This window comes from Candidatus Erwinia haradaeae (genome assembly GCF_900699015.1).
In the GTDB taxonomy this organism is placed as follows: Bacteria; Pseudomonadota; Gammaproteobacteria; order Enterobacterales; family Enterobacteriaceae; genus Erwinia_E; species Erwinia_E haradaeae_E.
This window is the reverse complement of record NZ_LR217737.1, coordinates 173,015-230,685: the sequence shown is the minus strand read 5'-3', so window position 1 is coordinate 230,685 and position 57,671 is coordinate 173,015. Positions and strand designations below refer to the sequence as shown.

Annotated in this window: 30 protein-coding genes (1 of these 30 cut by a window edge); 9 read left to right on the top strand and 21 right to left on the bottom strand. The window is 29.0% G+C overall.

Translation table 11 applies throughout. From position 1 onward, the window contains the following. Together rne and hns are read right to left on the bottom strand one after the other, a co-directional pair. Positions 1–1,676, bottom strand: the 5' portion of a protein-coding gene (rne, locus tag ERCIPICE3303_RS00670) for a ribonuclease E (protein WP_157990838.1). 1,321 nt of this gene lie to the left of the window's left edge; only the first 1,676 of its 2,997 coding nucleotides appear in the window; the start codon lies at positions 1,674–1,676; the stop codon falls past the left edge of the window. A gap of 1,849 nt (positions 1,677–3,525) precedes the next feature. After that, the gene (hns, locus tag ERCIPICE3303_RS00665; RefSeq protein ID WP_157990837.1) at positions 3,526–3,933 is read right to left on the bottom strand and encodes a histone-like nucleoid-structuring protein H-NS; all 408 of its coding nucleotides are present in this window, start codon (positions 3,931–3,933) and stop codon (positions 3,526–3,528) included. Between the two features lie 1,596 nt (positions 3,934–5,529). Between hns and ERCIPICE3303_RS00660 the strand changes: the two genes are divergently transcribed. Then, entirely contained in the window at positions 5,530–6,126 is a 597-nt protein-coding gene (locus ERCIPICE3303_RS00660) for a thymidine kinase (RefSeq protein WP_157990836.1), read from the top strand. 811 nt (positions 6,127–6,937) lie between these two features. Further along, complete coding sequence (gene htpG / locus ERCIPICE3303_RS00655) at positions 6,938–8,800, top strand: molecular chaperone HtpG (RefSeq protein WP_157990835.1); 1,863 nt, start codon at positions 6,938–6,940, stop codon at positions 8,798–8,800. A 1,431-nt stretch (positions 8,801–10,231) separates the two neighbouring features. Here the strand turns inward: htpG and dnaX are convergent. Both dnaX and apt read right to left on the bottom strand, forming a co-directional pair. Then, positions 10,232–12,163 carry a DNA polymerase III subunit gamma/tau gene (gene dnaX, locus ERCIPICE3303_RS00650; protein ID WP_157990834.1) on the bottom strand — a complete coding sequence of 644 codons (1,932 nt, stop codon included), beginning with the start codon at positions 12,161–12,163 and terminating at the stop codon, positions 10,232–10,234. Positions 12,164–13,007: 844 nt separating this feature from the next. Then, on the bottom strand, positions 13,008–13,568 hold the full coding sequence (gene apt, locus ERCIPICE3303_RS00645; protein ID WP_157990833.1) for an adenine phosphoribosyltransferase: 561 nt from the start codon (positions 13,566–13,568) through the stop codon (positions 13,008–13,010). A gap of 2,474 nt (positions 13,569–16,042) precedes the next feature. Between apt and guaB the strand changes: the two genes are divergently transcribed. Further along, the gene (guaB, locus tag ERCIPICE3303_RS00640; RefSeq protein WP_157990832.1) at positions 16,043–17,509 is read left to right on the top strand and encodes an IMP dehydrogenase; all 1,467 of its coding nucleotides are present in this window, start codon (positions 16,043–16,045) and stop codon (positions 17,507–17,509) included. A 92-nt stretch (positions 17,510–17,601) separates the two neighbouring features. Further along, positions 17,602–19,182 carry a glutamine-hydrolyzing GMP synthase gene (gene guaA / locus ERCIPICE3303_RS00635; protein ID WP_157990831.1) on the top strand — a complete coding sequence of 527 codons (1,581 nt, stop codon included), beginning with the start codon at positions 17,602–17,604 and terminating at the stop codon, positions 19,180–19,182. 819 nt (positions 19,183–20,001) lie between these two features. Here the strand turns inward: guaA and gyrA are convergent. Further along, positions 20,002–22,599: a DNA topoisomerase (ATP-hydrolyzing) subunit A gene (gyrA, locus tag ERCIPICE3303_RS00630; protein ID WP_157990830.1), complete on the bottom strand. Its 2,598-nt coding sequence runs from the start codon at positions 22,597–22,599 to the stop codon at positions 20,002–20,004. A gap of 1,260 nt (positions 22,600–23,859) precedes the next feature. On the opposite strand from gyrA, the gene gltX reads away from it, so the two are divergent. Then, a complete protein-coding gene (gene gltX, locus ERCIPICE3303_RS00625) occupies positions 23,860–25,293 on the top strand; it encodes a glutamate--tRNA ligase (protein WP_157990829.1) in 1,434 nt (477 codons plus the stop codon). 301 nt (positions 25,294–25,594) lie between these two features. On the opposite strand, the gene ERCIPICE3303_RS00620 is transcribed toward gltX, so the two are convergent. From ERCIPICE3303_RS00620 to mutY, 13 genes are all read right to left on the bottom strand, one after another. Next, positions 25,595–25,897 carry an integration host factor subunit alpha gene (locus tag ERCIPICE3303_RS00620; RefSeq protein WP_157991278.1) on the bottom strand — a complete coding sequence of 101 codons (303 nt, stop codon included), beginning with the start codon at positions 25,895–25,897 and terminating at the stop codon, positions 25,595–25,597. Beyond that, complete coding sequence (gene pheT / locus ERCIPICE3303_RS00615) at positions 25,878–28,292, bottom strand: phenylalanine--tRNA ligase subunit beta (RefSeq protein ID WP_157990828.1); 2,415 nt, start codon at positions 28,290–28,292, stop codon at positions 25,878–25,880. Before pheT ends, ERCIPICE3303_RS00620 begins: the two co-directional genes overlap by 20 nt. An 18-nt stretch (positions 28,293–28,310) precedes the next feature. Continuing rightward, positions 28,311–29,291, bottom strand: a complete 981-nt coding sequence (gene pheS, locus ERCIPICE3303_RS00610) for a phenylalanine--tRNA ligase subunit alpha (RefSeq protein WP_157990827.1) — start codon at positions 29,289–29,291, stop codon at positions 28,311–28,313. Between the two features lie 1,411 nt (positions 29,292–30,702). Beyond that, positions 30,703–31,059: a 50S ribosomal protein L20 gene (rplT, locus tag ERCIPICE3303_RS00605; protein ID WP_157990826.1), complete on the bottom strand. Its 357-nt coding sequence runs from the start codon at positions 31,057–31,059 to the stop codon at positions 30,703–30,705. 90 nt (positions 31,060–31,149) lie between these two features. After that, positions 31,150–31,347, bottom strand: coding sequence for a 50S ribosomal protein L35 (gene rpmI, locus ERCIPICE3303_RS00600; protein ID WP_157990825.1), 198 nt, complete (start codon positions 31,345–31,347; stop codon positions 31,150–31,152). A gap of 69 nt (positions 31,348–31,416) precedes the next feature. Then, entirely contained in the window at positions 31,417–31,965 is a 549-nt protein-coding gene (gene infC, locus ERCIPICE3303_RS00595) for a translation initiation factor IF-3 (protein WP_157991277.1), read from the bottom strand. Positions 31,966–31,991: 26 nt separating this feature from the next. Next, positions 31,992–33,908 (bottom strand): threonine--tRNA ligase, encoded by a 1,917-nt coding sequence (gene thrS, locus ERCIPICE3303_RS00590; RefSeq protein WP_157990824.1) that lies wholly within the window; start codon positions 33,906–33,908, stop codon positions 31,992–31,994. Between the two features lie 306 nt (positions 33,909–34,214). Next, positions 34,215–34,934 (bottom strand): tRNA (guanosine(46)-N7)-methyltransferase TrmB, encoded by a 720-nt coding sequence (gene trmB, locus ERCIPICE3303_RS00585; protein ID WP_157990823.1) that lies wholly within the window; start codon positions 34,932–34,934, stop codon positions 34,215–34,217. Between the two features lie 825 nt (positions 34,935–35,759). Continuing rightward, positions 35,760–36,461 carry a TerC family protein gene (locus tag ERCIPICE3303_RS00580; protein WP_157990822.1) on the bottom strand — a complete coding sequence of 234 codons (702 nt, stop codon included), beginning with the start codon at positions 36,459–36,461 and terminating at the stop codon, positions 35,760–35,762. Positions 36,462–37,863: 1,402 nt separating this feature from the next. Continuing rightward, the gene (rnt, locus tag ERCIPICE3303_RS00575; RefSeq protein ID WP_157991276.1) at positions 37,864–38,505 is read right to left on the bottom strand and encodes a ribonuclease T; all 642 of its coding nucleotides are present in this window, start codon (positions 38,503–38,505) and stop codon (positions 37,864–37,866) included. A 1,149-nt stretch (positions 38,506–39,654) separates the two neighbouring features. Further along, on the bottom strand, positions 39,655–40,737 hold the full coding sequence (gene mltC / locus ERCIPICE3303_RS00570) for a membrane-bound lytic murein transglycosylase MltC (RefSeq protein ID WP_157990821.1): 1,083 nt from the start codon (positions 40,735–40,737) through the stop codon (positions 39,655–39,657). A 76-nt stretch (positions 40,738–40,813) separates the two neighbouring features. After that, a complete protein-coding gene (locus ERCIPICE3303_RS00565) occupies positions 40,814–41,062 on the bottom strand; it encodes an oxidative damage protection protein (protein WP_157990820.1) in 249 nt (82 codons plus the stop codon). Between the two features lie 41 nt (positions 41,063–41,103). Continuing rightward, entirely contained in the window at positions 41,104–42,144 is a 1,041-nt protein-coding gene (mutY, locus tag ERCIPICE3303_RS00560; RefSeq protein ID WP_157990819.1) for an A/G-specific adenine glycosylase, read from the bottom strand. A gap of 1,506 nt (positions 42,145–43,650) precedes the next feature. On the opposite strand from mutY, the gene ERCIPICE3303_RS00555 reads away from it, so the two are divergent. Next, on the top strand, positions 43,651–44,853 hold the full coding sequence (locus ERCIPICE3303_RS00555; RefSeq protein ID WP_157990818.1) for an acetate kinase: 1,203 nt from the start codon (positions 43,651–43,653) through the stop codon (positions 44,851–44,853). A 296-nt stretch (positions 44,854–45,149) separates the two neighbouring features. After that, positions 45,150–47,321: a phosphate acetyltransferase gene (gene pta / locus ERCIPICE3303_RS00550; RefSeq protein ID WP_157990817.1), complete on the top strand. Its 2,172-nt coding sequence runs from the start codon at positions 45,150–45,152 to the stop codon at positions 47,319–47,321. A 574-nt stretch (positions 47,322–47,895) separates the two neighbouring features. On the opposite strand, the gene ERCIPICE3303_RS00545 is transcribed toward pta, so the two are convergent. Together ERCIPICE3303_RS00545 and ppa are read right to left on the bottom strand one after the other, a co-directional pair. Beyond that, entirely contained in the window at positions 47,896–48,246 is a 351-nt protein-coding gene (locus ERCIPICE3303_RS00545) for an HIT domain-containing protein (protein ID WP_157990816.1), read from the bottom strand. A 2,783-nt stretch (positions 48,247–51,029) separates the two neighbouring features. Further along, positions 51,030–51,569 carry an inorganic diphosphatase gene (ppa, locus tag ERCIPICE3303_RS00540; protein WP_157990815.1) on the bottom strand — a complete coding sequence of 180 codons (540 nt, stop codon included), beginning with the start codon at positions 51,567–51,569 and terminating at the stop codon, positions 51,030–51,032. Positions 51,570–52,730: 1,161 nt separating this feature from the next. Here ppa and ERCIPICE3303_RS00535 point away from each other — a divergent pair. Further along, positions 52,731–53,348, top strand: coding sequence for a Fe-Mn family superoxide dismutase (locus ERCIPICE3303_RS00535; RefSeq protein ID WP_157990814.1), 618 nt, complete (start codon positions 52,731–52,733; stop codon positions 53,346–53,348). A gap of 428 nt (positions 53,349–53,776) precedes the next feature. Next, positions 53,777–54,961 carry an outer membrane protein assembly factor BamB gene (gene bamB / locus ERCIPICE3303_RS00530; RefSeq protein WP_157990813.1) on the top strand — a complete coding sequence of 395 codons (1,185 nt, stop codon included), beginning with the start codon at positions 53,777–53,779 and terminating at the stop codon, positions 54,959–54,961. Positions 54,962–55,790: 829 nt separating this feature from the next. Here bamB and ftsY read toward each other — a convergent pair. Then, entirely contained in the window at positions 55,791–57,185 is a 1,395-nt protein-coding gene (gene ftsY / locus ERCIPICE3303_RS00525; protein WP_232515408.1) for a signal recognition particle-docking protein FtsY, read from the bottom strand. Positions 57,186–57,671: the final 486 nt, after the last annotated feature.

Here is a 57,671-nt window from a genome sequence, read left to right as displayed (position 1 = left end):
ACAATTTTAACGTATTCACAAAAATCAATCCACTTTTTTTTCACCCCTTTTTTTTGTACTAATGACGGTTCTAATATTCCCGAGGTAGTTAATTCAGGACGATCTAGACGCTTGCGTTCAGCATTTCTCTCATCAAGAGAAAGACTAATTTCATATTGATGTAATTTCGAAAGATGATAACTTAGGGTTTGAGTTTCTTCTCCACTTCGAATACGCACTACTGAATAATACGGAGTCTGTATATTATCATTAGGCACAATAATAGCACGAATTCCTTCAGCACGTTTCTCAATTGCACTGACAGCATCACGTTTCTCATTTAATAAATAAGATGCAACCTGAACGGGTACAATAGCGTGAACCTCCTTAGTATTCTCTTTTAAAACTTCCTCCTCTATTAATCGTAAAATAGAAAGTGATAGCGATTCATTATCACGAATAGTTCCAGTACCGCTGCAACGAGGACAGACATGATGACTAGATTCACCTAGTGATGAACTAAGACGCTGACGTGACATTTCCAATAAACCAAATCGTGAAATATGACTTATCTGAATACGAGCACGATCCTGTCGCACCTCTTCACGTAATCGATTTTCTACTGCACGCTGATTCTGTATAGGGCTCATGTCGATAAAATCAATAACAATCAAACCTCCAACATCACGTAGACGCAACTGTCTAGCAATTTCATTAGCTGCTTCAAGATTGGTATTGAATGCTGTTTCTTCAATGTCTCCACCACGAGTAGAACGAGCGGAGTTAATATCAATAGCAGTTAGAGCCTCAGTAGTATCAATTACAATAGAACCCCCTGATGGTAAACGAACTTCACGCTGGAAAGCAGATTCAATTTGTGATTCAATTTGATAATGGCTAAATAATGGAATTTCACCTGTATATAACTTAATTTTACTTCTAAAATCTGGACGACCCAATGCAGAAATATGCTGGCAAGCTAAATGAAAAATCTTGGGATTATCTATTAAAATCTCACCAATATCTTGACGCAAATAATCACGAAACGCACGTACAATGAGATTGCTTTCTTGGTGAATCAAGAATGGAGCTGATCGATCACCAGCGGCTTTCTTGATTGCTTCCCAATGCTTAATACGAGAACTTAAATCCCATTGCAATCCCTCGACAGATTTACCTACTCCGGCAGTTCGAACAATTAAACCCATTCCATCTGGTAAATTTAATAACGCTAATGTAGATTTGAGAATAACACGATCATTACCCTCAATCCGACGGGAGATACCACCAGCACGAGGATTATTTGGCATTAGAACTAAATAACTACCAGCTAAACTAATAAATGTTGTTAAAGCAGCCCCCTTATTACCACGCTCTTCTTTATCAATTTGAACAATAACTTCTTGTCCTTCACGCAATACATCTTTTATATTTAGTCGACTATGTATATTAGAATTCTTCAAGAAATATTCACAAGAAACCTCTTTAAGAGGTAGAAAACCATGTCTTTCTACACCATAATCTACGAATGCAGCCTCAAGACTAGGTTCAATACGAATAATCTTACCTTTATAAATATTAGACTTTTTTTGTTCATATCCGGAGCTTTCAATATCTAAATCATATAGACATTGCCCATCAACAAGTGCAACACGCCACTCTTCTTTCTGAGTTGCGTTTATCAGCATTCTTTTCATCATAACTTACTCATTATTATTACATTTTTGATAAAACTATGATCATAATCACATCAATACCATAGCTCTATAATCTATATGTAATCGTGCAACTGATAACCAAAAGTGATCGCTAACGTAAGAGAAAGCGCCAATACTTAATAATTTATGTATCTATGAAATCACAACCTTCTTCTGAAATAAGCAGTCATATTTTAAGGCATATATTCTAATAAATCTTATATAGTAAATAAAAAAACAACTAATCCTCTTCTCTTATTTAAACTACTAGGACAGAATAGACCCTGATGTAAATAAAAGTATATAATATGGCTTATCTCATTACTATAATATGAGAAATATCCAAATAAATTTTAATTTTTTATGTACAATTTATCCTTGTACATATTCAATATTAGTTAAATCAGTTCTAAGTAATTTGTACAAACTAGTAGGCTTATTGTTATAATTAAATCTTAAACATTATTCCATTGCTTAACAGGTGATAGCAAGGTAACTTTTTATAACGATCTAAGTTTTATATGATTTTAATCCGAGATTACATGACCATCTAATGATATACAATATATTAAAGCATGCCTTCTAAGTAGATATTAACTAATCTTATAATAATAAAATAAAGAAAAGCTATACGATATCTAGAGATTGCATCTCATTTAATAGTCTAATCCTGCTAGATCATTTTACACCCCCTGTATTTGAAAATAAAATAGAATTTTTTTAACTATTACTAACATCTCATCTTATTATCATTAAATATATATATTTTTAGTAGATTGATTTTAACCAAGATATAAATTTAGAACTAAAGTATATAATATAACATTTAAAAGAAGAGTTTTTCTTTTAAAATATATATATATTGGAACACTAATAAATATATTTGCAATCATAACTAATATCTAACTATCCAACATAAACCTATAATTAAGCATCGCTCAATCATTCTATATAAGGCGTAATACTACAATTCTATGTAATAAACAATCAATACAAGATCAGAGAATATTCTGATAAACCTGATTAAATCAATCATAAAATTCTATATTATCTACGTATAATACGTTCTAAAAACCAATACAAAATAAAAAAAAGTGAATATAAAACGATATAATTTCAATTATTTAATAGAAAAGAAAACCATTTCCTACGAAATATACTTAACAATATTTATAGATAAGATCTACATTAGCTATATATATTCACATATATCAAAAATACTAATGATCTTATATAAGTTATATCTACATATATCCTTATAGCAATACTATTCTTATTTAAAATAATACCATATAATTATAATCAACAATAAATTTAGAAAAGTAACACTAGAAAAACTAAAAAATAATAGAATTTTTCTAGTATATTAAAATATATACACATAGAGACACCCAGATTATATCTGGGTGTCTCTATCAACTATAAAAAATTAATAAGAGATGTAAAAATATATATTATTATAGCTACAAACTGACTGTCAGGATATATTGAAAAAATTACAAGTAACTGAATAATAATATAAAATAAAAAAAATAAGAATCGTAAAAATCTCCATCATTCTGTTAATCTAGACTATAAATTTATAGATATCAATAAACCATTCATTTATATTTTATCATCTAATGATACATGAATAAAATTATCATAGTATATAACGATAATAAATAAGTATCAAGAAACTATAATAAATAATTATAGGAATCTACATCCCTCTCCAATCTAATAAATAGATTCTAAATGAAATCAGATTTGTATTGTAATAATCATACATATACAAAATCTATTATATCCCCATTGAGTGAATGAATCGAACACTACTAATTCTATTAATCCGCTTAGATCAAACCATTTAAAGAAGAAAATCTTCTAGATTTTTTCCTTTTTGTTCCATGGCATATCGAATAATTGTTGGAGTACGTCCTTGTCCAGTCCAAGTTTTTTTTTCTCCATTCTTATCTACATAATAATACTTTGCTGGACGAGCAGCACGCCTAGTTTTACTAGGCGATTGAGAAAAAGACGAATTAGACAACAATTCACTAGGATTAATACCATCAGTAATTAGCATATCTCGATACTGCTGAAGTTTACGGAGACGCTCTTCCGATTCTAATCGCGCTTGGCTTTCTTCTGCACGACGTTCATTAACAACCATTTCAAACTTCATTAGCATATCTTCTAGTGTCTCTAAAGTAAATTCTCTTGCCTGTACACGTAGTGTACGAATTTTATTCAGAATATTAAGCGAAGTACCCATAGTTAAATTCTCTAAATTATATAATCTGGACCATAATATATAATAATAGTAATAGTAAGCATGAACTGCAATAGTTCATTTTTTATTACTAATAAATCTGATTTGAACAGTTTAGAACATGTTTTCTTAAAAAGAAGAATAAAAAAACATAACATATATATTTTTAGTAAATATTTCTTAAACTTAAGACAATAAACAATTTAGATCTTTATGAGTTTTACCAATGAAGCATTTTACTCTTTTATCATTATAAAATTATTCAATAATCAAAACTAATAGATTTTATATATTCTTTATACTCATTAGATCAATGATAACTCTACATCTAGTAATATCAATAAAAGATATCTATATACAATACTTACTTCACAGTATAAATCTGAAATAACAATTCAGTTAACCTAAAATCGTTCTATTGTTCAATAAACTGCAGAATCAAATATCTACTTTATTTTATATCTAAATTTTATACTCTTAGTAACATAAACACATGTAGTTTCTAATTAAACAGAAAGATAACCATTAATTCTCATATAGAAATTAATTGTTAAAACAATATTACATCTAAACTAAATCTTCATTAAAAACATTTAATATATAGAGAAAAGTTCATTCTATACTAAATAAAAAACGTGAAGCTATGATATAAAACGAATCACTATTAAAAATAAATACACTGAACTTATAGAATATCTGCTTACATTAAAAGAAAATCTTTCGTTTCTTTTAATATATTTATTTTCCTTAATACTGCTATTATAATTAAAGATACATCTTTCCTCTACTCTAGTGTTGCTAAGAAATTAAAAAAGTAAAATTATAAAATATAATAACTATTATATATAGTTTAAGCAATTTTTATATTAGAAATATATATGAACTGTATCCCAATATAGCTATATTATAACTAATTTTATTAATCTATTTTAATTATTCTTATAAATATATATCATTCTTTTATCTCACAAATATAGATTTATTTTATACAAATTCTATCCAATTTAAATATTTCTATAACTAATCTAAAATTATCTATTCCAACACTATAAATATTATCTTATAAATTAAATAACATTTTATGAATATTAATGATAATTATCCATACTTAATCCTTATTAAGCTTAGTTGGAAATAACTCACACATACAATCCTCAACAATCTCAAGAAATCATAATCTCAATCCTAATTTATACTCATTAATAATATTATCTACCTAACCCACTAAAACCTATTCAAACATCTCATAACAAAACCATAAAAATATAATACTAATATAGATAAAAAATTGTAAAACATTGATTATCCTAATTAATAATTTCTCAGTAATTCATGACTAACTTATCACAATTTATACTTATGGAATTAGAGTTAAAAATCCTAGTTAGATAAACAGCCTGCTATACATCTAAATATCCTAATAAATCAAAATATATGTTTTCACTAAGAGTGAACAAGGCTTATATTAAAAATAAGAAATTATCAAAACCTATTTTCTTCATCCAATTTGCTATGTTATGTTTCCTTCCGAAAATAATGGATATATAATCCTATTTATTGTATAAATTTAAAAATTTTTATATTACTAGGAAGAAAACAATGGCTCAACTTTATTTCTATTATTCAGCAATGAATGCCGGTAAATCAACATCCTTATTACAATCCGCTTATAATTATTACGAAAAAGGAATGAGAACTATAATATATACTTCTGAAATGGATCATCGTTTCAATATGCCTAAAATCAGTTCACGAATTGGAGCATCCTCTCCTGCTAAATTATATAACAGCAATACACTACTTTTTGAAGAAATTAGTACTGAGAAAAAAAATAGTCCAGTAGATTGCGTTTTAGTCGATGAAAGTCAATTTCTTACGCGTAATCAAGTTAAATCTTTAACTAATGTAGTGGATATACTACATATTCCTGTATTATGTTATGGGTTACGTACAGATTTTCGAGGTGAGTTATTTCCTGGAAGTCAGTATTTATTAGCCTGGTCAGATAAACTAGTCGAATTAAAAACTGTCTGCTCTTGTGGACGCAAGGCTACCATGGTCATACGTTTTGATGGCATTGAAACACCTTATAAAGAAGGAAATCAAGTACAAATAGGTGGAAATGATATGTACATATCTGTCTGTCGCAAACATTATTCGCAAGCGTTAAATGATAACTTCATAAAAGTTTCTTAATAACCTAGAGCATAGAAGTAATAGTAATGTCTTTTAAAATTCATAAAATAACTTTTAGATACTTGTAAAAATAACTTTTAGATAGTTATATATGATCTTATCATGAGCTTATTAACATAACGATAATCGTTAAGATTACTTACCTAACTCACAATCAACTATTCTAAATTTATTTAAAAATATATCGTATCTACTGAAAATATAGTTTTTTATATCTAAAAACTAAAGAATAAATTTAAATATAAATTGAACTCTCTAAAACAATAGATTGCAGTTTATTAACTAGAGCATATAGTAAGATAGGCATCTTCTAAATCAAAAATTTTTATAAAATAAATTACTACTCTTAACTAAAGGATAGTTTATCTCATAAATGTGAATCACATATGACAAATTCATAACATCTGTAAAATATTTGATATATAAATTAAAAGATCACACATTAACATTTAACTATGCATGCGATTTACAGTCAGTATTAGTCTTTTCTTTAATACTTCGAGACTAATGATAGTCACATGCATTACGGACAAATATTATCAGAAAAATCTTATCATATGAATATATAACATTATAAGTAAATTATTATACCTTAAAAGGTAATACTATTGATTCTACTTCTTAGGATATTAGATCCTACATATAAGATAAATCACAGCTATTCCAACTATTACTTATGAAAAAATCTAATTTAATAGAACATAAATTGTAACAATATCTACTATTTTCAAACTCTTGAAATATATTTTTATATCCCCATCTATAATTTTATACAAACTAAGTAATTATATTTTATTGAGGTAAGAATAAAATGAAAGGGAAAGAGACATTTGACTTTCAATCAGAAGTTAAACAACTTATGCAATTAATGATTCACTCGCTCTATTCGCATAAAGAAATCTTTCTAAGAGAATTAATCTCTAATGCTGCTGATGCTACAGAGAAACTACGATTTCAATCTCTTTCTACACCAGGTTTGTATTCAGGTAATCTACGTTTACAAATCTCAATTGATAAAGAGAAACGGATCCTTAAACTTAATGATAATGGTATTGGAATGAAACGCGATGAAGTCATCAAAAACTTAGGCACTATTGCTAAGTCAGGAACTAAATCGTTTATTGATTCTATGGGATCCGATCAAGCTAAAAATAATCAATTAATCGGTCAGTTTGGTGTAGGTTTTTATTCAGCATTCATGGTAGCAGATGTAGTTTCTGTACGTACTCGCGCAGCAGATATTGATTCTAATCAAGGAGTTTGTTGGCAATCCTCTGGAGATGGAGAATATACTGTTTCTGATATCGAAAAAGATGATCACGGTACAGAAGTAATACTGCATTTACGTGAAGGTGAAGACGAATTCTTAGATGAATGGCATATTCGAAGAATTGTTAGCAAATATTCAGATTATATGGCACTTACCATTGAGATTCAAACACATGATAAGAAAGATAATAGTACAGTGTGGGAAAAAATTAACAAATCTCAAGCATTATGGACACGAAATAAATCTGACATTAAGGAAGACGAATATAAAGAATTTTATAAACATATTTCTAGTGATTTTAGCGATCCACTCACCTGGAGCCATAATCGGGTAGAAGGAAAACAAACATATATAAACTTACTATACATCCCCTCTCAAGCTCCTTGGGACATGTGGAACCATGATCATAAAAATGGTCTTAAACTCTATATCCAACGTGTCTTTGTTATGGATAATGCTGAACAATTTATTCCAAATTATTTACGTTTCATAAAAGGATTAATTGACTCTAATGACCTACCACTGAACGTCTCACGTGAAATTCTTCAAAACAGTCATATTATAAACATACTACGTGGAGCCATCATTAAACGTTCACTAAATATGTTAGAAAAACTATCTAAAAACGATAAAGAAAAATATCAAAAATTTTGGAAACATTTTGGACGCGTTCTTAAAGAAGGTCCTGCAGAAGATAAATCCAATATCGAAACTATTGCCAAATTACTACGTTTTTCCTCTACTAAATTTGAAGACATATCTCAGACTATCTCTTTGGATGATTACATCAGTCGCATGCCACCAGAACAGGAAAAAATCTATTATATTACAGCCGATAGTCATACCGCTGCGAAAAGCAGCCCTTATCTCGAGATGTTTCGCAATAAAAATATCGAAGTTCTACTGTTGTTCGATCGTATTGATGAGTGGATGATGAGTCATCTTTCGGAATTTAATAACAAAAAATTCCAATCAGCAAGCACATCTGATGACGTGCTTAATAAGTTAGCAGATAACGAAAACAAAGAAAAAAGCAACATTGATCAATCTCTAGAACCATTTATCAAACGAATTAAATCGATACTCGGTCCACGAATTAAAGAAGTGTCACTGACACACCGTCTTTCAGAGACACCTGCTATCGTTACTACTGATATCAATGATATGACACCTCAAATGGCTAAATTACTATCTGCTGCTGGCCAAGAAGCACCAGATATCAAGTATCGTTTTGAGATCAACCCTCAACACCCGTTAGTACAGAAAGCTTCTAATATACACAATGATGAGCAATTTTCTGAGTGGATTGAGCTTTTTCTAGATCAGGCTCTTTTTACCGCAACTGGTACATTAGAAGACCCTAACAAATTTATTCGCCGGGTCAATCAATTGTTGTTACAATAAAACCTAATAACAACTATTTTTTTAATAAACCGGCCTAGCTCATATCAATTGAACTTGGTCGGATCTAAATAAACCATCAAACATAATTCATTCTGAATTGTTTAAAACAGATAAGAATCTAATTTAAAAATAAATATAAAAGATATATTTATTTTAAGAAACTTTTATGTAATATTAAACTATCTTTTTTGTTGCTTCCAATCATGCTAATTTGACAACGAATATAACTTGAATCACAAACCTTATATTTAAAATTAATTTATTTAAATAATAAATAAATAATTAATAATTCTATTACTGATCTATTACAATTCTAATTACATTGCCAATATTTAAGTACATGAATGCAAATAGATCCTGATAAACTGAATAATATTTAATATTCAATATTAGATAGATATTTTAACTATTAACATAAATACAAACAGTCTTATCAAAGACCATTATTAAATCAATACTATCTAATGTTTTCTCGTCTGAGCTAATCTAGACAACTAGATGCTTAAACACTATATGGAATACTAAATAAAACATATTACACCATAATTATTTTCTTAGATAGAATAATTAAATTCTTTAACAAATCTAATACTAGCTGCACGAGATAATAAAAAAGATTGCATAATGATAAAATTAGTTAAAAATCATTTTATTTGTGATAATTTTATATAAAAATAAAATACAATACATAAAGATTATTTATGAAAGTTAATAAATTAAAATCTATTCATAACTTACTCTTATCTTCTTATTGAAAATATAATATAAAAAATCTAGTTTGACTGAACTAAAATTTAATTCGTTCAAATAGTATTTAGAAGAGTCCATAAAATTTCTAATTTTACTTTCATTTTAAAAAAATGTAAAAAATAATAAAACATTACTATTGACATTAGTTATGAGCATAGCAATAGTAATCAATCATGAATATATCTTCTCTGAATATTTGATAACATAATTTTTACAAACTATTTCTAACATAATAACTGAACACATAGTCTCATATCAAGATATGACAATATTACTGTGCTTTTAATATAATTAAAAAATTACTATTTTCAAAATTACCACTGAGAAAGAGAACTACACTCTTATATTTAAAGAATTTTTAATATCTATAATGCATAAAAAATAAGTATAATATAGAAATATTAACCTATAAAATAAAAGTAAAAAATAACAATATTTATAGTAAATATTATAAAGTATTTTTTAATCACGTTTTACGGTGCATTCCATAATTAATTTTATATTACTGAAATCTCAGTAGATCTCGGTATAATATTCTTATAATATAAGAACCGTATACTATTCTTATAGATAGACCTTCTTATATTTTTATACTTTCAAAATACTTTACTATATAATGTTTTGTATTCAACTAACTGGGATCATAACTTTTTAAGAAAATTATTGAGATATAACAATAAATTATAAAGGTTGAATGCTCTCTTCCTCTATTATAGCATCAAAAAAGTCACATAAACTCTTAATGTATTTATCTTTTAAAATCAACTTACGTGCTTTTATCAATCGCTCATGATAAATCTTATTTTGCCATTCTAGAGGAGTTAACATTAATTTATTATCATCATCTTCGACGATTCTTAGATCTATTATATATCCCGCATCTTGATTAAGAGCTTCATGTAATTCTTTATTTGCTTCTAAAGTACTTAGATGACGATTACCAGAACGCAAATGCAAGCAAATACCATATTCTTTTTTTTCTTTCCATGTATGAAGAGCTAGGTTTTTACCTAATTTTGATATAGTCAGAATAGCAAGCTTCGATGACCACGGATCTCGAGCAGATGCTTCTTCTATGACTTTCATCATCAATAATTGGTATGATTGATGATTCCGTTTATTATAAGGAAAATCAGATTTTTGAAATACATCATGTAATTGTTCTTCTAACAAAGAAAGATTACATCCTGCTGACAACACAGTCTCTTTTTTGAATACATCCTTAAAAACTGTACTATTATAACTCAATAGATCTCCCTTATTTATTTTTAATGGTTTTTCTAGATCTCTATTTAATGATCTATCTATCTTAGACATCATCTTATTATTTTTTAATTGACTTATACCCGATTTATGAAGTCTTAACTGATTTTGTGAATCTATAAGTTGAGTAGCCGTTTCGGATAAACATTGTAACCGCTCATCAGAATCAAGTTCTAAAGTATCTATAACATCTGGTACAGATGAACAAGATGAGACGCCTTTTCTATCCTTGCTAGAAGACATAATCGAGCTAGATATGACTTCTCCGGGATGAAAAACTAAAGCACGAAATAGTGTCATTTCCACCCCCATACGATGACTTGGCGCCAATGGTAATTCCTTCCTCCCTATTAGAACTATCTGATAATAAAGCTGCACATCCTCTGGAGAAATTAAACGAGCTACCTTCCGCAATCGGAGGCCAAAAGAAACCATATCTTCACGAAAAGAAGAAGGAAGGAACTGTAATATTGCTATATAATGCAGAATTTCTAAGATTTTTTCTAAAAACGAATCCCAATTATTACCATATACAGCCACTTCGTTAATAATATTCATGACTAATTCACCATTAGAATTAACCAGTGCCTCAATCAATGATAAAATCTTGTCATCATCAAACATACCAAGCATATCATGTACACTATTAACAGTAATCACACCCTTTCCCATAACGATAGCCTGATCAGTTAAACTCAACGCATCACGCATACTACCCTCTGCTGCATGCGCTATAAGCCTCACTCCTCTATCCTCTGCGCTAATATTTTCAGATTTTAGTATAGATTGAAGTTGAACTCTAATTAAATCCTCATCAATCAATTTCAAATGAAATTGTAAACAACGTGACAAAATCGTAACTGGGAGCTTTTGTGGATCAGTGGTGGCGAGTATAAATTTAACATGCCCTGGCGGTTCTTCTAACGTCTTTAGCAGTGCATTAAAACTATGACGTGACAGCATATGTACTTCGTCAATTAAATAAATCTTAAAACGACCTTGAGCAGGATAATATTGTATATTATCAAGAAGATCACGAGTATCTTCAACTTTAGTTCGAGAAGCTGCATCAATTTCAATTAGATCAACAAAACAACCCTCAACAATATCACGACAATGATGACAACTCCCACAGGGTGTTGCAGTAATTCTAACTTTACAGCTTAACCCCTTAGCAAAAAGACGGGCAATAGTTGTTTTTCCAACACCTCGAGTACCAGAGAATAAGTAAGCATGATGTATACGATCCAGAGATAAAGTATTAGACAATGCAGATACAATGTGTTTCTGACCTATAACCTCACTAAATTCTTGCGGTCTCCATTTTCTAGCTAATACCTGATAATTCATATAGATTTGATAACCATCTAAGGCAGAATCTGCACAATATAATAAATCAAATAGTAAAAATAGAATAATAACTCATCAACATTTATTGTATCTAAAGATTAACTTATAAACCACATTATATACCATATATCAACAATATATATACCATACAAATCCTTCATTTCTTGTTATTTCATTAATAAATATTTAATTCTAATAATTAATATTAAGGAATCATCTTCCTAGATGAATAAGAAAAATTATAATCTCCACTTCTATTCTAAGAAACAGGAACACTTTATAAACAATTCACGGAAATAAAGTATACATAAACTTATAGATACTAGAATTTCATTAATTTATTGAATCAATCAATCTAGTAAGAATAGTAGATGATAATTTCTTGTTATAATAATAATATTATAATAATAAGACTGATCTACTAATATTCTATCTAGAATATTAGATTAAAGATCCCCGTCCTTTATTAGATATTATTTATGTATTTCATATGGTTAAGTTACATAGATTATATTATTAACTAATTTATCTTTATTACTCATGATTTACTATTATTATCCTAAATCATTAACTTAATTTTCTAGAAAAAAATAAAAAATAACCGTAATCACTACTATCTGGAAATAGATAAAACAGAAAAAGATTGCACACCCAAAATAAAAACATTATTTAACCATTAATTTAGAAACTTTTATATAAAAAGAAAATCCTTTTTACTAAAATAATAAAAACATCAAGATATATTATTATCATTATAATTCTTATGATTTTTTAACAGCTAATAAAATTATAATAAAATCTAGTAAAGATCTTTTAAAGAATTACACTAAATAGTTAATCCTTATCATATAGAAGACTTGCCAGGAAACTTCAAAAGAGAGTAACTCTTAACGCCATAAGATTGTAAAAGCGCTTCGCCTCCTAAATCAAAGAGATTTATAATAAAAGCAGCATCTGTAATACAACCACCAGCACGGTGAATAAGCTTGACTGTTGCTTCGATAGTACCACCAGTGGCTAATACATCATCTACTACAAGGACTATATCGCCAGGATGGATTGCATCACAATGCACCTCTAACACACCAGAACCATATTCCAGTGAATAATACTCAGAAAAAGTTTTTCGAGGAAGCTTGCCAAATTTTCGAACTGGTAAAAAACCAACCCCGAGCTCTAAAGCTATAGGTGCACCAAACAAAAAACCACGAGCCTCAGGCCCTACAACTTTACTAATTTTAGTATTACGATAGCGTTGAGCTACTAGTTCGACACTAAGTGCAAAAGCTTGAGGATCTGCCAATAAACTAGTAATATCTCGAAATATTATTCCAGGTTTTGGGTAATCCGGAATGCTTTTGATGCTATTTTTTAGAAATTCAAGCTGAATCGTAGTGTTAATCATTATATTTAGCCTAGTAAAGTCATATCTAAATGGCGCATTTATATCATTCCTTTTATTCAAAAATTATATAATAAAAGAAAAAAGATATATAGTTCTTCCTCAATATAGTTAATAACACAGCGAAATCGTTCAACTAATATCTCAAAGATGAGATAAAATACACAGAAAAATTTACACAAATCTCTACAACCAATATAATGATTTGCACATAATAGACAAATCATAGATAATGTACTAGATAGTTTTTCTTTTTATACAACTTATCTTTATCAAAAAATTATATTTTCATACAATTTTTTGATAAACTAAAAAAATTACTATAGAATAATTAAATACTTCATGATAGATAAATAATCGTTATTTTGTACATCATAAATAAAACTTGATAAAGTAATAAAAACTCAATCATCTAAATTCCAAATTTATAATATAAAGATTTTAGGTTTATTGAATTATTAAGATCATGTGATTTGTTTACTACATCATAGGTAACATAAAATTTTATCACTCATGTCGAACTTTTTAAAAAGAAAATAGTATCAATATATTTTTATATTATATACATAAAACATTGATCGATATTCATTCTCTGAAATCTTTACAAATATTCTGACCAACTCCAAATAAATAATATTTTTATATTCTAGATTATTGAATTACTTGATCCTTTGATTCTAATTCAAATTTATTTTGAAATATCAATTGTAAATATGTTAAATATCTTTACATTCTCTAATATTTTAAAATAAACAATTAGATTCATGTCACTTATGATCATTTTTATTCCAGATTATATGTGTTTTTCCAGACCACATATTACCATGAACATAAATGCAATATTTATGCCTTCTTAACCTTTATGCAATAAAAATTTTTAATAAAATAATATCTCTTTCAATTAAGAAGACTCAATTGAAGATTCTTTCAAGCTAAATAGAAAACACAGCGACTACTTCTATCTAAACATAGAAAAAAATCAAACAAATAAAAAACCATAGTATCCTCATCTTTTAAGGAAGATGCATATATTAAGATATTCTTACACAACTCCTACTCTATAAAAGAATCAATCATACCAAAAATATAATTAAACTTCTTATTATCCGTTATTGAGTGGCTATCATAAAGAATATTCCCATTAGTTTTTATAAATTCAAATTATTAAATATTTAAATATATTTTCTATCAAAAACGAGATAAGAAAAATGTTTAATTTACTTATAGTTTTAAAAAAACCAACTAGATTTTGACCTTTCTCAGCGCACCCATATGAACCCCGTATAACATCATTAACATCTATACTAAGATAAAACTTTAAATAAAACAAATCAAAAACTATACTGATGCACAAAATAATTGTTAAAAGTCTATTAAACCAACAGCAGATCAAATAGCTCCGTAGAAAACTAGAACCCTCATACAATAAGATCAAGATAATTTTTAGAAAAACTAATAATTTCTTATATCTATATCTGATTTCTATTACTATTTTAATCAAACTAACATCGGCTTATTACAACGTACCATATCTATCTTTTATAATAACATAATAGAGAAGTAATAATGAACTATACCATTAATAATGGTAATATTAATTACATGGTATAACTACACTTTTTATAAAGAACTAATCAATTATAGTTACTCTAAATAATATATTGAATCTAATGATCAGTTCACATCACTTAGAGAATGTTAATTTATCTAATAATTAATTAATCACATTTAAAACTCTTATACATAATCTTAAAATATAAAATATTTCTATATTTCTCTCAACTACTCGTGTACGCCAGATACCAGATAAAATAAAATTTTCACATACAATATATATCATTCTATCTCAAGACCTAACTCCCCATAAAATAGGAAACTAATTATGCTTTTCTTATTAAGCCTAAAAAATGATAATAACTTGATATATTAAACATATTATTGTTAATAGTTTACGATAAAATATACCATTCGATAACACCTGCTTCTAAACAACTTCAAAGAGCACTAAAAACATAGATTTTGTTTTCTTTAACATTTATAAAACATAGATATTCATTTAAAAATATTCCTGTACTCTCTAATATTTAGAGAGAATATAAAAAATAACAAATACTAAAATTCTATTTATTCAATATTCTATAGAATATTTATTCTAAACAGTAATGAATAATATGTATACTACCAATAATTAAAATATAAATAAACCACTTCATTCTTATATAACATCAAGACATATATATTGCATAATACTCTAATCTCAAGTCTATTGAGACTATGTGTATAAAACAATATATCAAAATTGATAATTAATCAGATAAATTCTACTTAAAAATATCAAAAATAATAGATATATGATAAATATAATCAAGATAAATATGAGTTATAATTAAAAATGATGGAGGCAATAGGTTACAGCCTGTATAATATTGCTGCAATATTTTATATCTTTTGATTTACTTTCACATTGAGATATTGCCATGCTAAGAATTACAAAAGAAACCCTAACATTTGACGACGTCCTTCTTGTTCCAGCCCACTCAAAAGTGCTACCACATACAGCTGATCTAACCACTTGGCTAACTAAAACTATCCATCTAAATATTCCGATGATCTCTGCAGCTATGGATACTGTCACTGAATCTAACCTAGCTATCGCTATCGCCAAAGAGGGAGGTATAGGATTTATTCATAAAAATATGTCTACCTTGCACCAGGTAGAAGAAGTTCGACGAGTAAAAAAATATGAAAGTGGAGTGGTCACTAACCCTCAAACTGTTTTACCAACCACATTACTAGAAGAAGTGAAGGTTCTAACTGAAATTAATGGCTTTGCTGGATATCCAGTCGTTAATAACAATAACCAGCTTAACGGAATCATTACCAGACGTGATGTACGCTTTGTTACAAACCTTCAACTCTCAGTTTCTGCAGTTATGACTCCAAAAGAGCATCTAGTCACCGTTAAAGAAGGCGAAACACGTCAAGTAGTTCTACAAAAAATGCATGAAAAACGCGTAGAAAAAGCATTAGTAGTCAATGATCATTTTCAATTATTAGGTATGATTACAGTTAAAGACTTTCAAAAAGCAGAACAGAAACCCTATGCTTGTAAAGATGAACAAGGTCGTCTACGTGTTGGAGCGGCTGTTGGTATTGATAAAAATAATGAAGAACGTATTGATGCTTTAATTTCTGCAGGAATTGATATCTTATTGATTGATTCTTCACATGGACACTCCGAAAACGTACTGCAACAAATCCGGTCAATACGCGCAAATTATCCTAATTTACAAATTATTGGTGGTAATGTAGCGACAGGAGATGGTGCACTCGCACTAGCTAAAGCAGGTGTCAATGCTGTTAAAGTTGGTGTTGGTCCAGGTTCTATTTGTACTACTCGTGTCGTAACTGGTGTAGGAATACCACAAATTACTGCAATATCAGATGCTACAGCCGCTCTTCAAGGAATGGATATCCCAATAGTAGCCGATGGAGGTATTCGCTTCTCCGGTGATATAGCTAAAGCTATTGCCGCTGGAGCAGCAGTGGTTATGGTTGGTGCAATGCTCGCTGGTACTGAAGAGTCACCAGGAAATATTGAATTATACCAAGGTCGTTCATTTAAATCTTACCGTGGCATGGGTTCAATCAGTGCAATGCGTCAAGGATCTTCTGATCGCTATTTCCAAGCTCAAGGTCAAATCAATAAATTTGTTCCAGAAGGTATCGAAGGACGAGTTCCATACAAAGGACTTTTAAAAGAAATCATATATCAACAAATGGGCGGACTACGATCCTGTATGGGATTAACCGGTTGCGGTACAATTGAAGAACTGCGAACAATAGCAGAGTTTGTTCGTGTTAGCAGAGCAGGAATTTCGGAAAGTCATGTCCATGATGTAACCATTACTAAAGAATCTCCAAATTATCGGATGGACATCTGATTATTTATTCTGAATATTTCGTCTAAGCTGAAATATTATTCATATGACATATGATAGGCTATATCAAAATAGCTTATCTTTAGGATAACTAAATGAAAATAAAAAATATGCATAAAGATCGCATTCTCATAATAGATTTTGGCTCACAATATACTGCTCTTGTTGCTCGCCGTATACGAGAACTCGGAGTATATTGTGAGTTATGGACCTATAATGTCACTAAAAAACAGATTAAAGAATTCAACCCAAATGGAATAATCCTGTCAGGTGGGCCAGAAAGCAGTATCTCTCATAAAAGCCCTCGAGCACCAGATCATATATTTGATATCGGTATTCCTATTCTAGGTATCTGTTACGGTATGCAAATTATGACAATACAACTTGGTGGCCAAGTCTCAACTACTAATAAGCGTGAGTTTGGTTATACTCAGGTTGAAATTGTAAAGCAAAATCAATTAATATTTGATCTTCAAGATATAACTAATCTCAGTAATAAAAAAATACTAAATGTATGGATGAGTCATTGTGATATCATCACAGAAATCCCAGAAGATTTCATTGCTATAGCTAAAACTGAACATTGTCCATTTACTATCATAGCAAATGACAAAAAACGTTTCTACGGTGTTCAATTTCATCCAGAAGTTACACAGACTACTCAAGGACAAAACTTATTAAAAAACTTTGTTCATAATATTTGTGCATGCAAAGCCCTATGGACTCCAATCAATATTCTTGATAATACTATAGAATCTCTAAAACAAACATTAGGTACCGATAAAGTAATCCTTGGCCTCTCTGGTGGCATTGACTCTGCAGTTACAGCATTATTACTGCATCGTGCTATTGGTGATAACCTAACGTGTGTTTTTATCGACAATGGTCTTCTTCGTCTAGATGAAGCCAATCAGGTCATGAAAATGTTTTCTGACCACTTTGGTCTTAATGTACTTCATATAGACGCAGAAAAACGTTTTCTTAATGCTCTCGATAATATTGAGGAACCAGAAGAAAAACGAAAAATCATTGGACAAATATTTATTGAAATCTTCGATGAAGAAGCATCCAAACTCTGCAATGTACAATGGTTAGCACAGGGAACCATCTATCCTGATATCATTGAATCCGCGATTTCTATAAATAATCCAACATGTGTAATTAAATCACACCATAATGTTGGCGGTCTTCCAAAGAACATGCAACTTCGTCTCGTGGAACCGGTGAAAACGCTCTTTAAAGATGAAATTAAGAAGATCGGACTAAAGCTTGGTTTACCTGATTCTATAGTTTTTCGTCATCCTTTTCCAGGACCAGGCCTTGCTGTACGCATTTTAGGTAATGTTAAAAAAGAATATTGTGATATTCTGCGCTATGCGGACTCAATATTTATAGAAGAATTACATCATGCTAAATTATATAATAATGTAAGCCAAGCTTTTACTGTTTTTCTTCCAATTCGCTCCGTTGGAGTTATGGGTGATCAGAGAAAGTATGACTGGGTTATCGCTCTACGAGCTGTTGAAACTATTGATTTTATGACTGCTCGATGGGCTTATTTAACACACGATTTTCTCGCCCATGTATCAAACCGTATAATAAACGAAATACAAGGTATTTCTCGCGTTGTTTATGATATATCGAACAAACCACCAGCTACCATTGAATGGGAATAATCCTCATAAACAAACGTAACTAAATCAAAATATAAAATATACAATATATATATTATATATACTATCCAATAGTATTGACTCAATCTTTTTACTAACATAATCACTTAACATTCAGTCATCTAATAAATTTTCTAAATAAGTAGTTCACTGTATGCACTACTTAAAAACACCTTTATATTACATCAATATGTATAAATATAGACCTATAAATATTTATTTATTAGATACTCAGACTCATGTCTATAAATAATCAAAATACTATATGACTCATAATATAAATAAAAAGCTTATAAGCTTAACCTTTAAATAATTACTATACAACTCAAACGCTTTTATTGATCTATTGAAAATTTCATGCGTTAGCTAAATCACTAATACAACGAATTAATCATAATTATCTATTTAAAATCAATTAATATGAATTTTCCATCCTATCCGATCATGAATACATATAACAATCTAAACAAAACTAAAAAACTAAGAAAAATTATAAGATGAATCTATAGAACGTTATCATTAAGATAACATCTTACCAATATGTATAAAATTTATAAAATAGATCCAAAACTCTAATAACCATGTTAGTAAAGATGAAAAATCAATATTATTGATAAAATCTATCACACAACTCAGAGATAATATCTCAAACAATTACCTATATCTTAAAATCATATCAAGACTATAAAACTTATAGCCTAAGTAAGACATTATTAAATTATAAATATCATCTAATAATTAACTTTTACTGAATAAAGTAGCCTTACAACGGTATGATTGAAAGGCTATAGATGATCATGTTAAGATTAAATCATATTAATTTCATATTGAGAGCCTAGTATCAGCACCTAGCTTGTCAATACTAGTAATTTGATCTAAATTTTCTGTAGATACTGGTTCAGCAACTCGCTGTAATCCTACCACCTTTTCACCTGTAGCAGTACGAATTAAAATCACACCCTGCGTATTTCGACCAATCAAACTCACTTCATCTACACGTGTACGAACTAAATTACCCGTATTAGTAATCATCATAATTTGATCCCTATCAGTAATCTGTACGGCACCAACTACTAACCCATTACGTTTAGTAACTTTGATAGAAATGACACCTTGTGTCCCACGTGATTTAGTAGGGTAAGCTAAATTTTGTGTACGCTTTCCATAACCATTCTGCGTAATAGTCATAATTGCACTATTATCACGCGGAATGATTAACGAAACAACCCTATCACCCTTTGCTAGCTTAATACCACGAACTCCAGAAGTCATTCGCCCCATGGTTCGAACTGAATTTTCAGAAAAACGGACCACTTTCCCAGCAGCAGAAAAAAGCATAGCCTCATCAGTACCATTAGTAAGTGATACACCAATGAGCTCATCCTCATCCCGAAGCTTAACGGCAATAATACCGGAATGACGTGGACGCTTAAATTCCTCTAATGCTGTTTTCTTGACCATGCCACTCGCGGTAGCCATAAAGATCTTCCAACCTTCAGCATACTCACGAACTGGCAAAAGAGCAGTAATGCGTTCATGATCAACTAATGGTAATAAATTGACGATTGGACGACCGCGTGCACCACGACTTGCCTCCGGTAATTCATAAACTCGTATCCAATATAAGCGACCTAAACTTGAAAAACATAAAATTGTATCATGTGTATTAGCTACTAGTAATTGATTAATAAAATCTTCTTCTTTAATACGAGCAGCTGACTTTCCCTTGCCGCCACGTCGTTGAGCTTCGTAGACACCTAAAGGTTGATACTTAATATACCCTTGATAAGATAATGTCACTACTACGTCTTCCTGACGGATAAGATCTTCAATATTAATACTAGTACTAAACGAAGTGATTTCAGTACGACGCTTGTCACCAAACTGAGAACGAATTAATTCTAGTTCCTCACGAATCACTTCCAATAAACGCACTGAACTATCAAGAATACATCGAAGTCTCGTCATCTTCTGTAATAAAGATGTATACTCTTCAAGTAATTTTTCATGTTCTAGTCCGGTAATTTTTTGTAGCTTTAAGTCTAAAATTGCTTGAGCCTGTTGATCTGTAAAATAATACTGATCAGAATCTATAGAACATGAAACATCTATCCGTCGTAAGTGAACTATGTGAGAGATTTCAGGATCCAGCATCGCAGAAACACCACCTATTGTCCATGAACGTGTGAGTAAACCTAATTTTGCCTCTGCTGGTGTAGAAGAAAAACGAATTAACTTAATCACAGAATCAATATTAACCAAAGCTAATGCTAACCCTTCAAGAATATGAGCTCGACCTCCTGCTTGACGTAGTTCAAATAGTGTACGTCGAGTAATAACTTCACGACGATGACGAACAAACGCTTTAAGTATATCCTTTAATGACATGATTTTTGGTTGGCCTTGATGTAAGGCCACCATATTGATACAAAATGAGGTCTGTAATTGCGTTAATGAATAAAGATTATTTAGTATTACCTCCGCTACCGCATCACGCTTTACTTCTATAACAATCCGCATGCCTTCTTTATCAGATTCATCCCTCAACGCGGTAATACCATTAAGACGCTTATCTCTTACTAATTCAGCAATTTTCTCAATTAAATGAGATTTATTTACCTGATATGGAATCTCATTTACAATGATAGTTTCTCGTTTTGTTTTAACATCTACTTCAATAACCGTACGAGCACGAATATAAATTTTCCCACGTCCAGTCCGATAAGCTTCATTAATGCCATCCTGCCCATGAATTAAAGCAGCGGTAGGAAAATCAGGACCTGGAATATACTTCATTAAACCTTCAACAGTAATATTTTCTGTTTTTAGATACGCTAAACAAGCATTAATAACTTCGGTAAGATTATGTGGAGGAATATTTGTAGCCATACCAACAGCAATCCCAGAAGAACCATTAATAAGAAGATTTGGAATACGAGTTGGCATCACAGATGGAATCTTTTCTGTATTATCATAATTTAATACAAAATCAACAGTATCTTTATCTAAATCTGATAATAATTCATGAGCAATTTTAGACATACGAACTTCAGTATAGCGCATGGCTGCAGCAGAATCTCCATCAACAGAACCAAAATTACCTTGTCCGTCAACTAATCTATAACGTAGTGAAAATGGCTGCGCCATACGAACAATTGTCTCATATACAGCAACATCACCGTGTGGATGGTATTTACCAATTACATCACCAACAACACGAGCTGATTTTTTATAAGCTTTATTCCATTCATTACCAAGAATGCTCATCGCATAAAGAACACGACGGTGAACTGGTTTTAAACCATCACGCACATCTGGTAGAGCACGACCAACAATCACCGACATTGCATAATCCAGATAAGAGTGCTTTAATTCTTCTTCGATGTTAACCGGTTTAATTTTACGAATGAGATCATTCATAGACAAACTTTCCTTTCTGTTTGAATCCTAAATTTAAAGATATGATAAGATATTGAACTACATCTCCGAAAGTGGGAAATGTTACCCTAATGAGTTTTACTTCTTACTATACACAAAGAACTCAATCTACATTATTGTATATGAAGTACAAACTCTCAGTCTGATAATTTAATTTCAATTCAAGTTCTTATTTCATATAATCATCATAATCTTAAGAATCTATGATTCTTGGAAAATTTATAGATTTTATGAAAATAAAAATCAAAACATAAAATAAATATCTAATTATTATATTATATGTATTTTAATAGACCTATTGATACGGTAAAATATATCTAGATCCTATTTGATAACTACATTCTATTAAAAATACAAAATTTTATTTTTTAATAAACGCTATGTAAATAACCTACAAGATCCTAATAAAGAAAGTAGTTTAGAAAAGACATATTTCCATTTAGATTGACATGACTTGTAAAATTGTTTTATTGATTGGAAATAATATTGCTTTGATGAAATTCTATAAGTCATTGAACAGGAAATTATACTAAAATAATATGGCTTTTAATAATACATTGCATATTAGAAGAATCACCTTTATTATCACAGATGAGATGGTTTATAATTTGATTTTTGATAATTTATAAATACCAACACATTCATATTAGTTATAAAAAATAAAGGAAAAAAGAAAATTTGTCTTACTGATTACTGAGATAGGCCTTTCCTTAATAAGCATAATTTATATATGATTAATTGACATCAACTGAAACACTGTCTGATATTAATCACATGTAGTATCTCTGATCCAGTCAGAGAACATCAGATAAACCTACTATTTGTTGTTATAAAATACCTAGTATGTGAAAAATTCAAATACATTATTTAAGAAATAGTGAATATTTAATACGGTATTCTACACTAGAGTGATTGAGAAATTTGCTAAAAATATCACTATAATTCTTATAATAATAATAAATAATCTTTTCACAAATACTGTGATTATAGCAGTCTATACAATACCAAAATGAAAACAAAATGAGATATCATTAAGACAATATAGTTAATTATATATATTTAAAACATATTAAACCCTAAATTATTAAGAGCAAAGATATAACATTAGTAAATAAGATTACAGTACCACCTGTAGTAGAAAAAAGAATGATAACTAGATATTATGTAATATATAATATTATTCAACCTATTAAAAATAATGTAGAATTTATTCTAAATATTCTAATAATCAAATATTAATTTATGAACATTAAAACCCGTTTTGCTCCAAGCCCTACAGGCTGTTTACATATCGGTGGTGCTCGAACCGCATTATATTCATGGCTATTCGCTCGAAAAAATAATGGTCAGTTTGTATTACGTATTGAAGATACTGATTTTGAGCGATCTACTCAAGAAGCTAACACTGACATTATAAATAGTATAAAATGGCTAAATTTAGATTGGGATGAAGGCCCTTACTATCAAACAAAACGCTTCGATCGTTATAACTTAGTTATTAACCAAATGCTCGAAACACATAATGCATATAAATGTTTTTGTACTAAACAACGATTAGATGGATTACGTGAATATCAAAGAATTAATGGAGAAAAACCACACTATGATGGGCATTGCCGAAATCAATGTAATAATCAAGATGATAATCAAATACATGTCGTACGTTTTCGCAATCCACAGAAAGGATTAGTAATTTTTGATGATCAAATACGCGGACCAATTCAATATCATAATACAGAGCTAGATGATTTAATTATTCGTCGGTCAGACGGAACCCCTACCTATAATTTTTGTGTAGTTATTGATGACTGGGACATGAAAATTACTCATGTTATTCGCGGAACAGATCATATCAATAACACTCCACGCCAAATTAATATTCTGAAATCAATTGGAGCCCCTATTCCTCATTATGCCCATTTACCCATGATTCTTGACTCTGATGGCAAAAAACTATCGAAACGACATGGAGCGGCTAAAGTATCATGGTATCGCGATCAAGGCTATTTACCTGAAGCATTACTAAATTATTTACTACGATTAGGATGGTCTTATGGTAATAAAGAAATATTTAATATAGAAGAAATGAAACAATACTTTTCACTAAACACAGTAAACAAATCTGCTAGCACTATAAATAGCAAAAAACTAAAATGGCTCAATCAACATTATATTAATAATCTACCTGTCGAATATGTTTCTTCTCATCTGCAAAAACATCTTGATAATAAAAAGATTAATATCCATCTTGGCCCAAGATTAGATGACTTGATAAAATTACTTGGTAAACGTTGTACAACTTTAACAGATATCACAGATTCCTGCCGTTATTTTTATGAAGAGTTTAATGAATTTGATTCTCACGCAGCCACAACATATTTATCCTCAGCATCTGAAGAAACTAGACTCCTTTTAGGAAGCATATATATTAAACTATCTATTCTACATAATTGGACAGAAGAGGCAATTAAAAACATAATTAAATCATGCGCTGATAGACTGTTAGTCAGTATAGAAAAAGTAGCAATGCCACTTCGAGTTGCTGTTACTGGTCAAATAAAATCACCTGCTCTCCATGTCACTATTCATGCTATTGGTCAAGCACGAACCTTATCTCGTATTGAAAAGGCACTCATTTATATCGTTAATAGTCAAAATCAAAAAGAGTATCAGTAATTTTATTATCTATCACATCAAATTATATTGGTTACTCCTCTTGATAAAGAAATAACAACTATTATATGAACTAAAACTCTAAATTATACACTAGTCTTCATGTGATTTAAAATCTATAACAATGTATTTTAAATATAAGAAATAAACGCCTTTCTTCACTACTACACCGGATTCATGATCGATTTATACCAGATACGAACTTATTGACCATCAAGATAAATTTCAAACTTTTTATATACGTAAGTGATCATAGAAGAATATATAGCTAAAAACTAATAATAATTAGAACATATGAGTTTCTTCAGTCTAATTTTGGTATGATGTTTTTAACACGACTTTTTAATCTTTGACCTGCACGAAACATAACAACCCGACGAGCCTTAATAGGAATACTTGCACCTGTTTTAGGATTACGACCTGGTCGTTCTTTTTTACAACGAAGATAAAAATTACCAAATCCTGATAGTTTTACTTTTTCACCATTTTCTAAAGAACATCGTACTTCTTCAAAAAATAATTCAACAAGTTCTTTAGCAAAGCGCTTTCGTAAACCAATACATTTTACAAACAAATATTCTGATATTTTAGCTTTTGTTAGAGCCATATCTTTCATCCCTTAATAATGCCTCAAACCGTTTCTCAAGAGCTGCTATACATTTACCTATAATAACGTTAATATCCTTTTCCTGTAGTGTTCGATGGATATCTTGTAAAATAATACTAATCGCAAGGCTTTTAAAACCATCAACAATACCCTTACCACGATAAATATCAAATAAATTCACGTAAACTACTTTCTCTCCTCCAACATTCCTACACTCTTTTAATACATCTGATACTAGTACATGTTCTGGAACAATCACAGAGATATCCCGTCGATTCGAAGGGAAAGGGGAAAAAGATCGAGCATAAGGCAAAGCTCGTTCCAAAACTTTATCCCATAGAATTTCAAACATAATGGTACAACTCTTTAATCCAAGTTGATCCCCTACAATTGGATTAATTACTCCAATACAACCGATATATTCTTGAAGACTATAAATTCCAGCACATTGACCAGGATGAAATGCAGAATTAACAACTGGAATAAACTCAATCTTTTGAATCTGACTAATTAACTCAAATAGAGATTCTAAATCACCTTTTACATCATAAAAATCTGCTAAACTATTTGGTAAATCCCAGTGCTCTACATAACGATAACCACTTACAGCACCTGCTAATATTAATTCCTGTCGAACTCCGAGCTTAGCCTTTATATCTGGTATAAAGCGTAAACCAGTTTCAAAAAAACGTATATGAAATTGTTGACGATTCTGATTATATAGAACCGCTCCTAATAAACCAGTCCATAATGACAAACGCATGACTGACATTTCAACTGAAACAGGATTAAGTAATGCTAGGCTCTGATCTCCAGGATGTAATAGTTTTTGTAATTTTGGATTGACAAAGCTATACGTAATAGCTTCCTGATAACCTCTATCCACTAATAAAGTTTTAGCACGTTTTAAAGACAAATCTTTCGTATTTCTTCTAGAAATCATTACATTAGTTTTTATTGAAATATTAGAAATATTGTTATAACCATAAATTCGAATAATTTCTTCTATTAGATCTTCTTCAAGAACAAGATCAAACCTCCAACTCGGAGCTCTTACTACCCAATAATCCAGTTCTTTAGTAATCCTACACCCAAGCTGTTGTAGAATATCACTGACTACAGTATCCTTTATTATATTTCCAATCAAACGATCTAGATTCACGCGATAAAGAGTAATAGAGCCATGATGGGGCAATTGTCTCTGAGTAGTAATATCAATCACTGAACCTGCAGCTCCTCCACAAATTGTTAATAAAAGACTTGTTGCTCGTTCAATAGCTTTATTTTGTAACTCTGAATCCACTCCTCTCTCAAAACGATTGGAGGCCTCCGTAAATAAACCATATTTCCGTGCTCGTCCAGAAATTGCTAGTGGACTAAAAAAAGCACATTCTAGAAGTATGCTATTTGTATCTAATGTAATAGCGACATCCTGACCACCAGAAATTCCAGCCATAGCTAATATTTTTTTTTCATCAGCCACTACTAACGTATCAGTACTCAATCTAATTTCATTACCATCGAATAATTTAAATATTTCACCTTCTTTAGCGTAACGAACTACAATCACACCAACAATTCGATCACGATCGAAAGCATGCATCGGCTGACCTAGCTCGAATAAAATATAGTTAGTAACATCTACTACTGGATTTAAAGAACGTATACCACATCGACGTAATTTTTCCTGCATCCAGAACGGCGTCTTAGCTCTTAAATTATCTAATTTTATGACTCTAGCTAAATAACGTGGGCAAGCTTCGATATCATTAATATTAATCTGAATTAAATCTCGTAGAGTAGAAGTTATAGGAAAAATATCTACTTCATTTAAAGCAATACGATTTATAACAGAAATCTCACGCGCAATCCCAAGAATACTCAGACAATCCCCTCTATTGGGTGTTATGCTCACATCAATAATATTATCATTTATCCGTAAATACTGACAAATATTAGCACCAAGAATAGCATTAGAAGATAGTTCTATGATACCATCTTTATTTAGAATAAGACCTAACTGAGAAAATGTACATAACATCCAATGGGAAGATTGGCTAGATAAACGAGATACCTTAAATTTAATATCAGAAGATAACATATCATCTAATCTACCCACAGCAACTTTTAAACCTTGACGACAGTTGGATGCGCTACAAGGAATGTCTAATAATCTATCAATACCTATATTTACTTTTGTCATATAGATAAATTCAGCATGTGGATTCCAGAAGCATTGCTCTATCTGGCCAACTATTATTTCAGAAAAGGAATGAGATAATACTTCTTCTATACGATTTACCGCTAGACCGGCCATAGATAGTTGAGTGCAAAGAGATGAAGTGTCTATTTCAGGATTAACCCATTCTCTTAACCAAAGCTCACTGAATTTCATTAATCGTATCCATCCTTACTAAAACTGTTTAAGAAAACGCAAATCGTTTTCAAAAAAATCACGCGAATCAGTTACACCATGACGCAACATAGTTAGACGCTCCATACCCATACCAAAAGCAAATCCAGAATAGATCATTGGATCAATACCAACAGTATTCATTACATTAGGATGAACCATTCCACAACCAAGCACCTCTAACCATTGTCCATTTTCACCCATTACATCAACTTCAGCAGATGGCTCTGTAAAAGGAAAATAAGATGGGCGAAAACGTATCTTCATCTCATTTTCAAAAAATTTTTTTAAAAAATCAAATAACATCCCCTTTAGATGAGCAAAACTAATATTCTTATCAACTAGAAGCCCCTCCATCTGATGAAACATTGGAGTATGAGTTCGATCATAATCATTTCGATAAACACGTCCAGACGAGATTATACGAATAGGAGGTTGTTGTTGTTTCATGATATGAATTTGAATTCCAGAGGTCTGAGTACGTAATAAACGAGTAGAATCAAACCAAAAAGTATCATGCTCTGATCTAGAAGCATGATTACAAGGAATGTTCAAAGCATCAAAATTATGATAATAATCTTCAATTTCTGGCGAATCTGTTACTGTAAAACCAATCTCGCTAAAAAAATTTTCGATAAGATGAATAGTGCAAGTAACAGGATGTAAGCCCCCGTTAGCTATCCGACGACCTGGTAATGAAACATCAATATATTCTTGATCTAACTTAACTTTTCTTTCTAAAGCCTCTAGAATACCTTGGCGTACAGTTAAAGAGTGCTTTATGGATTTTTTTGCTTGATTAATTTTAGAACCAATAATAAGACGATCTTTTGTGTTACAGGTACGTAAACCTGCTATCTGCAGTGTGATATGACCATTTTTACCAAAATACTCAAGACGTACCTTCTCTAGTCTTATAATATTATCGGAATTATTAATATCTATTTTCGCTTTCTTTACTAAATCATCAATATATGACATTCTTTCTTTTTTTCTCCAACATGCTAAATCAACTATTTCATAATATAGTCAATATAAAAACATCTCTTCAGTAATTATAATCCAATCAAGTTCGGCTCCTTTTAGTCAACTCAAAATACTTCAGAAAATAAAATATATTTTTTACTTCACATAGGAGAAATCAACCTATATCAGGAAAATATATCTCATTTTTATCTCTAAAAATTAAAATATATTTTAATCACTCTTAATTTATGGTATAGATGGATCTATGAATTATACATGATCTTCTATTTTAGATATGTTTAAGTATGCTAATCTAAAGTTTATCCAGTAACTATAAGATTGGTGCTCATCCTATAAATACCTTAACCGTACTTAACAAATCATACTTGTAGACTGAGGCCCTTTAATAAGAAAATTCTTTAATACTCATAATGGAAAGCATTTAACTTATAGGTGCATACATACTATGATCCTATTTCTTTATGAGATATAACTCTCTATAGATATAGATGTAATAATCAATCAATTATAAATAAAGATTTATTTTTAACCTCATTCATACTAGTGAATTATTAGATAATAAAATTAGCCATCTTACAAAACCAATCAGATACTCCAAATCTGAATCTGAATATAAATAATTGTATACATTAGCAACATCATATTATTTAATCTCCTATTTGTACCTCATGAAAGCCTGATCAAACTTTGATAAAATCTTACTCAAATAAAAATATATTATGTTATTTTGATGTTATCAATCGATAAATATCGATCAAATTCTATAATCTAATCAGTCAATCAATCATAAAAATTTTTAATATTATTTTAACAATATGAATCTCTATATTTTCTTAGATGAAGCTATAAATTTTACCCAATACAATCTCTATCTAATATAAAATAATTTAAGATCAACATAAGAACTAATGAATATCTATAGAAAATAACATTATAAAATTCAATAAATTCAATTCAGAGTACATAGAAAAAACATGTATATTTGATCTACGATCAAACGTAAATCGATAGAATCAACTAAAAACCTCACTAATGAAAAATAAAAAAATAAATATTAGAGATCTTATTCAACATTATAAGATAGATAATCTATTCTTAATGATTATTAAGAATTTTTTAATCTTTAAAAAATAAATAGACATCTTATTTTAATGAGAAAATACTACAAAAAAACAAATTATACAGTATATAATTATCAGTAATCATATTTTTAGAAACTTTTTAAAAAATAACTAAAATTTCTTTCCTATACGATTATCATATAAAATCTATCTTTATTTTACTAAAAAAACCATTCTTGATAGTTATGAAAGATTATAGAGCCATATAAAACAGATATACTCTTTAATACTTCAGAATATTAAGATTATAAAATCTTATTGAATTTTATTATTTATAGTATTAATTATACTAATGTTAATTTCGCTCTTTCTACTAGTTCAGAAAACACTTTTTTATCAAATATAGCTATATCAGCTAGGATTTTACGATCAATTTCTATTGAAGCCTTTTTCAATCCATGCATGAAAACACTGTAAGAAATTCCGTTATCACGAGAAGCTGCATTAATTCGTGCGATCCATAGTTTACGAAATTGACGTTTACGCTGTCGTCGATCACGATAAGCATACTGACCAGCTTTAATAACTGCTTGTAGGGCAACACGATAAACTCGTGAACGAGCACCATAGTAACCCTTAGCTTGCTTTAGAATTTTCTTATGACGTGCACGAGCAATTACACCACGTTTGACACGGGCCATTTAGCTCTCCTAGTTAATGTTCTATAATACTTATCTTATTCTTAAATACTTATGTCTTAATAAGTAAATCAATAAATCACAGAAGTCATTTTACTTATAAGGCAAGCAAGCGATAACTAAACCGACATCACTCTTAGAAACCATGGTCCCAGGACGTAAATGACGTTTACGCTTAGTAGATTTTTTGGTTAGAATATGACGAAGGTTAGCATGCTTATGCTTAAATCCACCCGATGCAGTCTTCTTAAAACGTTTGATGGCACTACGTACAGTTTTAATCTTCGGCATATCAGCCATCTACCTTTGATGATTAGTTAAAAAGAGAGATAAAGTGCTTTTGTATCATACAAATACCAACTACTTCTTTTTTGGTGCAAGAATCATAATCATTTGACGACCTTCAATTTTATTAGGAAAGGATTCAACAATAGCTAAGTTTAGTTCTTCACATAGATCCTTACGAACACGATTAATTACTGCCATGCCTATTTGTTGATGAGCCATTTCACGACCACGAAAACATAGCGTAATTTTAGCTTTATCACCGTCCTCTAAAAAACGAATTAAATTCCGCAATTTTACTTGATAATCCCCATCGTCAGTGCCAGGACGAAATTTAATTTCCTTGACTTGAATAACTTTTTGCTTTTTTTTCTGTTCCTTATATGATTTATTTTTTTCATAAAGAAACTTCCCATAGTCCATAATACGACAAACGGTAGGGTCAGCGTTAGGGCTAATTTCAACAAGATCAACACCAGCTATCTTAGCTTTTTCTAAAGCTTCATTTAAACTAACGATACCAAGCTGTTCACCGTCAAAATCTGTTAGACGCACCTTGGAGGCACGAATATCCTCATTTATACGATTTGGACGAACTGGTTGAACTCTCTTTCCGACTTTAATACTTTACTCCTCCAGCTATTAATCTATTAATCTAAATTACGATTGAATATTTCATCCTGTAATTTTACCAACCACTCAGAAAAATTTATACATCCTAAATCTCTTCCATCTCGTGTTCTAACAGATACCAATCCTTGCTGCATCTCTCTGTCACCACAAACCAATAGATAAGGTACATGCCGCAAAGTATGTTCACGAATTTTAAATCCAATCTTTTCATTTCGTAAATCTGCTTGAACTCGGATCCCTATATTTTGCAACGTCTGTACTAATTCTGCAACATATTTAGAGTGCATCTTAGTAATATTCATGACTACAACTTGTAACGGGGCCAACCAAGTAGGGAAACATCCAGCATACTCTTCAATTAAGATTCCAATGAAACGCTCCATTGACCCTAATATAGCACGATGAATCATTACTGGAACCTGACGCTTATTATCTCTGTCCACATAAAAAGCATTTAAACGGGAAGGTAATATAAAATCTAATTGGATTGTACCACATTGCCAAGCCCTATCAAGACAATCATATAAAGTAAATTCAATTTTCGGACCATAAAAAGCAGCTTCACCCGGCTGATACTCAAAAGGAATTTTATTAATTTTTAATGAAGTCACTAAATCAGATTCCGCACGATCCCAAATCGGATCGTCAGCCATAGGTGTTAGAGGACGCGTAGAGAGTTTTACTAAAATCTTTTTAAAACCAAATGATCTATACATATCATAGAGCATATTAATACAACTATTTACTTCATCAAGTACCTGATCTTGTGTGCAAAAAATATGAGCATCATCTTGCGTAAAATTACGTACACGCATTAAACCGTGCAATGAACCAGACAATTCATTACGATGACAACTTCCAAATTCAGCCATACGCAATGGGAGATCTCTATATGATTTAACCCCCTGATTAAATATAAGAATATGTCCTGGACAGTTCATTGGTTTAATACAATATTCACGGTTTTCAGAGGATGTAATAAATATTGCCTCTTTATAGTTATCCCAGTGACCAGTCTTCTCCCAAAGACTTAGATCCATCATAAACGGACTTTTTACCTCCTGATATTCATATGCTTTAAGCCTATTACGCACAAAACTTTCTAATTCACGAAAAATACTCCAACCATCGTTATGCCAAAATACCATACCTGGAGCTTCTTCCTGCATATGATATAAGTTAAGCTTTTTACCAATTTGGCGGTGATCACGCTTTGCTGCTTGTTCTAGATTGACTAAATATGATATTAGCTTTCTTTGACTCGGCCATGCTGTACCATAAATACGCTGCAACATCTTATTATTTTGATTACCACGCCAGTAAGCACCAGCAATCTTCTGAAGTTTAAAATGATGACAAAACCGCATATTAGGCACATGCGGACCTCGACACATATCAATATATTCCTGATGATAATAAAGACTGAGGTGCGCATCCGGATTAATATCTTCATCTAAAATAGCTATTTTATAGACTTCACCACGTGAAATAAAAATCTCACGTGCCTCTTGCCAGCTAACTATCTTCTTATGTACGTCATAATTTGTTTTTGCCAGTTGGTTCATGCGTCGTTCAAGCAGCTCTATATCGTCCTTAGTTAATTTATGATCAAGATCAATATCATAATAAAAACCATCATGAATAACGGGACCAATCGCCATCTTAGTTAATGGCCAAATCTGTTTTATTGCATGACCTAAAAGGTGCGCGCATGAATGTCGTATAATATCTATACCTATATTATCTTCTGCAGTTATGACTACGACTGAGGCATCTGATTCAATTTTCTGACATGCATCGACTATCTGATTATTTACATATCCAGCAACACAGGCTTTTGCTAATTTATGAGAAATATCTTTAGCAACATCCATTACACTAATAGGCTGATTAAATAACTTCTTTCTACCATCAGAGAAGGTAATGAAGGGCATGCAAAATCCTTAAATATACGTAAAACTATTTATGATACAATCATTTGTTATTAAAGTTGAAATTTAATTATTCTATATATAATACAATAAAATATTAAAAAAAACAACATAGCTATTAATATTAAAACAATAGCATACCATACATAATCTCAGTAATAATGCTCTGAATTTAATTAAAATCATTTGAGAAAGCAATTATACAAGATGTATCTTAGATGATCGCTGAACCAATGCTAATTAGCATTCATAAAAATTTTATACTAGTAAAAATGAAATAATCAATTTAAATAAAAATATACGATATTTTTATTGAATTTTCTTAAACATTAAATCCCATATATCATGACCTAATTGTTGACCTCTTCTCTCAAATTTTGTGATCGGTCTCGATACTGGACGTGTAATCCATTTACCACTAGTTGATTGATTTTGATAACCCTTAATACTATTCATTACCTGTAATACGTGTTCAGCATAATCTTTCCAATCTGTAGCTAAATGAAAAATACCGTTTAATTCTAACTTAGAAAGAACTAATTTAGCGAATAAAACCTGTACAAGACGACGTTTATTGTGACGCACCTTATGCCATGGATCTGGAAAAAAAATTTGTACCATATATAGTGAATCTATCGGAATCATAGTCTCTATAACTTCTACTGCATCATGACATATAATACGAATATTCTTGATTCCAAGTGATCTTACCATGGATAAACAAGCACCTATACCCGGTTTATGTACCTCAATACCCAAGAAGTTATACTGTGGATTTTGAGAAGCCATAGCCACTAAAGAAGAACCCATTCCAAATCCAACTTCTAAAATCACCGGAGCTGTACGATTAAATAAATTAGTAAAATTTATTACCTCTGTCTTATACTTAATACCTAGTTCTGGCCATAATTCCTCTAATGCCCTTTTTTGTCCCTTAGTAAAATGACTTTGACGATGCACAAAACTAAAGATTTTACCTCTAGTAGGTTTCTGTGTTCTAGCCTCTAATAAACAAGAACTAATTTTCATGATAGAACCTATAACACTTTTCTATATCAAATAACATTTTCTCTGATATTCTCCTATAAAACAACACAGAACACTAAAGAAGTATTAATTTAACTGTCATACTAACATCTATTTATTATTTGATACAACCAAACCACCAGTGGACTATAACTATTTTATTACATATATATACATTATTATTCTTAATATCATAACCAAATATATATTAAAACATAATACAACATATACATAAAAATATATCATTTAAACTTTCTATATAAACTGAAAAGCTCTATTTTAACATTAATAAAAAGTGCATAATATACTAATAATCATAACATACTTTAATACCTTATAATAATCTCTATCTATAGAATATTTTATTAAAAAATTAATAAACAATCTATTATTTATTAATTTATGTACAGTAAATGATCATATTAGTTATAGAATTCTATTCTAGCTGACCCTTCCTGTTGAAGGTATTATCCAATCATTCTTGTAACTTAAGAAGAAATGTTTTATAAAACTATATAATTAGAAAATATTAGAAAAACATATTCTCTAATTACAACATTTATTTTAAAACATTTAATTTCTATGTTATAGTTCTACTAATAACACCTTGTGATAGATGAAAATAACTTAATTCTTTCAGAGAAATATTAGAAATAATTTAATATATAAATAATGATATTAAAAATACTTTATATGATGGTTATTACTTAACATATTAAATAAACAATCTAGATTCATACAAATAATTAATAGCAGATAAAAAAGAAATATTACTGTCATCAGTGTGTTAATTTTTTTTAAAAAAATGATAAGATAAAATTATTAAAATTATTTCTGATTAGATGTAAGACGAAACATCTGAAATAATCCACAAAGAACTATAAAAAAATAAATATAATTTTGTGAAATATAAAATTGAAAACTCTCTAAGACTAATTTACAACCAATAAAAAATAGAAAAGAAAGTGCTAATATTTTTATTGATGGATAGCGATCGATATAAGTACTAAGCATTTCAGAACTAAACATCATTACTAGAACTGAAATTATTACGGCCACCATCATAATAATTAAATTATTAGATATACCAATTGCCGTAATAAGAGAATCCACACTAAATATAATATCTAAAAAGATAATCTTTAGCATAGCTTTCCAAAAAGACAACATGTTGATTTCCTCTTGATACTGAAAATCTGTAACATTTCTATATAGCTCTATGCTTACATTATAAAGAAGGACTATTCCACCAAACAATAATATTAAATCATGCAGAGAAAAAACATGACCCATAAAAGTAATGAATGGTGCTCTTAGATTTGTTAGCCATGCCAGAGATGTTAATAATACGAGCCTTATTACCATTGCACAAGATAAACCTAGAAACCGAGCAATATGCTGCTGGTGAATAGGAAGCCTACCTACTATTAGTAATAAAAATAAAATATTATCAATACCAAGAATGATTTCAAGAATAGTGAGTGTACTGAGGGCTAACCAATTTTCTAAATGAGAAATCCATTCATACATGATGTTGCATTACCTTCAGATAGTGATACAAACTAATTGTAAAAATAATTAAATAGAAATTGAACTCTAATTTATTTTTATTCAATAGCTCTACTGTATAAATTTCTCATTAATTTTAGAGAAAACAGCTTATTATTTCAATATTATTAAAGAGAATATATCTCATACTATAGAATACATACCTATGTGATTTTCTAAAATAAAAATCCATTTTAAAATCATCTACTATCTTATAAACCTATCTTAGTGATAAATTATGATTTCTAATGTTTGATCTTATAGAGGAATAAATGTTTTTATTTAGGAATTGTATCTTTTATAAAGTATGACTATGATCCATATCATAGATTAAATATTTTATGTACATTTACTAAATAACCAGGATACATCTTAGTATGATTAAAATATAAATTAAGTAAAGAACCCTATCTAACATCAATAAATAGAACATAAAAAACATGAGTAATATAAATGGTTCTTTATAATATAGAGATGGAATGATCAAACTTATACTAAATATAGTTTAATAATTATATTTTTTAATATCTGATGAAACTTTATTTATAATACATTAATAGATTATCTATAATTCAGTATATGATAAAATTACATTAGAAATTTTATCTATGATTGTAAATCAAATATAACCTCTGTCACATAATGAATCCTCCACTATTTAAAGTTATTAAATAAAAAAATAATTATAAGTCAACCTTCATGTATCTTCATCAGATAACAATATAAATACGATGTTAATTCTATATTAGAATAATAAATATATATTGTTATTTAAAATAAACTGACATGATAAATTTATATCAAAATGAAATACAAAATTCCTACCAATAACACATTAAATAGAATTAAATCATGCAAGAAAAATATAATTTTCAAATTATAAAATTATAAGAATATAAAAATTAATTTTAGATAAAAATAAGATGATCTTAAAATCTTAGCATAATAACAATGGTTACCTCTTATTTAAATTCCTCTAAAATATATCAAAATAAGCTATATTTTCTAATAAAAAATAAAAAAATACTCATAAATCCATACAAATATTGAATTAGATAATAATTTTTAAAAAATTCTATCATTACCAGTAAGCTATTAATTCTATCCAATATTATCTTTTTAATAATCAGATAATTAAAAAATACATGATATTTTAATCTAAAGTGCTATTAATTAGTAATAAAATAATTGATTTAGAATAATAAGTAATATATTAAAAAACTTAACTATAATACAAAATCTATTTTTTACAATTCTTTATCTACAGTGACCTAGTCAGTCACTACTTAATTTTTAATTATAAAAAGACTATATTAAAATTTATACATCTCCATATATAAATATTGTATGTTATTTCACTGAATTCTTGGTAAAGATTATTACCTTATTCACGATCAACTAATGGCCAACCACCGAGACGCTTCCATCGATTTACAAGTTCACAAAATAGATCTGCAGTCTGAATTGTATCATACAATGCTGAGTGTGCCTGTGCGTTATCAAATGGTATACCGGCTGTCAGACATGCCTTAGCTAATACCGTTTGACCTAAAACTAGACCACTTAAGGCAGCAGTATCAAATGTTACAAAAGGGTGAAATGGATTGCGTTTAAGGCTAGCTCGCTCTACAGCAGCTTGCATAAAGTTTAAATCAAATGTAGCATTATGCGCTACCATGATTGCTCGGTTACAGCCATTAACCTGTACTCCTTGACGTACTAATTGAAAAATTTCATGCAAAGCTTCTGACTCACAGACTGCACCACGTAGAGGATTACATGGATCAATACCATTAAATGCTAAAGCATCAGGATGAAGAAGTAATCCAGGAAAAGGCTTGACGTGAAAATGTAATATTTTATCCTTTCCTAACCAACCATGGTTATCCATTTTTAGCGTGACTGCCGCAATTTCCAATAATGCATTAGTTCTGGGATCAAAACCAGCGGTCTCAATATCAATAACTACAGGATAAAAACCACGAAAACGGCTGCTTAAGGTATTCAGCTCATTTAAATCATGCATTGGGTATCTCATTCTCAAAAAACTCATGTATATTATAATAACTATTATTATAGAGTCTATTTATAGCAACCTATTGCAACTTAGTTTCTAATATTTGATCTTATTCTTGTTATTAATGTACTTAATGTAATATACGTTATAGATTTCATAAATATAAGAAAATAAAAAAAATCCCTATTTACTATCTTTAAAAATAAACTATCAATTCTATTATAACGTTATAGTTAAATCGAAACTAAAATAATTAATATAAAAAATAAAATTAATACTATATTCCTATAATTATAATTATAATTAAAATTAATACTATAGTCACTTATTCATAGTATAATTCAGACCATATTATTTCTCTTAAAAAGAGATATAACAATATTTTTTTTAAAAAACTAGTTTCCATAAACAATAAAGTTCTTTACATAAATAAAAAACTCATCAATAAAAACATAATTCAAATAATTACATAATTAGTAAATGAAATATGATTCTAATAATATTGAATAAAGATATCTGTGTGTTCACATAACGACTAAGGCATAAAAGATATAATCTTCTATTATAAGAATATGCTGTTTAAAATGCATATATTAAATAAAAAAAATTATCTAACATATTTAATGTAATTAAGATAACGTTATAACCATATATTAAATAATTTAATTACTTATTATGACTAGACCTATTAATTTTCAAAAAAAATATTTTTATAAAAACCTATTTAATAAATATTTATTTAAAATAAAACATACAGAGTCAATAGTAAAATGATGTAAAAAAATTCCTTCTTCTTTATTTAGAAAAATAGACATCATAGCATAGATTTAATTTAATCTTGTTTTATTAACATACTACGTAATCCTTACATCTACTATAATATACCCCCCTAACTTTATCTTCAGGAACTAAATAGTCTCAATCAGTGAGACCTATCTACTTAAGATAGTCATAAAATATTACCAAACCAACTTTAAATACACCTTATTAAGGTCAGTGAAAAATGATTTTTATCAATATTCATTTACTGAGTTTCAATTACTTATGAGATTATTTGTACAATAGACTGTACTATCAAAACTTTTAAAGTTTAATAAATATAAAAACAATCAATTCCAATTGATCACTTAAAAAATAAATATTAAAATATAGTGATTGTTATGAATATCGGTAGTAGTATTTTTGTGCATCATTTACTTTATATAAATATCGACGTGACTCAGAGGCAGGATGCTGATACCTTAGTATATAATAAACTTCAGAAGACGAAAGTTGATTAATAATACGAAAAGCACAATTTTTATCACTAGAAAATACACGTAGTACACTGCCTGCACCACTATGATATGCAGCAATAACAGCATATCTCCGTGAAATTGGATTAATAATATTAGATAAATAATTACTTTGTAATATAGAAAGGTAAGCTACTCCAGTATCAATATTATTTTCTGGATCCAATAAATACCTGCGACTTGGTTTGCCCCATTTACCTTTCATCCGAAAAACATCAATCGCAGCAGTTTTTCGCATAACCTGCATTAATCCAAGTGCATCAGAATCACTAACTGCATACTGATTAAAACTAGATTCAATCTGCATGATAGCTAGGATAAGAGATTGAGAGACCCCGTATCGCTCAGATACTTTATGTACTATAGGTAAATATTTTTGGATACGTGTATCAAGATGATTAGAAACCATTGGAATGGTCACAGACCAGATAAGATGTAAACCTGAATGACGACATTTCTGTTGTGTCTTAATTAAGTAATCAGCATAACTTGCAGCATGTTCTTTGTTACAAATTGGATGTCCAGTATTATCTAGTACCTGTCCATATAAAAGAGGTTTTTGATGATTTAAAGTAACATTGGTATCAGAATAAATATTAAGATTATCTGGGTCACCACTAGTCAAGAGGGTATTAATAATAGCTTTACGCAAACTAGCTGCCGGATTTTTACTCATTATAGTTGCAAGAGTAATCCAACCCGATTCAAAATTAATATGACTACGCGTATAATATTGATCACTATACCTCACATAATCTTTTGGACCAGCAATCAACACCTCTTTAATGCCCCAAATCTTATCAATATTATTAGCAAATTGCCCAATTAAGATATCAAAAGAATTAGTGTCTTTACTCCGAATATTATGAAAAGAATCATCTTGCCCTCTAGAACAAGAGACCAATAATGTCGAAAAAGTTAACAAATAAATTAAATTTTTATGCATATTTTAAATGTAGACCAGCATTAAAAGCATGTACTAAATAATCAACAATGCTTATTCTTTGAATAAGTGTAATACCTTAATGTAATCCTGAATCTCTATTGAATAAGAACTGAACCATTTCTTTCTCTAATACCTCTCGATCATGCTTCTTAAAAAGATTTAATTTATTTTCATTAATCAGAATTGTTTGTTTACTAACCCATCTGAACCAGACCTCTTTAGAAATCTCAGTAAAAATACGTTTCCCTATATCACCAGGGTATATCTTAGAATCTAATCCTATAGCCCTACGTTGTAAAAATGTACAAAAAATGATTCGACTCATAATGTATTCTCTTTTTAATAAATGATTAAATAATCTATAGTTCAGTAACGTAAAATATTAATAAGACGAACTATGGGTGCAGATAGTCCAACTGAAGGAGGGTCTAATAGGTTGTACCATACACCAACACCATAATGATGTACGTTACAAATAGTAGATAATTCTACCCGAATAGGTATGATGTCTAAATAAAAATGACTAAAAGTATGACGAATTAAATCCATTTGATATATTTTATGATTACTCAATAAATACTGTTTTATCGATAAACGCAAATCGACTTCACTTTTATATTCAGGAAAACAAAACAGACCAGCCCACACCCCATTTAACGGACGCCTCTGAAGCCAAATTTTTTTTCCTACCTGGATCAATAGAAACCAAGTTTTTTTATGTGGCAAAGTAAAACCAGGTTTCTTTCCTGGATATTGCATCCAAGAACTATGAATACGAGAACTACATCCTGTGTACAATGGACAAATAAAACATCTTGGGTTGGAGTTAGTGCAAACAAGAGAACCTAAATCCATCATAGCCTGATTATATTCTCCAGTTTCAGAAGAAGGAGTAACTTCCCTGCTAACTGCCCATAATTTTTTTTCTATACTTTTCCGTCCAGGCCAACCAGATATAGAAAAATAACGAGTAAGAACACGCTTTACATTTCCATCAAGAATAGGGAAATTCTTACCCAATGTAAGAGATAAAATAGCCCCAGCAGTCGAACGACCTATTCCAGGAAGGGCTAACACCTCTTCTAGACTTGTTGGAAATATCCCATCATACTTATTAAGAATAAGTTCTGCTGATTTATGTAGATTCCTCGCACGAATATAATAACCCAATCCAGTCCATAGATACAAGATATCATCTAGTGGTGATATCGCGAGAGACTTAATATCAGGAAATCGTATTATAAAACGCTCAAAATAAGGAACAACAGTAGCTACTAATGTCTGTTGCAACATTACTTCCGAAACCCAAACTGTATACAAAGTTTTATTTTGTTGCCATGGAAGAGATGTTCGTCCATGAGTATTGGACCAAATTAAAATTCTTTTTGAGAATCCTTTTACTTGCATTGATTATATTTTACCTATAATAACAACATAGTAAATAAAGATGGATGCCAGCATCTCAATACAAAATATTGAATTATTTACTTCTAATATATCATAAAATTTAAAAAATAAGATTTTATGTGTACTATAATATATATTAATATAATTACTTCAATATATTAAAAATTTATATCTACTAAAATATTTAGTATAAATAACATAGATATTAGATGTCTAATTTCTACTAATAGTAGCAACTAAATCTTATTAATTATATTCCTCTAAAAATTACAATGACAAATAAAGTAATTGTTTCTAAAATCTTATAGATAAAGTTGATAAGATACATTTCAATTTGATCATCAAATAATAAATAACTCATCTCTTCAAGGACTACACTTGTTATCCTCAAACTGATAATTCATGATTCCTAAAAATTATTTCATACTATTAAAACTACATACCAAGATTCCATCTAAATAAAATATATGACTATCTAATCTAATAAAAATAATATATCAGTCTAATTATTAATTTAATTACCGCACATCTAAATTATCCTCATACAAAAGATTTATTAAATAATCTAATTAATATCTATCTCTTTCATAATAATCTTACTATAAAATTTACGATTTATTTAAATCCATCTTTATTAAAGACAGAATATAGATTCTACCCAAACCATACTTTAATATATACACTTACCTATTCAATCTTACCTACTATTTAAACACTTATTAATCCTGTTATAAAAACTTTATAGATATATTGAACATGATATGAATCATATGAATACAATTTTATCTATCTTCCACATGATATTACTAATTACTTGTAGAAAATGTCTCCAATAAACAACAATAAAAAACTACATATAGTTCTCATTTCTAACATATTGTATGATAAAAATATGAACAAAAAACTCAATACCTCTAACATTATCAATATAAGTCAACCAAATATATTGAATAATTAATTTGAATACTATAAAAAATTGATAAAAAATACCTTTAGGGACTATAATTCAACAAGAGTAAAATACGAATAATTATATTATTATCTGTATGTATTATACAGACATACAATGACTATCTAAAATATGATAAATCAATCCATTATATGGAATCAACAAAGTGATTGATCCTAAAACCAAAATTTTATTTTATAAATGAAAATTATATCAATAAAGATAAAATAAATTAATCTAGTCAATTTAAAAACAATTAAACTTATACTAATATGATTAACATAAGAATACTAAAAACATTAATTACCATAGGATTCTATGAAAATGTACAGTTATGTTTTTAATTAATTAAAAAAAGAAATATATTAATATTACTAAAAATAATAGTATAATCATACTTTATGATATTTTTTTATATGTTTATAGTACGTTTTTATAATGATAAGTACGATCTTATACTGCATATTATAACTAAATCTACGTATATATAGTGTACTATTGATATACTAATACAAAATCTTTAATGTTTTTCTCATATCTTCAGAGTAAAATCATTTATGTCAAACAATCTTATACTAGTTTTAAACTGCGGAAGTTCTTCCTTAAAATTTGCTATTATTGATCCTACAAATAATAAGCAATATTTATCTGGTTTAGCTGAATTCTTCCATTCACCAAAAACTCGTATGAGGTGGATGATGGATGGAGTGAGAACACAAACAAATCTAGAAACCGGTTCTACACATAGAGAAGCACTAACATTTATAGTCAAACACATTAAAGAAAAAAAACCAAAACTTTTAGATCAAATTTCAGCGATCGGCCATCGCATTGTTCACGGTGGACCTAAACTTACTCAATCTATAATTATAGATGAAGCGGGCATTAAAGAAATTCAAAATTCCTCTATATTTGCCCCTCTTCATATTCCAGCTCACCTAATCGGCATTCAAGAAGCGTTAAGAATATTCCCATTTTTATCTAAGAAAAACGTTGCGGTGTTCGACACAACGTTTCATCAAACCATGCCAGAATCCTCTTATCTTTATGCGCTTCCCTACCAACTTTATCAAAAATACGGTCTCCGACGTTATGGAGCTCATGGTATTAGTCATTCTTATATCACTCAAGAAGCAGTTAAATTTCTTAATAAACCTAGTTCAGAACTAAATATTATTACCTGTCATCTTGGAAACGGCGGATCCATTGCAGCTATTCGCAATGGACGATGCCTGGACACATCTATGGGACTAACACCTCTTGAAGGCCTGGTGATGGGAACGCGTAGTGGTGATATTGATCCAGCCATTATTTTTTTTCTTTATGACATACTACGTATGAGTATGGATTCTATTAAATCACTTCTTACTAAACAATCTGGTCTTCTTGGACTAACTGAAGTAACAAGTGATTGTCGTTATCTAGAAGAAAACTACATATATAAAGATCACGCAAAACGCGCTATGGATGTTTATTGCCATCGATTAGCAAAATATATTGCATCTTATACCACGTTAATGGACGGTCATTTAGATGCAGTTATTTTTACTGGAGGTATTGGAGAAAACTCATCTATGGTCCGTCAACTAACACTAAACAAACTGGCACTTCTAAACATTAGAATCGATGAAGACAAAAATCGTTCTATCTATTCTGGTAAATCTGGTTATATCAATAAAAAAGGTCACTTACCAATTATTGTATTACCAACTAATGAAGAATTGGTAATTGCCCAGGAAACCAACCGATTAACTAGTTAGTAACATTTATTTCATAAGATATCGATCTCATAAAAACCATGAAAAATATTTAAATAAGAAGACATTATCTAATTAATACGTTCTTTATACAACATCATCTGTATGTTCTATAACATAGATTATCAATCATGATCAAATAAGAATAAACCAATCAATAACTAATAAAATTATTTATGATTGATATCAGACGAAACCTAATTACATTTATTTTTATACTAGTGAATACCTAATCCATATAACAGTATATTAAAATATTTTATTCTTCTATCTAGAATAAATATCTAGGAGAAACTACGATGTCACGTCCTATTATACTAATTCCTACCGATACCTGCATTAGATTGATCGGAATTATTTTAGGAATTCTATATAAAATAAAACATACAAATATAAAACTAAGTGTCTTTGCACCATTTAACACCCTAGAAAATGAAAAAAATTCTCACCACTATCATAGTTCTATGCATTATCAAGACTATAAGAATATTTTAATACCTCAGGATATTCCAATCAATCATATAACATCTCTCCTAAAATCTGGTCAAATTGAGACCCTCATAGAGGAAATTGTTATTTCATACTATCAACATAAAAAATATCAATATACAACAAAAAATCATATCATACTGATTGCTGGACTACAAGAAACAGACAAAAATCCATATTCTTTAGCCATAAACTATAAAATTGCCAACGCTCTCGACGCTGAAATTATATTTGTTACAGAAGTTGATTATCATTCTCACCAGACACTTCAAGAACGTATTGCAATGATACACTCGAGTTTTAACAATAAAAAAACCATAAAAATTACTGGCGTAATTATCAATGCAATGAATACCCCACCCGAACATATAAATCATGACAACAAGGACTTAACACAGAGTCAACAATCCTCTAATTCGACTTTACAAAATAATATAGATATGAAAAAACTATGTTCTAATGGGCCCTTTCCAATACTAGGATATATACCATGGAGCATTGAAATTCTCTCACCATGCGCTATAGATATCTGTCATTATTTGAAAGCTCATATTATTAATCAAGGTGCTATTTCTACCCGTCAAATCAAATCAATCCAACTCTGTTCAGGTACTGTACTTAGTACACTATCATTATTACATCTTGAATCACTGCTAGTTATATCTGCAAACCGTCTAGATTTACTTATTACCTTCTGCCTCGCATCAATCAGCAATATAAACATATCTGCTATCCTCTTAACAGGTCATGATATTATCAATGAATCTGTCAAAAAGATATGTAAAAACGCTTTCCAAGCTGGATTACCAGTTTTTCAAATTAAAAACCACAGGTGGGATGCATCACTAGATATCAACATGCTCACTCTAGAAACCCTAAGCAATAATATCCGAATCATGAAAAATATGCAGAAGTATGTAGCTGATAATTTAACTTCTCAATGGATTTCTAATATTAAGCTGACAGATTACAAAAATTACCGTATCTCTCCATCAGAATTCTGTAATCAACTAGAGAATCTTGCACGCCAATCCAATAAGAGAATCATCTTACCAGAAGGCGAAGAACCACGTATTATTCAAGCAGCTTCTATATCAGCGCAACGCGGTCTTGCAACCTGTATACTTTTAGGTAGCCCTAATAAAATTAAAAGTATTGCGGAAGAAAACAATATAACGATTAACGAAAAGATTGAAATTGTTAATCCAAAAAATATACGTATAAATTATATCAATCGTCTCGTAGAGCTTCGACATAAAAAGGGAATGGATACAAATATTGCAAAAAAACAATTGATGAATAACATTATGCTTGGCACTATGATGCTAGAGTGTGGTGAAGTTGATGGACTGGTTGCTGGAGCATTGCATACTACTGCAGATACTATTCGTCCAGCACTTCAAATTATTCAAAACAAAATAGACAGTGTGTTAATTTCATCAATCTTTTTTATGCTTCTCCCGGACCAAGTTTTAATATATGGAGATTGCGCCATTAACACAAACCCAGATCCAGAACAACTAGCTGAAATTGCTATCCAATCCGCAAATTCAGCTTTAATATTTGGAATTGAGCCTCGAGTAGCTATGATTTCCTACTCTACTGGTTTGTCAGGATCTGGACCAGATGTTGAAAAAGTGCGAGAAGCTACTCGTATTGCAAAAAATAAATGTCCGAATCTAATTATAGATGGACCACTACAATATGACGCTGCTATTATGACCGATATAGCTCAAGCTAAGGCTCCAAATTCAACAGTAGCAGGTCAGGCAACTGTCTTAATCTTCCCAGATCTAAATACAGGCAATACTACTTATAAAGCAGTACAACGTACAGCTCATATCAACTCTATTGGACCAATGTTGCAAGGTATGCAGAAACCAGTTAATGACTTATCACGCGGAGCACTGATCAGAGATATTATCTATACTATAGCCCTTACATCTATTCAATCCTCGATGACATGTAAATCACTTTATTAAATAAATAAAATTATAAATTCAAGCATCATTTATATGAATTAGAATCTTTAATATTAATCACCCATTTTTATTTCTTTTATAAAGTTTTTAAAATTATATCATCTAAACATCTTAATTATCTTAAAACTGTATTTATAATAACTATATAAACTCTATCATACTTTAATCATCTATACTAATTAAGTGTAGATATAAGAAAGTTTTTAATTTTTTAAACTATTCCACCATTCATGATATCAGAATTACCCTAGATTATATAAATACAATAGGTCCATAAAACAATTACAAATACTCAATACTAATCATCTTATTAATCAAATCATAAATTAACAATAAAACTACAACGATCGAAAATCTAGTTATACATTAACAGATCCTCCATCAATAAATCCATCACACCCTTACGCAATCTACATCTACTATGCCTTAAAACCTTCAATAAAACAGATATATTAATTTTTTATAGTCCAATAAGAGTTATATAGCAAAGAAAGCAATCCTATAAAAATGCATCGTAGCATTATTCATGCTATAATAAATATTATTAATATAATAAATATTATTCCTAATATTTTTATCTGTCTAATATCGCTCCTAAAGGACGACCACCTAGTAAATGAAGATGAATATGATATACCTCCTGACCACCATCTTTGTTACAATTCATAATTAAACGATACCCACTTTCTGCAATACCCTCATTTTTTGCAATAGATATCGCTGTCATAACCATCCGACCTAGCATATAGGTGTCACTTTTAAGAACATCATTTAATGTTGAAATTTGAATATTAGGTACAATCAATATATGTATAGGAGCCTTGGGTGAAACATCACGAAATGCAGTAATATATTGATCTTGATATAATATATCCGCTAAAATCTCACCTCGGATGATTTGACTAAAAACAGTTGTCTTTAACATCTATAACTCCTAAATATCTATGAAAAACGATATTATATAGGAATAAGCCAATCAACCCTAGAATTATCATTCTATCTTTTATTATATTAAAGGGATCGCTCTACTTTTAATCTAATTAATAATCCTATGATACACCTAATAATCGAGCATCCTGATAAATTAGATGAATATGGTAAGGTCACATCATCCTCCTATATCAAATTAGAACATATATCGTCAAAGTTAGTAAATATATTTCTAGATTATGGATATCAAGAATTAGGCTAATTTTAAAATTAATATAAAACTTAGATAAAATTATTCCAAAAACCAAAATAAAAACTTATAGATAATACGATCTAGAAACCTAGTATTTTAAGAAATAATTAATAATTAATCATAAATTATATTACATATATTATTGATTTATTAAAAATATTAATATATTTACTCTAAACTCGAATCTACCCTAAGTCATAAAATGAATATTTATCTTAATAAATAAATTAACCAGTAAAATTATACATTACAGTTTATAGAACAATACAAACAGAATAATAAGTATTATAAATTATAAATCTTATTTTAGATAATTTTTAAAAACGACTCATTCTTATATCTAGCTTTGTAAAAGCTAGCCCCCCTTACTCTATCACATTTATAGATAAAATATGTATCATACAGCTACTACTTTGATGGTATTTAATGAATAATTAAATTAAAAAATAAATCTAGAATTAATGTATGAAATAGCCACTTTTATTCTATAAATACCTTATAATAACAACTATTAATTTTTATTAATTCTATATTCACTCTTATACGACTTAGCATAAACATGCTAATATACATTATTAACATACAACTATTAAGATTATTATATAAATAGAAATCGATAATACTTAATAAATTTTGACTTTTTATAGTAAAATACAATAACACATACTTACTCTACAATACTAACTCAAAAGTAATGTTCTCAATCATATCAGCGTACATAATCTAATCAATCTTTTCACTTACCTTTATAAATATCTAAATAGAAACTGTATTATAAATAATACAGTTTCTAAAAAACCTAATAAAAAAGCCACTTATAATGATTGATCTATCTTGGATAAATTACATATAGCGATATCATGATCAAACTAATATCATCACCTATACTTTTATTATTTATTCTTTCAAATACCATTATCTGTAATAAGAAAATTAGATTCTTGGTCTAAATTAAAGCCTATCAGATGACTGGTAAACACCATGTAATACTTATAGCGCTTATTTATTTTAAATAATGTGTAAAAACATTAATAGATTATCATACTTATAAAAATTAAAAATCCCATGATCCAATAATCATAATTACACATGTACTGCTTGATATAGCATTGCATACAGAATATCAATGTTTACTTTAATTGTTTATAAAAATCCAATGAAATGGGACATTAAAAAATTTTAATAACAATTAATATTTCAATCTATTTATATCTGAAACAAACTTATCTCATCGAGATAGATTCTTAATGTCATAAAAATATCTATGCTATAGCCATAGAGAAATGTTTCTTCTATCTATTAGTCTTTAATAAAAAATTAAAACTAATCAATATATCACAATAAATCTAATCTAATCCTATCCCATTATCCATATATAATTATGACCGAATTAATTAACTAAACTTCAGCAATATACTAGTATAGATCTCCGATTCTAACTTTATAAAAAATATGAATACTATCAGTGTATAATACTAAGTACTAAAAAATCACCTAATTAATCATTATGAAGATAATCACATAATAATCATGGTATATTGCTAGCAATGTTCTCTATACGACATAAGCTATGATGTGAATACGAACCAATAATTATAACCATAATATTATAAATAGTATATTTAAAGTAAATTACTCTAATAAATAATATTTGAATAATAATTTTATGCTAAAAACTATAATTTATATATTGATATCGATAATCAAATATCTTCTATTTATGCGAAAAAATCTGATTTAACATATTATAAATCTATAATAATAAAATTACTAAGTGATGCTTTCTTATTTTATTTGCATTCAATTAATTATATATATACATATTAAACAATATATCAAGATATTATCACTAATATCATACTGAATTAAATTCTTTATTAATCTTTATGAAAACAAATAGTATTATATTAACACATTTAATCTATTATTTTGTAAAAATCATTAATCAAAAAAACAATCATCTTTAATATACTACACTTAGAATTGATTACTCTTAGACCGTAATATTTAATACTATGATTCTTCTTAAAAGAATAAAACAATATATGTATTAACTAATTAAATCTTGATCTAAATCAATATAACAATTAATTTAAAAAGTTATAGATATAATTATAAAAAAATAAAAAATATCAATCCTTCAACCTAACTAAAGCTTCATATATTTTGAATAATCAATCACTGCATCAATTATACTTATATACATCTAAAACGACTATGGTAATTTATAATAAATAAATTCATTTATCTATTATAATTCAATATATAGATATTATTTAATAAAAATTTATTAAAAAATGACATCCATAAATGAATAATAAATTACTATACTTAACCACTATTTCTCAGATATAGATATTGTATAATATATCGAGCAAGATTTATATAAAATAACAACATGAATAAAAATTTTTTTCTAACTGATCTCATTCTTAATAGTTTTAACACTCAATGAAATTTTGATAATTCATTTATATGAATTGCATGATAATTAGAGAAAGTATAATGATAATATATCATTGTACTTAAGTACTTTTTTGACTATGAAAACGCTGATGACAAGAAACAAGTTCATCTTTTGCAGAAATAACACCCTCCCAACCATCAATCTTAACCCATTTCCCTTCTTCTAGTGCTTTATAGTGCTCGAAGAAGTGTGCAATCTGTCTTCGAAGCAAATCTGATAGATCACTTATATTTTCTATATGATTATACTCTTTACTTAACTGATGAACTGGAACAACGATAACTTTCGAATCCTGACCGCATTCATCACTCATCTTCAAAAGACCAATCGGCCGAGAGCGAATAACAGAACCTATCTGAAGTGGATAAGGAGTGGGAACCAAGATATCAACTGGATCACCATCTGTAGCAAGTGTATTATTAATATATCCATAATTACATGGATAAAACATAGCAGTAGGTATAAATCGATCTACAAATACCACACCAGTCTCTTTATCAACTTCATATTTTATTGGATAAGAATATGCAGGAATTTCAATAATCACATAGATGTCATGTGGAAAATTTTTTCCAGAAGGTATGGAAGTTAAATTCATAGTTAAATCCTTATAAAGTAATGAAACAGATTGTACACCAATCCGGTCACTAACAGATATTACTCATTCTATAATAACAAATTTAAGTTTGATAAAATCATTAAACCTATAAACTTAAATTATAATAAAATAACTTAAAAAACTAGAATTATCTAGAACTCAGTAGTTTATGTAATAAACATATCAAGTGTGACAGATAGATCATGATCTATCAATATTATTCATATCTTAACCACAGCAATGAATCAAAAAAGTTATATCTTATTACGATAGACTGAACATACTATGTTAGTATATAAAATATACTTATATATACAATACTTCTAAACTAATGATTACTAATTACCTTCCCTGTTCACAAAAATTAGTTGAAATAAAACTAACAATAATATTAATAAATCAAATACATACTTGTAAATTACCAAATCCTGATAACTTCTTGTACTCAAAAATAAAATAAAGTATGTGCTTTGTATTCTTACTTATCAAAACAAAAAATCCTATTTTATAATATATGCAAATAATAGCCTAAGAACTAATACATTATCTAAAATCAAGATTTTATTATAACAATAATCTTATTGATTAGAGATAATCATTAAATTGATAGATAAATATACTATTCTTAATCTAATTATAAAATTATTCACTTTTAAAAATAATTCAAAAACTAGATTATGAATCATAATATTCATGTAATCTTATAAATTAATCAAAACAAGTTTGATAATAAAAGCTCCTCTTGTTAAAATTTAATATAAAAATTTATAGCTCGATCTTCGTAATCACAGTGATAAATACTCATTACATCACTTAATACTACTTATAGCTACTTACCGATAAGAAAACTAATCTTGCATAGACCCCTCCCCAGTAAAAAAATAATGAATCATCAAAAGAAATCTCTATCTATAAAATACTACTATTACTATTCCTATGAAAATATGCCTAATTATAGTGATAAATAACCTAAACATAAAAAAATATATAATTATTTGCAAAATAATGTAATAGGATGTTCATATAAAATCAATTTAGTATAGACTATCTAGTACTGATCTGCATTTTATTTATAAGATATGTCATTGTAATATTTTCCATGATCTATGTCTTGATAATCAATAACTATAATCGTTTCTTAATTTTAGTGGAAATAAAAATATGAGCTATGTACTACCATCTCTCCCTTATGAATATGATCAATTAGAACCATATTTCGATCAAAAAACAATGATTATACATCATACTAAACACCATCAAAATTATGTAAATAATGCTAATACCGCACTAGAAGATACAGATTTCTCTGATCTACCAGTTGAAGATTTAATGTCTAATATTGATCAACTCCCCGATCATAAAAAAGATTTTATAAGGAATAATGCAGGTGGACATGCTAATCATAGCTTTTTCTGGAAAAACTTAAAAACTAATACATGTTTACATGGTTATTTAAAAAAAGCCATTGAAACACATTTTGGCAGTGTTAAAACTTTTCAAGCTAAATTTGAAGAAACAGCTACCACACGGTTTGGTTCTGGATGGGCTTGGCTTGTTAAAAAAGATAATCAATTGCTAATTGTTTCTACAGCAAATCAAGATAATCCTCTAATGGGAGAAAGAATCTCTGGTGTCTCTGGAATACCTATTATATGCCTAGATGTCTGGGAGCATGCCTACTATCTTCAATATCAAAACAAACGACATGATTATATACAGGCTTTTTGGAATGTAGTTAATTGGGATGAAGCTGAATCAATTTTTATATCTAATATATAGCCTATTCTATCTGTAATTCAGAATCATTTGATTATGTTTATGTTATTTCCTACCTGGAATTAGCATAAACTAATCAGCATGAATACTATAGTCACAATAAAATAAACTTTTTTATCTTATTCAAAATAACTACTATATTTATCTATATGAATTTCATTTTCTCAATTGACAATCTCATATAAATGAGAACTTCAATCTTATAAACCGATATCACACAAAATCTTTATGATTCTAATTAATATCATATTAACAATCAATCTATCTATATACAAAATATCAAATACTGTAAATAAAATATCCACAGTAAAAAGAAATATTACATCTAATTTATATAAAAATTTGTTATGAAACTTAATTAAATACAACTAATCTTGAATATATAGAGATCTATAAGTTATACAATCCCCTTAGAACAAATGAGGTAAGTCATGATATTACATAAATTACTCATAACAGACCTGATATTAATTGCGCTAGTCAGCGGATGTTCATGGAGCAGCAAGACTGATGAAATTAGAAATGCATCACCATTACTCACTATTGAAAATCAATTCAAAACCATAAAACTCTGGAGTTCTTCTATTAAAGAAGAAGCAGGAAATATTAACTCAAAATTACACCCCACATCTTTAAACAAAACTATTTATGCTGCTAATCGTTACGGTATAATAAAAGCATTATATTCCACTAATGGAAAAGAAAAATGGATAACTAATCTCTCAGAAAATAAAAATCTATTCTCTAAAAATATCCCAGCATTATTATCTGGTGGCCTAACAGTAAGTAATAATCATATTTATGTTGGTACTGAACGCGCAAAAATATTTTCTATTAACACTATGGATGGTTCAGTTGATTGGACACAAAATGTAGCTGGTGAAGTATTATCTGCCCCAGTAATAAGTGATTACATCGTACTAGTTCATACTAGCAACGGTATGCTTCAAGGATTAGATCAAAATAATGGCTCTATTAAATGGTCTATTAATCTTGATACACCTACATTAAGTCTACGTGGTCAATCTGAACCGACGATCACACTCGGTACTGTTGTTATAGGAAGCGATAATGGTTATATTAGCGCTATTAACATCAATGATGGCCAAATCATATGGCAAAAAAAAATTACAAGAACTCATGGAGCATCAGCAATAGATCGGCTTACAGATGTCGACGTTTCTCCATTGATTGTCAACGGTATAATCTATTCTTTAGCATATAATGGAAACCTAACAGCACTAACTCTAGAATCAGGTCAGATACTATGGCAACATGACATTGGTTCAGCACATGATCTCATTAGTGATGATCATCGCATCTTTCTTGTGGACAAAAATGATTGCTTAATAGCACTAACTGCTGAAAAAGGTCTTAAAATTTGGAAACAAAGTAATCTACTATATAGAAAACTAACATCACCTATCCTGTATAATGGATACTTAGTAGTAGGCGATCAACAGGGTTATTTATATTGGATTAATACTAATACTGGACAAATCGTATCTCAACAAAAAATAGATAACACTGGTTTTGTCACTAAACCAGTAATTTCTAATGATAACCTCTTAGTTTTGCAATCCACAACCGGTAAAATTAGTGTAATTACAAATTAATCCTTATTCATTAAAAAGACAATACATTAAAATCACTTCTTTAACATTACTACATATATAAAAACTACATGATAGCTCTACGTATCTTCTAACTATTTTTACTAGATTTGAGCCCATATTGAAAGATCCCCAGTTTTATATTAAGATCTGTTTCACGGGCTCAATCAGAATACTAGAATCTAGTTAAAAATAACTAAGTTTTATTTAATTAAATAAAACTTGCCAATCTATAAAAATAAGGATTCATCCAATGAATTAATTATTCTATATAATTATATTATAATATAACAGCGTCTCTATGTTTTCAGTTTAACTAAAATTGAAAATTTAGAATACAAGATAAAGCATTAAGTTCTGAATAAAAAATCTATCTTTTGATACAAGCTGTTCATAATTAAAACTAAATAGATGAAATTAAATCAAACTATTTAAATCCTACCGTTCTAAAAATCAATATTTTATTATACAAAACAACATTATTTCATACATATATAATTTATATTAATAAGGTTGCTACCTTTAACTTATCATTTTTAAAACAATAAATCCATAAAAACGTCTAATATACATTGAATTTTCATGATATTGTACCGATAGATACAAACTTTTATCAGACAATAATATCTCATATACTAATAACTTTATAAGAAGCAACCATACCAAAAGATCACTAGATTGCTATAAAGATAGTAATTAGAGCAGTAAATCTTCAATTAAAAAATCCACATTTTATATAAAATAATTAGATATATCCTAATTGCATCCATCAACTTTATCTAAAGTAAACTAAGTACTCTCTAATAGACTAAACCCATTCAATCTATCTAAATTATAAAAATAACGCCTTGATAAAATCCTCAGATTGAAACTCACGTAAATCTTCTATACCCTCTCCTATTCCTATATAACGAATAGGAATATTAAATTGATCTGCTAATGTAAAGATCACACCACCTTTTGCTGTGCTATCCAACTTAGTTAATGTAATCCCTGTGACACCTAAATGTTTGTTAAATAATTTAGTTTGATTAATAGCATTCTGACCAGTACTCGCATCAATGATTAACATAATCTCATGAGGAGCACTAATATCAACTTTCTTAATTACACGAATAATTTTTTTTACTTCTTCTATTAAAGGGGTTTTGTTCTGTAGACGACCAGCTGTATCTGCAATAAGAATATCTGTTTGACGAGCTTTTGAAGCATGCATTGCATCAAAAATAACAGAGGCAGAATCTGATCCAACATGATTGGAAACTACTGAAATATTGTTGCGTTCTCCCCATACCTCTAGTTGGTCAATAGCCCCAGCACGAAATGTATCACCAGCGGCCAATATAACTGATTGCCCTCTCATCTGAAATTTCTGTGCTAACTTACCTATAGTAGTAGTTTTTCCTGCACCATTAACACCTATCATTAGAATAACAAAAGGCATTTTTTTTATTATATTTAAAGGCTCTTCAACCTTGGAAAGAATTTCTCTCATACTACTTTTAAGATACAGATACAATTCTTCTGCATTAGTACACTTCTTATCTCTTATTCCAATCTCTAAAGTACTGATCAAACGTTGTGTGGTATCTACTCCAACGTCTGATAATAAAAGTTTTTCTTCTAACTTTTCAAAAAAACTCCTATCTATTTTAGATTCACGAAAAAGATGCCGAAATCCGATACCTAAATGTACTCGAGTCCTATTTAATCGAGATTTTAAACGATTAAAAAAACCAACTTTATAAAAATACTCTGTTTTCTTAATTTGATCTGATTCTAATCCAGTAATTAAACTATCCTTAATGGAGTGTTTTTCTTTAAACTCAACATCAGAACTATTGTGCAATGCATATTTCTCTATAGTAGAGGTAGTAGATTCTTTAATATTATTTTGAGAAAAAGATGAATGATCCGTGTCTATTGTGGTTTTAATACACGCATCTAAAGTATTGAATTGAGGTGTCTGTATACTCTGATTCTCTACTAAATACTGTAAATCAGAATATACTCTTTGATCTTTTAATTCTATGACTTCAGTGCTTATAACACTAGACTCTTTTTCTTTATGTTTAGAAAAATTATCTAACCTATTATCCTGATTTTGTTCTTCACACAAAACCTTAAAAGATGAGATATTCTCACTTTTATCTTTGTCTAGATTAATAGATTTTTTCTTTCCTAATCCTATCCACTTTAAAAGTGTACTCTGTTTATTCTTAAACACAATCCAATATACTCCAAGCAGGTATCATTATTTTACTAAGAAATTTCAAGATATATCTATATTCTCCTTTACGAATACTTCTATTATCTAAACAACAATCTATGTTAATTAAAACATTCTTTTTCTCTAAAACATTCAGATTTTCTCAAGAGCCCATATCTTATAGACAGGAAAGCTTATCATAAATACTATCTATATAAATCACCATTTACTGAATACAAACAGATAAAGATTTATCTCAGTAATAATACTAATTAATATATTGACTCTGAACCGTATCCTAGAAAAATTAAACCTCATTATATCTGTTTTTTATCAATCAATAATCAACGGTTCACTATTAAATTAAAACAAATAAAAATAAACTACATGAATTATGCTGAAAGTAAAATGCTATAATAAAATTATAGATAGCATTAAAAATATTCTTTATTAAGTAATCTATAATACATTATTATTTTTTATTCCAATCCTAAAAATACAATA

Coding starts and splice junctions, on each gene's coding strand:
- hns (WP_157990837.1), bottom strand. CDS start 3,933: ATGGGTACTTCGCTTAATATTCTGAATAAAATTCGTACACTACGTGTA.
- ERCIPICE3303_RS00660 (WP_157990836.1), top strand. CDS start 5,530: ATGGCTCAACTTTATTTCTATTATTCAGCAATGAATGCCGGTAAATCA.
- htpG (WP_157990835.1), top strand. CDS start 6,938: ATGAAAGGGAAAGAGACATTTGACTTTCAATCAGAAGTTAAACAACTT.
- dnaX (WP_157990834.1), bottom strand. CDS start 12,163: ATGAATTATCAGGTATTAGCTAGAAAATGGAGACCGCAAGAATTTAGT.
- apt (WP_157990833.1), bottom strand. CDS start 13,568: ATGATTAACACTACGATTCAGCTTGAATTTCTAAAAAATAGCATCAAA.
- guaB (WP_157990832.1), top strand. CDS start 16,043: ATGCTAAGAATTACAAAAGAAACCCTAACATTTGACGACGTCCTTCTT.
- guaA (WP_157990831.1), top strand. CDS start 17,602: ATGAAAATAAAAAATATGCATAAAGATCGCATTCTCATAATAGATTTT.
- gyrA (WP_157990830.1), bottom strand. CDS start 22,599: ATGAATGATCTCATTCGTAAAATTAAACCGGTTAACATCGAAGAAGAA.
- gltX (WP_157990829.1), top strand. CDS start 23,860: ATGAACATTAAAACCCGTTTTGCTCCAAGCCCTACAGGCTGTTTACAT.
- ERCIPICE3303_RS00620 (WP_157991278.1), bottom strand. CDS start 25,897: ATGGCTCTAACAAAAGCTAAAATATCAGAATATTTGTTTGTAAAATGT.
- pheT (WP_157990828.1), bottom strand. CDS start 28,292: ATGAAATTCAGTGAGCTTTGGTTAAGAGAATGGGTTAATCCTGAAATA.
- pheS (WP_157990827.1), bottom strand. CDS start 29,291: ATGTCATATATTGATGATTTAGTAAAGAAAGCGAAAATAGATATTAAT.
- rplT (WP_157990826.1), bottom strand. CDS start 31,059: ATGGCCCGTGTCAAACGTGGTGTAATTGCTCGTGCACGTCATAAGAAA.
- rpmI (WP_157990825.1), bottom strand. CDS start 31,347: ATGCCGAAGATTAAAACTGTACGTAGTGCCATCAAACGTTTTAAGAAG.
- thrS (WP_157990824.1), bottom strand. CDS start 33,908: ATGCCCTTCATTACCTTCTCTGATGGTAGAAAGAAGTTATTTAATCAG.
- trmB (WP_157990823.1), bottom strand. CDS start 34,934: ATGAAAATTAGTTCTTGTTTATTAGAGGCTAGAACACAGAAACCTACT.
- ERCIPICE3303_RS00580 (WP_157990822.1), bottom strand. CDS start 36,461: ATGTATGAATGGATTTCTCATTTAGAAAATTGGTTAGCCCTCAGTACA.
- rnt (WP_157991276.1), bottom strand. CDS start 38,505: ATGCATGATTTAAATGAGCTGAATACCTTAAGCAGCCGTTTTCGTGGT.
- mltC (WP_157990821.1), bottom strand. CDS start 40,737: ATGCATAAAAATTTAATTTATTTGTTAACTTTTTCGACATTATTGGTC.
- ERCIPICE3303_RS00565 (WP_157990820.1), bottom strand. CDS start 41,062: ATGAGTCGAATCATTTTTTGTACATTTTTACAACGTAGGGCTATAGGA.
- mutY (WP_157990819.1), bottom strand. CDS start 42,144: ATGCAAGTAAAAGGATTCTCAAAAAGAATTTTAATTTGGTCCAATACT.
- ERCIPICE3303_RS00555 (WP_157990818.1), top strand. CDS start 43,651: ATGTCAAACAATCTTATACTAGTTTTAAACTGCGGAAGTTCTTCCTTA.
- pta (WP_157990817.1), top strand. CDS start 45,150: ATGTCACGTCCTATTATACTAATTCCTACCGATACCTGCATTAGATTG.
- ERCIPICE3303_RS00545 (WP_157990816.1), bottom strand. CDS start 48,246: ATGTTAAAGACAACTGTTTTTAGTCAAATCATCCGAGGTGAGATTTTA.
- ppa (WP_157990815.1), bottom strand. CDS start 51,569: ATGAATTTAACTTCCATACCTTCTGGAAAAAATTTTCCACATGACATC.
- ERCIPICE3303_RS00535 (WP_157990814.1), top strand. CDS start 52,731: ATGAGCTATGTACTACCATCTCTCCCTTATGAATATGATCAATTAGAA.
- bamB (WP_157990813.1), top strand. CDS start 53,777: ATGATATTACATAAATTACTCATAACAGACCTGATATTAATTGCGCTA.